At 45.3% G+C, this 57,671-nt stretch carries 50 protein-coding genes and 4 tRNA genes (2 of these 54 cut by a window edge); 22 read left to right on the top strand and 32 right to left on the bottom strand.

Going from position 1 to position 57,671, the window contains the following annotated elements; all coding sequences use genetic code 11:
- A protein-coding gene (locus IEW69_RS11485) for a helix-turn-helix domain-containing protein (RefSeq protein WP_188627002.1) crosses the window boundary here: on the top strand, nt 1-728 show its 3' portion. The gene continues 82 nt to the left of window position 1, outside the view; 728 of the gene's 810 nt are visible here — the last part of the coding sequence; its start codon lies off the left edge, out of view; the stop codon is at nt 726-728.
- Nucleotides 729-759: 31 nt separating this feature from the next.
- A complete protein-coding gene (locus tag IEW69_RS17040; RefSeq protein ID WP_188627001.1) occupies nt 760-1,332 on the top strand; it encodes a DapH/DapD/GlmU-related protein in 573 nt (190 codons plus the stop codon).
- A gap of 460 nt (nt 1,333-1,792) precedes the next feature.
- Here the strand turns inward: IEW69_RS17040 and IEW69_RS11475 are convergent, their stop codons facing one another.
- The 7 genes from IEW69_RS11475 to IEW69_RS11445 all read right to left on the bottom strand — a co-directional run bounded on the left by IEW69_RS11475 (nt 1,793) and on the right by IEW69_RS11445 (nt 7,108).
- Nucleotides 1,793-2,470, bottom strand: a complete 678-nt coding sequence (locus tag IEW69_RS11475; RefSeq protein WP_188627000.1) for a hypothetical protein — start codon at nt 2,468-2,470, stop codon at nt 1,793-1,795.
- Nucleotides 2,471-3,083: 613 nt separating this feature from the next.
- The gene (locus IEW69_RS11470) at nt 3,084-4,064 is read right to left on the bottom strand and encodes a zinc-binding alcohol dehydrogenase family protein (protein WP_229663600.1); all 981 of its coding nucleotides are present in this window, start codon (nt 4,062-4,064) and stop codon (nt 3,084-3,086) included.
- A gap of 11 nt (nt 4,065-4,075) precedes the next feature.
- Entirely contained in the window at nt 4,076-4,456 is a 381-nt protein-coding gene (locus IEW69_RS11465; RefSeq protein WP_188626999.1) for a YybH family protein, read from the bottom strand.
- Between the two features lie 11 nt (nt 4,457-4,467).
- On the bottom strand, nt 4,468-4,824 hold the full coding sequence (locus IEW69_RS11460) for a nuclear transport factor 2 family protein (RefSeq protein ID WP_188626998.1): 357 nt from the start codon (nt 4,822-4,824) through the stop codon (nt 4,468-4,470).
- 33 nt (nt 4,825-4,857) lie between these two features.
- A complete protein-coding gene (locus IEW69_RS11455) occupies nt 4,858-5,742 on the bottom strand; it encodes an alpha/beta fold hydrolase (protein ID WP_188626997.1) in 885 nt (294 codons plus the stop codon).
- Nucleotides 5,743-5,829: 87 nt separating this feature from the next.
- A complete protein-coding gene (locus IEW69_RS11450; RefSeq protein WP_188626996.1) occupies nt 5,830-6,417 on the bottom strand; it encodes a PPC domain-containing DNA-binding protein in 588 nt (195 codons plus the stop codon).
- Between the two features lie 88 nt (nt 6,418-6,505).
- Nucleotides 6,506-7,108, bottom strand: coding sequence for a Crp/Fnr family transcriptional regulator (locus IEW69_RS11445; RefSeq protein ID WP_188626995.1), 603 nt, complete (start codon nt 7,106-7,108; stop codon nt 6,506-6,508).
- Between the two features lie 265 nt (nt 7,109-7,373).
- Between IEW69_RS11445 and IEW69_RS11440 the strand changes: the two genes are divergently transcribed.
- Nucleotides 7,374-7,904 (top strand): DinB family protein, encoded by a 531-nt coding sequence (locus tag IEW69_RS11440; protein WP_188626994.1) that lies wholly within the window; start codon nt 7,374-7,376, stop codon nt 7,902-7,904.
- Between the two features lie 320 nt (nt 7,905-8,224).
- On the opposite strand, the gene IEW69_RS11435 is transcribed toward IEW69_RS11440, so the two are convergent.
- From IEW69_RS11435 to IEW69_RS11385, 11 genes are all read right to left on the bottom strand, one after another.
- Nucleotides 8,225-8,548 carry a hypothetical protein gene (locus IEW69_RS11435; protein WP_188626993.1) on the bottom strand — a complete coding sequence of 108 codons (324 nt, stop codon included), beginning with the start codon at nt 8,546-8,548 and terminating at the stop codon, nt 8,225-8,227.
- A 15-nt stretch (nt 8,549-8,563) separates the two neighbouring features.
- Nucleotides 8,564-9,403 carry a transporter gene (locus tag IEW69_RS11430; protein WP_188626992.1) on the bottom strand — a complete coding sequence of 280 codons (840 nt, stop codon included), beginning with the start codon at nt 9,401-9,403 and terminating at the stop codon, nt 8,564-8,566.
- 64 nt (nt 9,404-9,467) lie between these two features.
- Entirely contained in the window at nt 9,468-11,759 is a 2,292-nt protein-coding gene (locus IEW69_RS11425) for a GH92 family glycosyl hydrolase (RefSeq protein WP_188626991.1), read from the bottom strand.
- 94 nt (nt 11,760-11,853) lie between these two features.
- Nucleotides 11,854-13,107, bottom strand: a complete 1,254-nt coding sequence (locus IEW69_RS11420; protein ID WP_188626990.1) for a sulfate adenylyltransferase subunit 1 — start codon at nt 13,105-13,107, stop codon at nt 11,854-11,856.
- Entirely contained in the window at nt 13,107-13,997 is an 891-nt protein-coding gene (gene cysD, locus IEW69_RS11415; RefSeq protein ID WP_188626989.1) for a sulfate adenylyltransferase subunit CysD, read from the bottom strand. The genes IEW69_RS11420 and cysD overlap by 1 nt, the downstream gene beginning before the upstream one ends.
- Before the next feature lie 33 nt (nt 13,998-14,030).
- Nucleotides 14,031-14,747: a phosphoadenylyl-sulfate reductase gene (locus tag IEW69_RS11410; protein WP_188626988.1), complete on the bottom strand. Its 717-nt coding sequence runs from the start codon at nt 14,745-14,747 to the stop codon at nt 14,031-14,033.
- Nucleotides 14,748-14,767: 20 nt separating this feature from the next.
- Nucleotides 14,768-16,276, bottom strand: coding sequence for a TSUP family transporter (locus IEW69_RS11405; RefSeq protein ID WP_188626987.1), 1,509 nt, complete (start codon nt 16,274-16,276; stop codon nt 14,768-14,770).
- Nucleotides 16,254-17,045, bottom strand: coding sequence for a uroporphyrinogen-III C-methyltransferase (cobA, locus tag IEW69_RS11400; RefSeq protein ID WP_188626986.1), 792 nt, complete (start codon nt 17,043-17,045; stop codon nt 16,254-16,256). Before cobA ends, IEW69_RS11405 begins: the two co-directional genes overlap by 23 nt.
- The gene (locus IEW69_RS11395) at nt 17,042-19,132 is read right to left on the bottom strand and encodes a ferredoxin-like domain-containing protein (RefSeq protein WP_188626985.1); all 2,091 of its coding nucleotides are present in this window, start codon (nt 19,130-19,132) and stop codon (nt 17,042-17,044) included. Before IEW69_RS11395 ends, cobA begins: the two co-directional genes overlap by 4 nt.
- Before the next feature lie 212 nt (nt 19,133-19,344).
- Nucleotides 19,345-19,785, bottom strand: coding sequence for an RrF2 family transcriptional regulator (locus IEW69_RS11390; protein WP_188626984.1), 441 nt, complete (start codon nt 19,783-19,785; stop codon nt 19,345-19,347).
- Nucleotides 19,786-19,815: 30 nt separating this feature from the next.
- Nucleotides 19,816-20,739, bottom strand: coding sequence for an alpha/beta hydrolase (locus IEW69_RS11385; protein WP_188626983.1), 924 nt, complete (start codon nt 20,737-20,739; stop codon nt 19,816-19,818).
- A gap of 126 nt (nt 20,740-20,865) precedes the next feature.
- Here IEW69_RS11385 and IEW69_RS11380 point away from each other — a divergent pair, with 126 nt between their 5' ends.
- The 9 genes from IEW69_RS11380 to IEW69_RS11340 all read left to right on the top strand — a co-directional run bounded on the left by IEW69_RS11380 (nt 20,866) and on the right by IEW69_RS11340 (nt 32,610).
- Nucleotides 20,866-21,906, top strand: a complete 1,041-nt coding sequence (locus tag IEW69_RS11380) for a LacI family DNA-binding transcriptional regulator (RefSeq protein ID WP_188626982.1) — start codon at nt 20,866-20,868, stop codon at nt 21,904-21,906.
- Between the two features lie 193 nt (nt 21,907-22,099).
- Nucleotides 22,100-25,108, top strand: coding sequence for a SusC/RagA family TonB-linked outer membrane protein (locus IEW69_RS11375; protein ID WP_188626981.1), 3,009 nt, complete (start codon nt 22,100-22,102; stop codon nt 25,106-25,108).
- 86 nt (nt 25,109-25,194) lie between these two features.
- Nucleotides 25,195-26,712, top strand: a complete 1,518-nt coding sequence (locus tag IEW69_RS11370; protein ID WP_188626980.1) for a RagB/SusD family nutrient uptake outer membrane protein — start codon at nt 25,195-25,197, stop codon at nt 26,710-26,712.
- A gap of 26 nt (nt 26,713-26,738) precedes the next feature.
- The gene (locus tag IEW69_RS11365) at nt 26,739-27,605 is read left to right on the top strand and encodes a PKD domain-containing protein (protein WP_188626979.1); all 867 of its coding nucleotides are present in this window, start codon (nt 26,739-26,741) and stop codon (nt 27,603-27,605) included.
- A gap of 20 nt (nt 27,606-27,625) precedes the next feature.
- A complete protein-coding gene (locus IEW69_RS11360; RefSeq protein WP_188626978.1) occupies nt 27,626-28,750 on the top strand; it encodes an acyltransferase family protein in 1,125 nt (374 codons plus the stop codon).
- Nucleotides 28,751-28,777: 27 nt separating this feature from the next.
- A complete protein-coding gene (locus tag IEW69_RS11355; RefSeq protein ID WP_229663599.1) occupies nt 28,778-29,905 on the top strand; it encodes a phosphotransferase enzyme family protein in 1,128 nt (375 codons plus the stop codon).
- Nucleotides 29,898-30,605 carry a carbohydrate-binding family 9-like protein gene (locus tag IEW69_RS11350; protein WP_188626977.1) on the top strand — a complete coding sequence of 236 codons (708 nt, stop codon included), beginning with the start codon at nt 29,898-29,900 and terminating at the stop codon, nt 30,603-30,605. The genes IEW69_RS11355 and IEW69_RS11350 overlap by 8 nt, the downstream gene beginning before the upstream one ends.
- Nucleotides 30,606-30,625: 20 nt before the next feature.
- On the top strand, nt 30,626-31,975 hold the full coding sequence (locus IEW69_RS11345; protein WP_188626976.1) for a Gfo/Idh/MocA family protein: 1,350 nt from the start codon (nt 30,626-30,628) through the stop codon (nt 31,973-31,975).
- Between the two features lie 86 nt (nt 31,976-32,061).
- Nucleotides 32,062-32,610: an NADPH-dependent FMN reductase gene (locus IEW69_RS11340; protein ID WP_188626975.1), complete on the top strand. Its 549-nt coding sequence runs from the start codon at nt 32,062-32,064 to the stop codon at nt 32,608-32,610.
- Nucleotides 32,611-32,633: 23 nt separating this feature from the next.
- Here IEW69_RS11340 and IEW69_RS11335 read toward each other — a convergent pair whose 3' ends face one another.
- Both IEW69_RS11335 and IEW69_RS11330 read right to left on the bottom strand, forming a co-directional pair.
- Complete coding sequence (locus IEW69_RS11335; RefSeq protein WP_188626974.1) at nt 32,634-33,278, bottom strand: hypothetical protein; 645 nt, start codon at nt 33,276-33,278, stop codon at nt 32,634-32,636.
- Nucleotides 33,279-33,379: 101 nt separating this feature from the next.
- A complete protein-coding gene (locus IEW69_RS11330; RefSeq protein WP_188626973.1) occupies nt 33,380-34,129 on the bottom strand; it encodes an MBL fold metallo-hydrolase in 750 nt (249 codons plus the stop codon).
- 332 nt (nt 34,130-34,461) lie between these two features.
- Between IEW69_RS11330 and IEW69_RS11325 the strand changes: the two genes are divergently transcribed.
- Genes IEW69_RS11325 through IEW69_RS11315 form a run of 3 tightly spaced genes read left to right on the top strand, consistent with a single transcriptional unit; the run spans nt 34,462 to nt 36,713 of the window.
- Entirely contained in the window at nt 34,462-35,028 is a 567-nt protein-coding gene (locus IEW69_RS11325; protein WP_188626972.1) for a DUF4256 domain-containing protein, read from the top strand.
- A 15-nt stretch (nt 35,029-35,043) separates the two neighbouring features.
- On the top strand, nt 35,044-36,195 hold the full coding sequence (locus IEW69_RS11320) for a glycerate kinase (protein ID WP_188626971.1): 1,152 nt from the start codon (nt 35,044-35,046) through the stop codon (nt 36,193-36,195).
- On the top strand, nt 36,192-36,713 hold the full coding sequence (locus IEW69_RS11315; protein ID WP_188626970.1) for a GntT/GntP/DsdX family permease: 522 nt from the start codon (nt 36,192-36,194) through the stop codon (nt 36,711-36,713). Before IEW69_RS11320 ends, IEW69_RS11315 begins: the two co-directional genes overlap by 4 nt.
- Nucleotides 36,714-36,892: 179 nt before the next feature.
- Here the strand turns inward: IEW69_RS11315 and IEW69_RS11310 are convergent.
- From IEW69_RS11310 to IEW69_RS11295, 4 genes are all read right to left on the bottom strand, one after another.
- A tRNA-Glu gene (locus IEW69_RS11310) sits at nt 36,893-36,964 on the bottom strand.
- Nucleotides 36,965-37,000: 36 nt separating this feature from the next.
- Nucleotides 37,001-37,076, bottom strand: a tRNA-Met gene (locus tag IEW69_RS11305).
- Nucleotides 37,077-37,119: 43 nt separating this feature from the next.
- Nucleotides 37,120-37,191, bottom strand: a tRNA-Glu gene (locus tag IEW69_RS11300).
- Nucleotides 37,192-37,232: 41 nt separating this feature from the next.
- A tRNA-Met gene (locus IEW69_RS11295) sits at nt 37,233-37,305 on the bottom strand.
- Nucleotides 37,306-37,414: 109 nt separating this feature from the next.
- Here IEW69_RS11295 and era point away from each other — a divergent pair.
- Both era and der read left to right on the top strand, forming a co-directional pair.
- On the top strand, nt 37,415-38,293 hold the full coding sequence (gene era, locus IEW69_RS11290) for a GTPase Era (protein ID WP_188626969.1): 879 nt from the start codon (nt 37,415-37,417) through the stop codon (nt 38,291-38,293).
- Between the two features lie 46 nt (nt 38,294-38,339).
- Nucleotides 38,340-39,641 carry a ribosome biogenesis GTPase Der gene (gene der, locus IEW69_RS11285; protein WP_188626968.1) on the top strand — a complete coding sequence of 434 codons (1,302 nt, stop codon included), beginning with the start codon at nt 38,340-38,342 and terminating at the stop codon, nt 39,639-39,641.
- A gap of 40 nt (nt 39,642-39,681) precedes the next feature.
- Here der and IEW69_RS11280 read toward each other — a convergent pair whose 3' ends face one another.
- Nucleotides 39,682-41,289 (bottom strand): S41 family peptidase, encoded by a 1,608-nt coding sequence (locus tag IEW69_RS11280; RefSeq protein ID WP_188626967.1) that lies wholly within the window; start codon nt 41,287-41,289, stop codon nt 39,682-39,684.
- 235 nt (nt 41,290-41,524) lie between these two features.
- Between IEW69_RS11280 and murQ the strand changes: the two genes are divergently transcribed.
- Genes murQ through IEW69_RS11265 form a run of 3 tightly spaced genes read left to right on the top strand, consistent with a single transcriptional unit; the run spans nt 41,525 to nt 43,731 of the window.
- Nucleotides 41,525-42,331, top strand: coding sequence for an N-acetylmuramic acid 6-phosphate etherase (gene murQ / locus IEW69_RS11275; protein WP_188626966.1), 807 nt, complete (start codon nt 41,525-41,527; stop codon nt 42,329-42,331).
- Nucleotides 42,332-42,345: 14 nt separating this feature from the next.
- Nucleotides 42,346-42,915, top strand: a complete 570-nt coding sequence (locus IEW69_RS11270) for a hypothetical protein (protein ID WP_188626965.1) — start codon at nt 42,346-42,348, stop codon at nt 42,913-42,915.
- Nucleotides 42,916-42,966: 51 nt separating this feature from the next.
- A complete protein-coding gene (locus IEW69_RS11265; RefSeq protein ID WP_188626964.1) occupies nt 42,967-43,731 on the top strand; it encodes a Bax inhibitor-1/YccA family protein in 765 nt (254 codons plus the stop codon).
- 235 nt (nt 43,732-43,966) lie between these two features.
- On the opposite strand, the gene IEW69_RS11260 is transcribed toward IEW69_RS11265, so the two are convergent.
- The 6 genes from IEW69_RS11260 to IEW69_RS11235 all read right to left on the bottom strand — a co-directional run bounded on the left by IEW69_RS11260 (nt 43,967) and on the right by IEW69_RS11235 (nt 53,894).
- Nucleotides 43,967-44,650 carry an ABC transporter ATP-binding protein gene (locus IEW69_RS11260; RefSeq protein ID WP_188626963.1) on the bottom strand — a complete coding sequence of 228 codons (684 nt, stop codon included), beginning with the start codon at nt 44,648-44,650 and terminating at the stop codon, nt 43,967-43,969.
- Between the two features lie 76 nt (nt 44,651-44,726).
- On the bottom strand, nt 44,727-47,120 hold the full coding sequence (locus tag IEW69_RS11255) for an ABC transporter permease (protein ID WP_188626962.1): 2,394 nt from the start codon (nt 47,118-47,120) through the stop codon (nt 44,727-44,729).
- A gap of 11 nt (nt 47,121-47,131) precedes the next feature.
- Nucleotides 47,132-49,498 (bottom strand): ABC transporter permease, encoded by a 2,367-nt coding sequence (locus IEW69_RS11250; RefSeq protein WP_188626961.1) that lies wholly within the window; start codon nt 49,496-49,498, stop codon nt 47,132-47,134.
- Nucleotides 49,499-49,531: 33 nt separating this feature from the next.
- Nucleotides 49,532-51,898, bottom strand: coding sequence for an ABC transporter permease (locus tag IEW69_RS11245; RefSeq protein WP_188626960.1), 2,367 nt, complete (start codon nt 51,896-51,898; stop codon nt 49,532-49,534).
- A gap of 1 nt (nt 51,899) precedes the next feature.
- Nucleotides 51,900-52,598: an ABC transporter ATP-binding protein gene (locus IEW69_RS11240; protein WP_188626959.1), complete on the bottom strand. Its 699-nt coding sequence runs from the start codon at nt 52,596-52,598 to the stop codon at nt 51,900-51,902.
- A gap of 51 nt (nt 52,599-52,649) precedes the next feature.
- On the bottom strand, nt 52,650-53,894 hold the full coding sequence (locus IEW69_RS11235; RefSeq protein WP_188626958.1) for an efflux RND transporter periplasmic adaptor subunit: 1,245 nt from the start codon (nt 53,892-53,894) through the stop codon (nt 52,650-52,652).
- 176 nt (nt 53,895-54,070) lie between these two features.
- Here IEW69_RS11235 and IEW69_RS11230 point away from each other — a divergent pair, with 176 nt between their 5' ends.
- Together IEW69_RS11230 and IEW69_RS11225 are read left to right on the top strand one after the other, a co-directional pair.
- Entirely contained in the window at nt 54,071-55,447 is a 1,377-nt protein-coding gene (locus IEW69_RS11230) for a sigma-54-dependent transcriptional regulator (RefSeq protein WP_188626957.1), read from the top strand.
- Complete coding sequence (locus tag IEW69_RS11225; protein WP_188626956.1) at nt 55,444-56,805, top strand: sensor histidine kinase; 1,362 nt, start codon at nt 55,444-55,446, stop codon at nt 56,803-56,805. Before IEW69_RS11230 ends, IEW69_RS11225 begins: the two co-directional genes overlap by 4 nt.
- A gap of 170 nt (nt 56,806-56,975) precedes the next feature.
- Here IEW69_RS11225 and IEW69_RS11220 read toward each other — a convergent pair whose 3' ends face one another.
- Nucleotides 56,976-57,671: the end of a TonB-dependent receptor gene (locus IEW69_RS11220; RefSeq protein ID WP_188626955.1), read on the bottom strand. The gene runs 1,881 nt beyond the window's last position; 696 of the gene's 2,577 nt are visible here — the last part of the coding sequence; its start codon lies off the right edge, out of view; its stop codon occupies nt 56,976-56,978.

Here is a 57,671-nt window from a genome sequence, read left to right as displayed (position 1 = left end):
GGAACGACCATGCTTTGATCTTGCAGGTATCCGGATCCTTTTCCCTGGAGACATCGTCGCAAACCCTGTCTATGGAAAAGGGCGAAATGCTGCTGATTGGCAAGAACCAGGTAGGCACGTTGCGAAAAACACCGCAGCCCGGGGGAAAATATGAAACCATTGTAATATCCTTGCAGGAGATGCTACTGCGCAAGATCGCTTTGGAAGAGAAACTGGAGGCCGATCAGAAGTATTTAGGCCTTCGAAATCATCTGATCCCTTCCAACGAATTTCTGCAAGGCTATTTTCAATCTATCGTTCCTTATGCACGCAAGTCAGGCGCGTCCATGACTGATCAAATGGGCATTTTAAAAGTCAAGGAAGGTGTGAAGTTACTTTTACTTGCAATGCCTACACTTCGGAACCTCTTGTTCGACTTCACGGAACCGCACAAGATTGACCTGGAAAAGTTCATGCTCAGCAACTATCAATTTAACATTCCGGTTGAACAATTCTCTATGCTCACGGGCCGCAGTCTGGCAAGCTTCAAGCGTGACTTTCAAAAAACTTTTGGTGCACCACCTCGTCGCTGGTTGCAGGATAAGCGGCTGATGGCCGCAAGGCACCTTATAGAGGTGAAAGGCCAAAAGCCGTCTGCCATTTATTTAGACCTTGGTTTCGAAAGTCTGGCGCACTTTTCAAATTCCTTTAAAAAGAAGTTTGGAATGGCGCCTACGGCGCTTTCGTGAGAATACTTTATATTGGAGCAAATTTTCAGCTATGCCGGCACCATCGAATCAAAGGGGAATCTTAGAACGTTTAAAGTCGAGTGAGCCCATCCGCCTGGACGATCCAGAATATTCAAAGATTATGGAGATTGTAACCCGAACAATCCGTCTATCTCAGTTAATGAATAATGCTACAGATATCGACAGCGTTCGGGACTTTCTGAGCGAGATCATCGGGACTAAAATTGATGCAAGCACAACCATTTTTGGTCCTTTCTACACGAATTTTGGTGCTTTTACAACCATTGGAAAGAATGTGTTTATAAACCATGCTTGTTCTTTTCTGGATATGGGCGGGATTATGATAGAAGATGATGTACAGCTGGGGCCAAAAGTAAACATCATTACAGAGAATCATCCTTTGGACCCAAGCGATAGAAGGGCATTGATCACAAAGCCGGTGGTCATCAAACGGAATGTCTGGATTGGTGCCGCGGCGACGATATTGCCCGGCGTGACGGTTGGTGAGAATGCTGTGGTTGCTGCAGGCGCTGTGGTTTCTAAGGATGTTCCAGCAAACACCGTTGTTGCGGGTATACCAGCAAAGACCATTAAGGTTATTTAGAGGATAGATTGTTGATTTTTATAAGTGTTGGGATCTTGGTAAAGATTTTATCGCACTCCATAGCTTGGAGGTAATAGCAGGAACTATTAACAAGTTAGTTGTGAAAGTAAAATACAAAAGTGCTTCGTTCAAGGAAACCAGGGTACCCATACTTGGTTAACTGGTGCACCTAATGTTCTTATAAAACGACCGTTTTGTGAGGCAAAATGAGATGAGTTTATGATCGGAGTTGCTTTTGATTATAGTGTTTTTAAGTCTGAACGTAAGGTAAAACGAAGAACTCTAAGTCAATTTGCCAAATGACCTTGGTTGCTTATACTTTTCTTATCTTAGGATTTGTTTCCTAAACAGGTAGGAAATGCCTCTACCATAGAGAACTTACCCAAGTCCATCTTACCAAGAATATTGCTAATCATGCTCCTCTAAACTTTCTGTGAATAAAGTTAGGTCTTTAACAAGCCTAATCTTGCGTGCTTATTACTAAATCGCGAAAGAAACCTTCAGTACCAATGTCAACGAATAAGCCGATAGCACCCGATGCGTTCGGACCCAACTTCAAATCATTAACAATTAGGGATGGTTGTTCATTATCATTTAAATACAATCTGGCTTTTGTGCCATTGACTATTATTTTCATCTTTATCCATTTGTTTAGGTCCATGTCAGCATAGGACTCATAGGCCTCCGGATTTTCCTTCCTCAACCGATCAAACTTATAATCGGGATAGGAATAATATTGAACTGAATGGTTTCGTCTTATCTGATCTTGTGCTCGTCCATTTGTTGGACGCAAATAAATGCTTTCATATTTTGAGTTGTCGTTGCTAATACGAAAAGCAAGACCAATGAAACCACGGGAATATTCTGGAGCATTTTTCAATAATCTACTTAGAACCTTAACTTCGATTGTCCCATTCTTAAAGTCACTGTTTACCACTTTTGCAAACGTTGGTTCATCGACTGCTTTCACTGCGGAATCTTTAACGACTTTCACAACTTTATAGCCTTCAAGTTTTTCTATAGACATGGCTACCTGGACAGGTTGAAGCACCTCGCTATTAAGCTGAAAGGTTTGCGCGTTGAGATTCAAAGAAAAAGCAAATACGCAAATGGCCACTAAATACTTTAAGTTTTTCATGCTAGATCGTATGTTTAAGTAATTTCTAAAGATCGGATGTATAATCTGGTTCAACCCTTAAACTATTTTAATAAATTTAAATAATACGTGCATGAGCTTCTATCTTTTATTAGCCATTTAATTGCGAATTCTACTTAAGGTTTCAGCCGTTATGCCCAAATAAGAAGCTATGTATCCAAGCGGTATCCTTTTTGCAATATCTGGGTGCTGTGAAATGAGCGACTTATATTGTTCCTTTGCAGTTTTACTTGCCCTAGAATTTATGAGCTTCTGAATCCTACATAAGCCCTTTGATAAAGTTGGTGAAAGAACTTTTTCAAGGTTGGAATTTTGTCGAGCAATATTTCGAGTTCATGATGATGCAATAGAACTACCTTACAATCCTTGAGGGACTCAATAAACATTTTTCCGGGCGTTGAGTAATGAAACTTGAAAGGTTCGAAATCCAATGGCTCTCAAATGCAAATTGCATCACATGTTCGTTTCCATCATGGTCAACTGTAAATGACCGCAAGGTACCATCTAGAACAAAAAAAATGGTATCGTCTTTTTTCATTTGAGTGGGGCTTTCTTGTTGAGCTAACAAGATGCTCGGAGCTTATATGCATAAATTTTAGTTAGTCAATACAACAATTTTTCCGGCACCAGCATTACTTTCCATTGTAAGGTGCGCTTCTTTTATATCCTTTAGATTAAAGGTGCGATTTAAACTAAGTTCGATCCTTCCCGCCTCCAAATCCAGTATGAATTGCTGAAAATGCTCTTTTTCAACCCTGATCTGACCGCTATCATAAATGGTTAGATTAACTGTTGCAGGAATGTATTCCATGGGCGCAAAATCATTTATTGACCACTGCTCAGACAGCATACCTGTCATACACACTGTTCCAAATGGCGCCGTACAATCAAGAGAATCTTTTAAGGTAGTGGCACCTATTAGTTCCAGCGTTTTTGTGACGCCATTGGGATACAGCCGCTTTACTTTTGATACTAAGCTGCCATCATCTATAAGGACATGATCTGCACCATTGACTGCTAACAGCTCTTTTTTGGAAGGGTTTCTTGTAGTTGCGAGTACGGTTAGGCCGTGTAATTTAGCAAGTTTAATAGCCAGCATGCCAATAGAGGAAGTTCCTCCTCTTATCAGTATGACTTCTCCTTTGTGAATTTTTAGGGCCAGGTGTAAGGAACCATAAACCGTTTGGAACATTTCTGGAATTGCACCAAGCTTATCCCAGCTTAAGTTGCTGATAAAAGGTTGAATAATCGATTTTGGAACTAAACAATACTGGGCGTAACTACCGTCGAAATCTCTACCCATTCCTCCCATGAAAGCTGCAACTTTCTGCCCCTTTTTAAATTCACCACTAGGATCCTCTTCCACTTCCCCCACACACTCTATTCCTAGAACTCGCGGAAAACTGACCTCTGGCGACAAGCCCTTTCTAGTCATCAACTCTGAGCGATTCAGACCAAATGCTTTTACCTTTATAAGCACATGATCCCCTACGGAGACAGGTATCGATCTTTCTTCCAAGACCAAATTTTCAGCTCCGCCTGGTTGGTGTAATACTGCAGCTAACATAGATTCCATTTACCAGAGGTTTAAGCCTGGAAGCTATTGAAAATATAACGATATATTTTCCAGTCACCTTCTGTATTTTTCAGGATAAACAAGTCTCTTGTATTCTTATTAAGCTCTATATTGCTTTTAAGGTCCTTTATTTTTGTTTTAGCCCGTGCTTCTACAAAAGCGTATGATCCTTCAACTGTTACTTCTTTGATAGAAAAATTGATGTTTACATCTGCTTTTAGAAAATAACTTTCACCAGCCTTAGCCTGGGCAATAGATTTGAAACCTTCAGCCAGTAAGGAACCGTCAGAGGTATAGAATGCTGATATTGCAGCAGCATCTTTGTCATTTACTGCTTTTTGGTAAGCTGAAATTAGTTGTTCAACTAACGATTTTTGATTTTGTGCATTCATGTGATTTCTTTTTAATTGTTTGTTAATCTGTAATCGGCGACGGTATGGTACTTTATTTTATCACCATCAAGAAAAAACGTATCGGTACCCACAGGGATTTTAGCCACAGGTGATTCACTTGTCCATACAATGTAGGCCAGGTTGTTTTTAACACTAAGTTGTTTCATCTCAAATGCGAAACCAGTCGGGATAGCCTTAAAAAATGCTTCAAAAAATGCCCGAATTGCTTCAAGTCCTTTGAGTGGTCCTGAAGGCGTAAATACTTCCGAATCTTCAGTGTAGTCTTTCACTATCTCTTCAAGATCGTTGTTTCCAAAGGCGATAAGGTGATGTGTTAACACCTGGTTTGTTATGGTTTCCTGTTCCATTATACTTGTCTGTTTACTTATTAATATGATGTTTTATTTCTCTAAAAAGGGGGGCATGCTTGCCCATACTGCCGAAAAATTGACTAAGAAAGCTGGATGCGGTGCATTTGGAATTATGCTCAATTGGCTATTCGGAATCATCTTATAGGCTGCAAGAACCGTTTCAAGTGGCGCATTTTGGTCCTTTTCTCCAGCAATGATCAAAGATGGGCACTGGATCTTTCCAAAAATCTCTTTGCCGATATTTAAAGAGCTGTAATACTTATTCAGCGTACCTAGCCATTCATCAAAACGCTCCGGCTGTGGGCTTAGGGCTAGTTGTTGCTTGAAATATAAACTATCCAATTGAAATAGTACCTCGCGTCTATTGTTAAATGTTCTAAAACCTTGCTTCCATTCCCCCGCGCCTATTGCAATTAGCTTTTTTACTTTTTCGGGATGCATTGCCGCAAGGAAATAGCCAGTATATGCCCCGTCACTAAAGCCTAGAACAGTTACACTGTCTTTTGTCACCGTGCTGAGAATTGCATTTATGTCAGCTGCTTTACGTTCATAAGATGGCTCTTCAGATCCCATTTCTGATTTACCATGACCTCTGGTTGAAACCGCAATGACTTGATACATTTTGGACAAGCTATCAATAAATTGACCCATTTCCTGGGTTGATCCAACGATTCCCCCATGCAGTACCACTACAGGCTTCCCTTTCCCGTAAATTTCATAGTATATTTTAGCCTTACCTGTATTTAGATAGCGGCCAGCTTTGGCGTTATTGCCGTAAGGAATTGCATCTTTTGGCGTCGGGCCAGCTTGCATAAAGTATCTTGGATGCTTTAGATCCTGAGCATAAAGACTTATAGAGAAGAAGCTCAGAAGTATGAAAATGATTGGTTTAATTTTTAGATGTTGTATATTCATTATGTGTATGTAGTATTCGTTTTTAAAAATGTTTTAGTGTTAAGTTAGCCGATTAAAGGACCTAACATCGGTGGGTTTTAACCTATTTTATTTTAAGGTTGGATCAACTACCAGAGCATTAAATTCAGGGCTGACTTTTTTGTAAATCGCCGTGGGTTCAACCGTAATTATTACTTCAAAGGTGGGACCTACTATTAATTCAAATAAGTGGCCTCCATAAACACTTCCATCCTCAATGGCGGTGCTAAAATGTGTATGTGCCAGAGGCTTATTATTATACAGTGAAATGTCTCCAGTCATGGAAGTAACTTCCGAGGGTTGATCAAGAGGAACAGACTTGAACATTTTACGCCCTGCATCAAACCATCCAAGTTTGGCGGACATAGCATCTCCAAAGCCGGTGTAGTGGGCATATTTAACATGATATTGCTCAGCAAAGGCAGCAATACCTGACATTAACTCATCACCAGGGGAAAGTACAAGTAGATAGTTTTGGGTTTGTCCATTTGAGCTCAGCAACCTGACTTTTGCACCAGGCGCTTTTCCTGGCTTGGGCGGATTTGTAGGTGTGATATATTCCTGTGCATGCGTAACAATTGCCAGGCTCGTAAGCATACCAGCAATAGCGACACTCCTTAATAAAACTGAAATGTTATTTTTAATCAATCCTTTCATTGTGCTTAATTTACAATGCAAAGGTCGGCAAGTGGAAGCGACTACACCTATTAACTACTTTAAGAAACGCTCTTAAACTACTTTAAGGTTATGGTCTATGAACCAAGACTTTTCTGATTTTGCTTAAGAATTCAGGTGTGATTCCCAGGTACGAGGCTATTTGGGTATTGGGTAATCTATTTGCCAGCTCAGGGAACTGATCTAAAAAGTTTAGATATCGCTGCTCCGCAGTGACACTGATGTTCTGTAGAACCCTATTTTGAAGTTCTATATATTTTGTTTCTACAATGACTCTGAAGTGACGGTCAAACCGATGGTATCCAATATATAAATCCAACAGGTCATCATGTTTTATTTGAAGAATAACAGCCGGTTCAATAGCCTCAATGTGCACCCCACTTGGCTTTTCTGAATAAAAACTCGCCAGGTCCGAAATCCATTCACCCTCGGCTGCAAACTGCATGTTATGTTCCTTACCCGCCTGGTCTATTGCGTACATTTTAAAGCAGCCGGATACGATAAAAGTAAAATGCTTGCAAACATCACCTTGCTGCAAAATAAACCCACGCCGCTTGATATGCCGTTCCGAAAAGCGAGATATCAGTGCCTCTCGCTCTTGTGAGCTGAGTGGAAAGATCTTTTTGAACGAGTCAATAAGTACATCTTGCGAAAGCTGGTCTGGACTTAACATGAGTTTAATTTATGCTGCCAAATTAACATTTATCTATGGAATAAGTACCATTTCAAGTATTGCCACCTTAACTAGCGGTCTTAATGTATGAACTCTTTTAAGGTAATGTTAGACCAGTGGACTGATGCTCAGCCAAACAACTCTTTTCATTCCATTATGATGAAATCACTTGTTAATGCTTGAACTAGTTTAAGGGAGTTTCTTAATTTAGTTCAAGCCTCATTCAGCCCTGATGGGTTATTTTTGGTTCAAAAAACAAGATATTATGAAAATACTTAAACAAACGATTTCTCTAATGCTCTTTATGCTGATGATCGGGTCAGCTAAAGCACAAACAAGCACGGAAGATATTACCAAAGATTGGGAGCGGGCAAAAGCCTATACCAAGGAATATTTGGATGCAATGCCGGAAAAATCATTTTCATTAAAGCCAACGCCAGAAATGCGTTCTTTCGCAGACCAGATGTTCCATCTAGCCGATGCCAATTACGGTTTTGTGAGTGCTGTAGGTCAAGAAAAAAGTCCGGCAGCTGTGAGCGGGCTTGAAAAAGGATCAGACAAATCGAAAGCCACGGTTACAAAGGAGACGCTTGCGAGCTATGATTTTGTTATTGCTACCATTAAAAAGCTAAACTCCACCCAGCTAAATGAGCAGACAAAGTTGTTCGGTAAATTCGACCTGTCAAAAGGGAAAGTCCTGGAAAAGGCATTTGAACATCAAACCCATCATAGAGGTCAAGCAACTGTTTACTTGAGACTTGCTGGTGTCACCCCACCTGCTGAAAAGCTTTTCTAAGACTTAAAGCTTCACAAGTACTTTTAAGGGCGGCCAACAAATTGGCTGCCCTTTCTTTTTCTATTCATATCGGTGCTGGCTTCTATGGGCTCGATTGAATCAGAAATAGGTAAGTTAAAGAAATCTCAAAAGCGCCAGCATCAATATCATTATTCCCTCCTTATCTGATCTTCGCACCTGCGCCTGGAAAACGAAGATTTACCGTTCAGCCATTCAATTGAAGAAAGTTCACGTTATCATAAACTCATTCCACAAATCAACGGGTTTTTCGGGGTTTTTGATGATGAGTTTTTGATAACCAAACTACAACCCTTCCCTACTTAAAAATACTTCAACCACGCGTATGGTGTACGCTGTTTCAGATATTCAAAGTTCCGCTCGTTTGCGTAAGCTTCTTTCTCAAAACATATTTCAAAATAAGCCCTGCGGTGATTCCGAAACTTTATCAGATTGATTAGATAATGAAGGAAGTACAAGAGATAGAAGAAGATGACCAAAAGTTCCAGCTGTTGTCTGAAATGCACCATCTCATGGTTAATAATCACATGACTTTCTTTAAGGGCCCGCTTTTTGAAGATCATCAGGGGGTAAATTGCCATCGCGTCTGCAGGGAGTCGGGAGAAAGTCACAGTCCAGTACTTCATGTCGGGTAAATAGAGTTAGAGACGATATGCGAGTCCGAAAAAGAAGTTTCGCTGCGCATCATGCTGTATGCCGTAATTGATGCCCGCATCAAACTTGCAGTTCGAATTAACTGAATATTGCAAGGCAGCATTCACATAGTTGGTCCATTGATGCTTTTTGAATTCGTAGGTCTGGTAGGTTTCGGCTATACCATCAAGGTCTTTAATCACGGCATGACTAAGACTAATGGCCTGTAGAATTTCAGTGTGTAAGGCATTCTTATCCTTATCTTTCAAACGGTCCAGTTCAATTTGCACACCCAGGGTCCAGGCTGCAGGAAGCTTAAGTTCCATAGGAAGCAGTATGCCTGCTTCAACTTTACGATTTTCTGAATGCTGTGCTGTTGGGAGTGTCATGTATGGCAGCAAAGCAATGGAAAAATTACCCTGATCGTTTCCCGCCAGGTTCTGTTTCAACCGGAAGGTCAGATCTCCGATACCTTCGGTTCTTGTACGCTGTCCCGTGCTCCGCTCAGTCTGATGTTCAATCTGATAAGCATCCAAGATCAGCTGCAGGGCCGTTGAATTGGTAAGACCTATATGGAAGTCCAATGCATTGATCGTGTATGATTTTGTTTTTACACCTTCTTCCCGTTGGATCCCATAACTTAATATAGCCGTTTCATATTGGAAATGGCCTGCGTCTACCGTGATGGGTGTCTCTGTTATACCCGGCCGGTCCGTAGCCATTTCACGCATTTGCTTTTTCGGAACGGGATTGAACAAAGAATACTTAGCTGTTTTTGCCTCCTGTGCATAACCGCCAAACGTAATTAGGGTTAAAAACAGACAAAGTAGGATCTTGAAATGCTTCATGATTTCAATAACCCTACTTTGCTTAACTTGTTTTACCCCGCGCATTGATGCGCAACTAGGATTGCTATTTCGTTGTTGGTTTAGCAGACATGAAGAACTCAATCTGACCGCCATTCATGATTTCATCATGGTTTATTGTTTTCCGATCCAGTACCTTCCCGTTTAACAGGACCTTCGAAACATAAACATTTTTGTTGCTCTGATTTTTAGTCTTTACCGTGAATGTCTTGCCATTTTCCAGATTGATGGTTGCATTTACCACTGCCGGACTTCCAAGTTCGTAGGTCAAAGCTCCAGGCGCCATCGGATAAAAGCCTAATGAGCTGAAGATAAACCATGCACTCATTTGTCCACAGTCGTCATTACCGCCCAGGCCATCAGCAGTCGGTCGGTACATCTTCTTTAAGATCATCCGCACCCGATCTTGTGTTTTCCATGGCGTTGAAGTGTAGTTGTAAAGATAAGCTGCGTGGTGCGCAGGCTCATTACCATGTACGTAATTACCAATGATCCCTTCTCTGGTGATGTCCTCTGTATCTGCGAAAAATTCATCCGGCAGGTGCATGGTGAATAAGGAATCCAGATGTTTGCTGAAGCGCGCTTTACCGCCACGCAACTTGATTAATTCTTCCGGATTATGTGGCACATACAAGCTATAGTTCCATGCATTACCTTCAATGAAACCTTGTCCATGGGTACTTAGTACATCAAATTCTTTTTTGAAAGAACCATCCTTAAGTCTGGGGCGCATGAAATCCGACTTTGCATCATAAACATTTCGCCAGTTGTCTGCGCGTTTGATGAATTCATCATACACTGCCGTATTATTCAGCTTTTTAGCCAGCTGTGCGATACACCAATCGTCATAAGCATACTCTAATGTGTTTGATACGGAAGTACCATTCGATTCTGCTGGTACATAACCAAGATCCATATACGCGCCGATGCCTTCATAGTCGCGCTTCTTAGCCGTTGCCACACAGGCTGCCAGAGCAGCATTCGGATCACCTTTATAAACCCCTTTGATGATCGCATCTGCGACCACGGAAACACTGTGGTAGCCACTCATGCACCAGTTCTCATTTGCATAGTGCGACCAGATCGGCAGCATCTTCCAGGCGCTCTGCTCATAATGGGCCATCATAGACGACACCATATCAGCACTGCGTTTTTGCTGTACAATGTTGAAGAATGGATGTAAAGCACGGAAAGTGTCCCATAAAGAGAATGTGGTGTAGTTGTCGAAATTCTCGGCTTTATGGTTGTTCTGATCCAATCCACGATATTCCTTGTTCACGTCGTTATATACCGTAGGATTTATGAACGTATGGTACATCGCCGTATAGAAGTTCACCTTATCATCCTCATTCAAGGTGTTCACAGCAATCTTGTTTAATTCTTTATTCCAGCTTTGCTGTCCTTCCCGCTTAACTTTTTCAAAGTCCCAGCCCGGGATCTCTGTTCTCATGTTCAGTAAAGCATTTTCCTGGCTCACTGGCGAGATCGCAAATTTGACTTTCACTTTTTCGCCTTCCGTCGTATTGAAGTCGAAATAAGTGCGCATACGTTTTCCAGCCATCTCCGGGAAGTTCTTTGTCTGGTTCCACTTACCCCAGAAGCCACGGTAAACTTGTTTATCATCGTAGTTCCGCTGGCCATAGTTCTTAATGGGCTTGGAGAAGGTCATGGCAAAATAAACCGTCCTGGTTCTGGCCCAGCCTGATGTTTGTCTGTAACCGGTAACCAGTGTATCATTAACGACACGAACGTAAGTCCATACATTCTTATCATCGTAGTTGTATATCCCACTCATCAGATCCAGTATGATGTGCGACTCCTCTGATTTTGGAAAGGTGTACTGGTGAAAACCTACCCTCGGGCTGGTCGTCATTTCTGCAGTAATGTTGTGGTCGTCTAATTTTACTTTATAGTAGTTGGCTTCGGAAACTTCATTGTCATGTGAAAATGCAGATCTGTAACCATTTTCAGGATGATCAGCTGTTCCCGGATTCAACTGCAGCTTCCCCGTTGTGGGCATGATCAGGAAATCGCCAAGGTCAGAGTGCCCGGTTCCGCTGAAATGCGTATGGGAGAAACCGACAATGGTTTTATCTGCATGTTGGTAACCCGCACAATAGCGGTACATGTCCGGATTGTACTTGCCGTTCATCTCGTAGGACAGTGTATCCGTATCGGGACTTAACTGAACAGCACCGAAAGGAACAGTAGCGCCAGGAAAGGTATGTCCCATCTTTGCGGTTCCGATGATTGGTTTTACATATTGATACGGTTGTTTTTGTGCCTCTGCAGTAGCGGAACTCAGGATTACTGCCAGTGCAACGAATAGTTTTTTCATGCTTCGTCTAAATGCTTGGATATGTGATGCTGTAAAAATAATTTTATCAGCATCAATATCCGCCCTAAAGCCATAGAAATGTTGTGACAAACTGTTATAAATCGACTGCTTGTCTAAAAAGTAGTGCCGCAACAGTAAGATTGGTCCTTGGATCAATTAAAATGGCACCACCATTTGAAGGATTTTGTTCATAATGATCAAAAGTGACTGGATCTGAAGTTTTAATTACAACACGACCAATATCATTCAGCTTGAAATCCGTTGCCGCATGTTCTTCGAGATTGCTGATGTTTACTTTATAACAGATCTCCTGAACCTTACACTTGGTTTGCTTACTATGATGCTGCAATAGATACATAACAGACGTATCCAAGGGACGCGCATCCATCCAGCAAAAATCAGCTACAATGTTTTTAGAGCGCAGTGGCTGGTTGCTTGTTGCCACAAGCATATCTCCCCTGCTTACATCAACATCATCTTTTAAGTGAAGCGTTACGGACATGCCTTTTTCTGCTTTCTCCAAGGTCTGTTCGGCAAACTCAATTCTGCTGATGCTGGTATGGAAACCAGAAGGCTGAACGACAACATCGTCATTTACCTTGAGGGTTCCACTAACCATTCTACCTGCATAGCCACGGTAATCATGGAGTGCATCTGTTTGCGGCCGAATGACCCATTGTACAGGCATTCGTCCATGTTCAAATGGATGCTCGGGTACTAGTGCTACTGTCTCCAAATAATGCAATAAACTTTGTCCCTCGTACCAGGGCATCGCTTGAGATTCATTCACAATGTTATCACCTTTGAGTGCACTAACTGGGATGAAGGTGACTTCTTTCAGGTTCAGCTTCTCCGCAATCTGGAGATAGGCCACCTTTATGTCGTTGAAAACAGTTTCGCTGTAATCCACCATATCCATTTTGTTGATGCAAACGACAACGTGTGGCAGTGCCAACAGTGACACCAAAAAGGAATGCCGGATCGTTTGTTCTGAAACACCGTTTCGGGCATCGATCAGGATGATTGCAAGTTCTGAATTTGAAGCGCCGGTAACCATGTTGCGCGTGTACTGTATATGTCCTGGCGCATCGGCAATGATGAACTTTCTCTTTTCTGTCTGGAAGTATTTATAGGCCACATCTATCGTAATGCCCTGCTCACGTTCGGCCTTTAATCCATCAGTAAGGATTGCAAGGTCTATCGTGCCGTCATCATTTTTCCTATTGGAGGAATGCAGTGCTTCGAGCTGGTCGGCCAGAATTGATCCGCTATCGTATAGCAACCGGCCAATTAAGGTGCTTTTACCATCATCTACACTACCTGCCGTTATAAATCTTAAAATATCCATTAAAAGTATCCTCCTTTTTTCCTGTCTTCCATGGCTGCCTCGGAAACTTTATCGTCCATCCGGGCGCCCCTTTCACTAATTTTCGAGCTACTGATCTCGTCGATAATATCATCGATCAGGTAAGCTTCTGATGCCACAGCGGCTGTGCAGGTCATATCACCAACCGTACGGAATCGTACCGATCTGTTGCTGATGATATCCTCTTTATCCATGTTTAAAAACGCTGAGGCCGCCATAAGCTGACCGTTTCGGGTGATTACGTCTCGTTTATGCGAGAAGTAAATACTTGGAAGGGGAATTTGCTCACGTTTGATGTAGTTCCAGACGTCAAGTTCTGTCCAGTTACTGATGGGAAACACGCGTACATTTTCTCCTTTATGGATCTTGCCATTGTACAGGCTCCATAATTCCGGGCGCTGCAGCTTCGGATCCCACTGCCCAAATTCATCGCGCACTGAAAAGATGCGTTCCTTAGCACGTGCTTTTTCTTCATCCCGGCGAGCGCCGCCAATACAGGCATCAAACTGGTATTTTTCAATGACATCCAGCAGTGTCGTTGTCTGTAAGGCATTTCTACTGGCATTTTTCCCTTTCTGCTCAACAACCTTTCCCTGGTTGATGGAATCCTGGACATAACCGACAATCAGCTTTTCGTTTATTCTTTCAACCATCTCATCCCGGTAAGAAATGGTTTCAGGGAAGTTATGACCGGTATCAATATGTACCAGGGGAAATGGGAATTTCCCAGGCCTAAAGGCCTTTTGAGCCAGGTGGACCAGCGTAATGGAATCCTTTCCACCCGAAAACAGTAAGGCCGGCTTTTCAAACTGCCCGGCCACTTCGCGTAGTATGTATATCGCTTCAGCTTCTAAATGATCTAAGTAATCCATTGTTATTCTTTATTTCTTTACGACGATTCAGTTTTATTTCTCTACGACTTCATTGTGCGTATGTAATCCGCACTCTTTTTTCGAGGCATCTTCCCACCACCACCTTCCGGCGCGGAAATCTTCGCCTGGCTGTACTGCTCGCGTGCATGGCGCACAGCCGATGCTGGGAAAGCCGCGGTCGTGCAATGGATTATACGGGATGTTGTTTTCTTTGATGTATGCTTTCACCTCCTCCAGCGACCAGCTGAAGATGGGATGATACTTGATCAGGTTGTTCTGTTCATCCCATTCTATGGCCTGCATGTCATGGCGGTTCAGGGATTGTTCGGCCCGGATGCCAGTGATCCACACATCGTTGCCAGATAGCGCTCTTTTCAGCGGCTCCAGTTTCCTGATGCCACAGCATTGCTTGCGGTTCTCTACAGAGTCGTAGAAACTGTTCGGCCCTTTTGTGCTCACCATCTCTTCCAGCAATTCCTGGTTCGGATAGTAGGCTAAAATAGGCTTCCGATAAATTTCCAGCGTGCGGTTCCACACATAGTAAGTTTCTGGGAACAGCCGACCGGTTTCCAGTGTAAAAACCTGGATTGGAATGTTGTGTTTGAAAATCATGTGACTGATCACCTGATCTTCCCAGCCAAAGCTGGTTGAAAAAATGACCCTACCAGGGTAGGCTGCAGCAATTGCCTGCAAGGTCTCCACTGGTGTGGCATCTATAATCTTATCTTTTAATGTGGTTGAAAAATCCATATTCTAAATTTAATGCTGCTTTACGCCAGCTTATCTATAAAAACGTAAAGACTCCTTAGGCTAACCAGCGTCACAATAATGCCTACACAAACCATGATGGTCTTTGCTGAAATTTTGTTGGACACCCGAACGGCGATCGGAGATGCAATAGCACTACCTATGATTAAGCCCGTGATCGCCTCCCAGTGCAGGCCATTGACCATTGTAATAAATGTTATGGAACTTAGAAAGGCAATGAAGAACCTGGAAAGTTTTACTGTTCCCAGGGAAGTTCTGGAGTTCCGTCCACCAGCAATCAGCGAAGACAGCACGATGGAACCCCAACCGCCGCCACCCACAGCATCCATAAATCCACCACCTAAGCCCAGCGGAATAATCTTTTTAATCTTGTCTCCAATTTTTTTCTTTTTAACGGCAAAAGCCTTGGAAAGAATAACAAGTCCGAGGACCAGCGTATAGGTCGAAACCACGGGCTTAATGTACATGTTGTAATGTTCGAAGCTGCTGAGCAGGTAAGCGCCGGTAACCGCACCAATACTGCCCGACACCACGAGCAGCTTAAAGAGCTTCTTATTTACGTTTCCCAGTTTGAAGTGCATCCATCCGGCGATGGCATTGCTCATGATTTCCGAAAGATGGACTGCCGTACTGGCTGACGCGGGTGGAATGCCCATTGACAACGAAAAAGTGGTGGAGGTAACCCCGTAGGACATGCCGATGGCACCGTCGATCATGGAAAATATGAATCCTGCAACCAGGAAATAATAGAAATAGGGATGTACTTCCTGCACGGTTTGCTGGAAGCCAGGTTCATAATGCCAGAGTAGCACCCCGATAATGGTGGCACTCAGGAATATGGTCGTCCATGCTAGCAGTTTGTAGTTGGTGTTAAAGTGCTTTGCTGGTTTATTACCGGTTAGCATCACTTCGGTAATTTCATTCAGCTTTTTTACCTTATCAGCGAAGCTGCCGTTAAGGTTGTTTCGTACCTGATGCATCTGCTGTATCGCAGTATCTACATTGTCAGGTAAGGTTTGCTCCAAATCTTCCTTGATACGTTTGGCCATTGTCGGCGATTTCCCATTGGTGGAAATGGCAACCTTTAAGTCGCCTTTCTTGACCGTTGAACCGAGGTAGAAATCACATAAAGCAGGTTTGTCCGCAAAGTTCACCAGCAGCTTTCGCTTCCTCGCTTCCTGCCTGATAATTAGGTTTAAGGGGTTATTATTCGTTGCAACTACAACAAGATCGGCACCGTCCAGGTCTGAAGCCTGAAAGGATCGCTCCAGAACTTCAATGTTGTCTTTGTCAAGCACAAAGGCTGCCACGGCCGGTGCAACATTCTCGGCCACAATGGTGATCTGGCAAGACGGACTGTTGGTGACCAGCGTACCCAGCTTTTCCAAGCCCACATTACCTGCACCAACGAGCAGTACCCGAAGCGTGTTCAACTTCAGGAAGACGGGAAATAGCTGATTGTCACCGACCTCAGTTAATGGTATTGTTTTATTCTCTTTCAGCAAGTTCATAGAATGCTCTTATCGGCTGGAAATCTGAATGCAGGCCAACAACCTCACCGAAGATGATCAGTGCAGGGGAATCTATTTTCTTATCGGCAGCAGCCTCCACAATGGTCGATACTGTACCTACAACCATTTTCTCATTTTCCATTGATCCATTCTGGATCACCGCTACAGGTAGGCGGCTTTTCCCTGCAGCGTCAAAGATGGCCGCAATTTCCGCCAGCTTTTTAATGCCCATTAGTACCACCACGGTCGCTTTACTCTTAGCTGCTTGGTAGAGATCCTGTGAAATCTTCCCGTCAGCCGTCGTTCCGGTAACCACCCAAAAACTTTCACTTAAGCCACGGTGCGTAACGGGAATGCCCTGCAAAGCCGGCACGGATATGGAACTGGATATGCCTGGAATCACCTCCGCTTTAATGCTGTAGGTATCTGCAAACTCTACTTCTTCATAGCCCCTGCCAAATACAAAAGAATCACCCCCCTTTAAGCGAACAACATGACCATAGTTCAGCGCATAATCGATCATGAGTTTATTAACCGCGCTTTGTGAATAGGAATGGTCTCCGGAACGCTTTCCGACATACACCCGATGTGCTTGTTCCGGCGCGTGGTTTAGTAGTGCCTGGTTTACCAACGCATCGTAGAGCACCACATCGGCAGACTGAAGTGCTTTAATCGCCTTCAGTGTAATCAAATCCGGATCACCTGGGCCAGCACCAACAAGGGTTATTTTAGGTTCTTTTACGGTTGTTTGTGTTTTGGTCTGTATCATAGTTTTACCAATGCCTCTCTTTTAACTTTTACTTTGTTCAGGAATTCACGTGCCTCCGCTAAATAGCTCGCGGCAAATTCTGCTGATGGTTCATTTTTATTGATTTGTAGAACGATATCGTTGAAAGTACCGTCCATCTGGATTTCATGCGCTGTAACATAGTGCAGATCAAATTCTTTGATGATGCCCGTTTGTGTACTGCTGTTTATGCCTTTATCGAGCAGCAGTGCTTTGGCACCGCTGATGAATACGCTGTAAGCATGGTAAATGGCATCGGCATATGCCTTGCCTTCAAAGGCGCGGGCTGCCCAGCCTTGTTTTTCATCGGCTTCGTAGAGCAGCGTTGCAACAAGGTCGATGACCACCCCTGCACATTCCCCCACACCAATAGCCGTTTGAAAGGTCTCCTGATGCCCCCAATCCACGAACTCATCATCGGTCAGGTTGTTCAAATCCGCAAGCGGCTTTAACAATTGATAGTAGTGATCCTTGCCAACGCGATCGTAATAGGCGTTAAAGGTCTCTCCAGGCTGCTGATTTGCACTGTAATCGTTCAGAACCCTGCGCAGCACATCCTTGACGCGTTTGGATGGCACTTTGATTACCTTATCCGCCGCGCGACCTACCCCGTCACCGAAAGTTCCACCCCCAATAAGTACTTGTGCTGCAGGAATGACCTTTGCACCGGCCTTTAACGAGCTGCCATGGAAGCCAATCTGTGCCAGACCATGCTGGCCACAGCTGTTCATGCAGCCGCTGATTTTTATTTTGATATCCTGGTTCAGGATTAAATCTTCGTATTCATCATAGATCAGGTTCTCCAGCTCCCTGGCCATCTCTGTACTGTTCGAAATCCCCAGGTTGCAGGTATCGGTTCCCGGACAAGTGGTAACGTCAGCAACGCTGTTAAAGCCTGGAATGGCATACCCCAGGTTGTCTAGTGCGACAAACAGCGCCGGCAGTGCTGCTTCGCGCACATACTGCAGGAGTAAGCCCTGGTTGATCGTGATTTTAATTTCATCCGCAACGTAAGGCCGGATGGCCGCTACCAGCTGCCTTGCTTTTGAGGTCGGGATGTCGCCCGTCAATACTTTGATATATACGCCATAAAAACCATCCTGCTTTTGTGCAAAAACATTGCTTTCGCGCCAGGTGTCGTAGTGTGTTTGGTTGATGATTTCTACCTGCGGGAATGTTCTTGCTTCCGGTATGATTGCCGGCCTCAAGGCATTGCGATTCACATCCAGGCTTTTCACTTTATTGGCTATCCGCTCTTCAGCAATCAGCTGCAGCAATGATTCCAGACCAATCTTCTGCACCAGGAACTTCATGCGGGCTTTGTTCCGGTTATTGCGTTCCCCGTGACGATCAAAGACCCTTAATGTAGATTCAATGAATGGAATCAGTTGATCTTCCGGCAGGAACTCATTTACCGGATGTGCAATGGAAGGAATCGCACCCAGCCCTCCGCCCAGCATCACTTTAAAACCTCGCGCCTCCCCCTTTAATTTTGGTATAAAGCCGAGATCGTGGATGTACGTGAATGCGGTATCATCATCTGTAGCGGAAAAAGCAATCTTGAATTTGCGCCCCATATCCTGACAAATTGGATTCCTTAGAAAGTAAGCGAAGGTAGCATGTGCGTATGGGGAGACATCAAAAGGTTCTTTTGGGTCGATGCCCGCTGTTGGAGAAGCGGTAACATTACGTACGGTATTTCCGCAGGCTTCCCTCAAAGTGATATCATCCTGCTCCAGCTCAGCCCATAGCTCAGGTGTCTTGTCGAGACTTACATAGTGGATCTGAATATCCTGACGTGTGGTCAGGTGCAGGTTGCTGCTGGCGTACTTATCAGAAATATCGGCAATTTTCAAAAGCTGTTTGAAAGTTACCTTCCCAAAAGGAAGCTTAATGCGAACCATCTGTACGCCCGGCTGGCGCTGGCCGTAAACCCCACGAGCAAGTCGTAAACTTCGAAATTTCTCATCATGAAGCTTGCCTTCGCGAAAGGCGCGGATCTTTAATTCCAGATCTATTATATCCTGCTCTACTACTGGATTCTCCAGTTCCGTTCTGAAACTCTGCATTCGTGTCTAGTGTTGGTTGGTTGATTAAAGTGGTTCGGTTATTTCAAATATATGACAAAGCATATGGATTTAGTAGTCTTTATTTGAATAAAACTCAAAACACCTGTAGAAACCAGCGACAAAACGCTGTTAGTCAGGACATAACACAATGAATCCCGATGTGTTTTCACCAGGACCCTTGCTATTAAATCAGAAAGAATTTGAAAATTGTATTATAAAATGCCTTGAAGCAGGGTGTTTTCGCGGGCGATAACATCAGCGATGCTGGTCTCCGTCAATATCTTTAATGAGGCATTTCTAACATCGGTAAAAACATCGCGGATACCGCAGGTTTTCTCATCGATACACTCCTCACAGCGTTGATAAAAGTTCAAGCTTACACATGGTAGCAGGGCAATTGGTCCTCCGGTAATTCTTAGCACCTGTACTAGAAAGATTTCCTTGGGATCTTTATTCAGACTGTAGCCACCACCAGCGCCTTTTTTGCTGACCAGTAGCCCTGCGTTTCTGAGTTCCAGCAGAATCTGCTCAAGGAACTTCTTAGGAATTTTGTCTTCCTGCGCGATACGTAAAATTTGCATGGGGTCCTTTCCATAATTCTTACCCAGGATCACCAGCGCTTTAATGGCATATTGCGTTTTTTTGGATAGCATGCAGCAAAGTAAAACAAATTATTTGTAAACCTAAACACTTCGCCAGTCGCCAAGCCAGCCCGTCAGCACCGTCGTCCAGTCCCGTAGCTCCGGATTGTCCAGCGCCATACCGACGCCGTGTTTGCCTCGTGGGTACACATGTAGCGCGACAGGAACCTTGTGTTTTACACAGGCTTCTGCAAACAGGAAGGCATTCTGGACAGGCACGGCACCATCGTCTGCGGTATGGAAAATGAAAGCAGGCGGGGTCTGCCGACTTACGTGCAATTCATTTGAAAATTGTTTCAGCTGCGCCGCAGTAGGGTTGTCTCCGAGCAGGTTTTTCACAGATCCAGCATGGGTGTACTCGCCAAATGTGATTACAGGGTATCCCAATATCACGCGGTCTGGTCTGGCGGAAACGGTTGCGGCCAAATCATCTTCAGGGTCCTTGTAGAGCTCCGGTTGGGTGGCAATTGTGGAGGCGAGGTGACCGCCAGCGCTAAACCCCATCAAGCCGATCCGCTGTGGATCCACACCGAACGCAGCCGCTTTAGATCGCAGGATGCGCATGGCGCGAACACCATCTGCATATGGTGCAGGAAATTTGTTGGGTGCAACACGGTAGGTCAACACAGCAGCAACCATCCCCATGGAGGCGAAAAACCGGGCAAGCTGTACCCCTTCATGATCAGACGCCAGCATACCATAACCACCGCCGGGGCATACCAGCATCGCAGCACGCTTCGTAGCTGTGCCCTTGGGTTTGTAGATCACTATATTCGGGCGTTTACCTGCTTCAAGACCATTATTCCTGGACTGATCAGACCACAAGTTGATCCGTGTTTCTTCAACCTCGTAGATACTTTCCTTTTCCGTTGGCGTTTGCGCCAAGGCAGTTAAACTAGTGGTTGTTAAAACACCTAGACTCAGGGAGGAAGTTTTCAGGAACATTCGGCGACTATTTTCTTTCATGGAGATGCATAAATTAAGCAATTTGCAATGACCGATGGGCAGCCAGCGCTGCTGTAACGATCTAAGGCAAGTAAATTAAGAATAAAAATCATACATTTAGAGAAGCTAATTGCAGTAAAAACCACGATGTCTGAATATAGATTACCCACCATTAAGGAAATTGCCAAAAGACTTAATGTTTCTGTATCAACGGTGTCCCGCGCCTTACGAGACCATCCCAGCATTGGGTTGGTAACAACGATGCGGGTGCAAAATGTAGCGAAAGAACTGGGTTATGAGGTAAACCGTTCTGCCATTCACTTCAAGGAGCGTAAGACATACTCCATCGGGGTCATCATCCCCAACCTTTCAGAACCCTTCTTCTCTTCCGCTTTAACTGGTATAGAAGATGCCGTTGAAGCAAACAACTATAACGTGATCATCGGACAATCGCTGGAAAGCTTTGAACGCGAAAAGCGCATCGTAGAGAACATGAAGGACCATCGTGTTGATGGCATTCTGGTGTCGCTGACCAAGGAAACCTCCTCTTATGAGCACTTCGATGGCTTAAAGAAATACAACATTCCGGTCGTATTCTTCGACCGCATACCCAGCAAGAAGAACATCAACTACGTGGCGTGTAATCTCGTATCTGGCATGCTTCAGGCGGTTACAAAGTTGGTCAGTTTAGGTCATAAGCGCATCGGACTTATCAATGGGCCTGCAAAATTGGCTGCCACGCTGCAGCGCCTGGAGATTTATTATAAGTGCCTGAAGGCACATGAGCTGCAGCTCGACCATGAAGTGATTGTCTCAACGAGCCTTTCCAAAGCCGATAACCGCAGGGCAATGACGCAACTGCTCGACATTGCAGAACCCCCTACTGCAGTGATCGTGTTTAATGATTACGTACTGCTGGACTGCATTGCAACTGTTAAAGCTCGCGGACTGGTTATTAACCAGGATGTGAGTTTCATCAGCTTTGCCAACTTACCCATCTGGGAGTACATGGACAGCGTCCCGCTGGCTTCTATAGAACAGTTTGCTTACCAGCAATCTTCCATGGCTACGGACTTCCTCTTTCAGCTGATTAAACATGCTGGAAATCCAGCAGGTACCGAACCACCACTTCTACAGCACATCATCGATTCTGAGATGATCGAATACACGCGCACATCCGGCCAATAATTCTAACATGACATTTAGATGATTTAGCGCAACCGTTTGCGTTAAAATTAAACAAACGTTTGCGTAACCTGCGCAATCGTTTGCGCTACTGCGTTTTACGATGCCCGTGATCTGGAGAACTTTTCTTAACAGTTTATTTACTTCATATTTACAATAAGGCCTTTTTCAGGAACCACCATTTAAATCCCGCATCATGATTAAAAAACTTTTACTCCTTTGTTGTTGCTTACTGGCGATGCATACCGGCGGCTTTTCACAGGAGCAACGCGTAAGCGGACGCATTGTATCTGCAAAGGATAGCCAACCCCTGCCAGGCGTCAGCGTCGCCCTTAAAGGGTCATCAAACATCGTTAGCACCGACGGCAGCGGTGCGTTCAGCATTGGTACACCCGCAGGCAAGTCGACCCTAGTACTAACCTTCGTCGGTTTCTTACGGAAAGAAGTTGAAGTTAACGCGGGGCAATCCAGCGTACAGATCCGGCTTGATGAAGACGTGCAGCAGCTTAACGACGTTGTTGTAGTAGGTTACAGCAGCAAGAAACAAAGTGCCCTTACCAGTGCCGTAACAGTTGTGTCTGCAGAGCAGCTTAAGGATGTCACCACAAACAATGTTGGATCCATGCTGCAGGGTAAGGTTGCCGGTTTACAGGTTGTAAACAGCTCCGGTGCTCCTGGTGCTGCGCCCGACATCCGTTTACGTGGCGTGTCCTCGGTAAATGCGAACCAAAGTCCGCTGTTTGTGGTCGATGGTATCATTGGGGGCAACTATGACCCGAATGATGTGGAGAGCATTACCGTATTGAAAGATGCGGCATCAACGGCACTCTATGGTTCTCAAGCCAATGCCGGTGTAATCGTGGTAACGACGAAAAAAGCAAAACAAGGCCAGACGCGCTTTGAAGCGAAAGTGGCTACCGGATTCAGAACTGCCGATTTTGGCAAGCTCCAGGTGATGAGCAGCAACGAGCTTTATGATCATCAAAAGGAGTTCTATAGAGATTACATCCTTGGTGCACCGGACAATTCCTATAAAATCGACCTTGGAAAGTTCTATGCGGAACGCCCGTTAACGCTCAGAGATCAGAACTATAGTTGGCCAGAGGAATCTTTCCAATCGGCACCTATCTATAATTTTTACTTATCCGCCGCTGGCCGTACAGAAAAGAACGACTACTACGTAGGTGCTTCCTATTACAACGAAAAAGGAACATTCCAGAATACGAAATATCAGCGCATTAACTTACGTGGAAACTCCACTTATCACTTCTCGAACAAACTTGACGTAACCAACAACATCAACCTGAGTGCGAACATGGGTAAGAGTTACGACTACATGGATGTTTACTATTCCTTCCTGAACATGCCATGGGACAACCCTTATGATGAAACGGGCAAACCGGTCTACGTAGATGGTAACTCCACTTTCAAATGGTGGTCCAGGGACAAAGTGAATCCACTACACACCATTGAGAACTCAGACCACAGCTACAAGGGCTTTGATGTGAACTACGATTTGGGTGTTAACTACCGCATTACCGATTGGCTTACCTTCTCCAGTTCAAACCGTGTTGCTGCATCCTTCAATAAAGGCACGAACTTCGTGTCGCCATTGGCTGCAGGCACCTACCGCGGCTCAGGATACCTGAATGAGCTAAATACACTTAACTATGGCATCGTGTCCAATCAGTTGCTTCGCTTCGCCTTCAAATTTGGGGATCATAGCCTAAACGGTTTTGCAGGTGCGGCGTTTGAAGGTAGCCAGACCGAATATTCGGGTGCCTCTGGAAGAGGATTGCCTGAGGGTTTAAGGGTGCTCAACGTTGTTTCCAACAACCAACTGGTTAATGGTTACAATAATCAGGGCTACCTGCAATCCCTGCTTTCACAGGTAGATTATAACTACAAAGAAAAATATTTCCTTACTGCATCTTTCCGCTACGACGGTTCCTCTGCATTTGCACCAACCAAACAATACGGGAGCTTCCCGGCAATCTCCGGTGCATGGCTCATCAGCAATGAAGATTTCCTTGCCGGTAGCAACATCCTGAACTACCTTAAACTAAGGGGAAGCTATGGTATCACGGGCACACAGGATATTGGTGCTTCAAGATACCTTGGACTTTACTCTTTAACCACCCAATACAACTCTGTTGTTGGCGCAGTACCTTACCAATTGGCAAGTCCGACGCTAACCTGGGAGAGCAAAAACCAGATCAATGCAGGTTTGGATATCGGCTTGTTTAAGCGTGTAAACCTTACGGTAGATGTATATCGCAACAACACCAAAGATCTACTGCTGCAGGTATCACAACCTTTATCTGTAGGCTTTGAAACCAAGTGGGAGAATGCCGGAAACGTAGTGAACAAGGGTATTGAGCTTGGCATCACCTCGGCTAACATTCAGAACAAGAACTTCGACTGGAGCACAGACTTCACCATCAACTTTAACAGCAACAAGCTTGAAGGCTTGCCAGCGAGCATCGTTAAAACTGGTTCATGGAGCATCTCTCAAATCTACAGGAACGGTGGAAATCTGTATGAGTTCTACATGCCAAAATGGCTTGGTGTTGATGCACAAACCGGCGGACCACTTTGGGAGAAGTTAACCTATGATGAAAGTGGTGCGGTGACGGGAAGAGAAAGCACCAGTGATTATGCGCAGGCCACCATTCAGGAGAGTGGTTCCGCATTACCGAAATTCCAGGGTGGTTTCAACAACAACTTCCGGTACAAGAATTTCAACCTTCGGGTGAGCACCTATTTCAACTATGGCAACAAAGTATTCAGCAACAACCTTCGTTTTATGATGAACGACGGTCATGAGCCATATTACAACCAGATTCAAATGCCTGATGATGCGAAAATCTGGACCGGTCCGGGCGATACGCAGGCAACAGAACCAAGCCCGCAGAACTCCGCAAACTCTACGGAAACATCTACCCGTTACCTTAAAAACGGAAGTTACTTCAGTATCCGCAACATCGCATTGTCGTACCGTTTACCGAAAGCATGGTCAAGCAAAATCAATATGGAAGGCATCACCGTCGGACTTACCGCAGATAATGTGGCAACCTTCTCTAATTTCCTTGGTCAGGATCCGCAAACCACCATACAGGCCGGAAGCTTCGGTACACCAGGCGTTTCAGATTTCAAGTATCCGAACAACAGACAATACCTGTTCAACATTAACTTTAGTTTCTAACAAGGTCTTAATCAAAGCATTTGAACCCCTCATGACAGCAAATAGAAAGCTCCTGATGGTTCTGCAAACATCAAACACGTAAAACGATGAAAAAGAAAATATTCACCCTGTTCATGCTTTTTGTGGCCGCTTCGAGTGGTTGCAAGAAACTGGAGGTTAACCCAAGCGATGCGATCAGCACCGGTACCCTTGTGACCACCAACGACGGTTTAACAAACGCACTTAACGGCGCATACGCCCTATTAAAAGACCACATTGCGTTTAATGGCACGGTCGATAACAACAACATGTACCTGCGCCAGTTCTATCAGCTGTCTGACTTTGCCAGCGATGACATCACCTGCGGGCAAATTACAGAGGATCCATTATTCAACAGCTTTACCCTGGGACACTCCCCTTCTCAGGCCAATACCCGGTACTTCTGGTATGTGTCTTACAAGATCATCACGGGTGTAAACACCGTAATTGATGCCGTAGAGAAGCTACCTGACCCGGATGCAAAGACTAAGCAGCTGCTGGGCGAATGCTACTTTCTCCGCGCTTTAAGCCACTTTAATCTCGTTCGATTGTTCGGTCAGCCTTACAGCATTGCACCTGACGCACCCGGCATCATTTTGCGCACGAACTTAACTGATGAAGGCATTAAAGCACGCTCAACGATTGCTGAGGTTTATGCCTCCGTGCTTGCAGACGCGGAACAAGCCGCTGCACTGATGACACAACCCAGAGGTGTACAATATGCCTCCGCAGAAGCCGCAAATGGCTTACTTGCCCGGGTAAACCTTTATAAAGAAGATAATGCTAAAGCCATTGAGTACGCCAATAAGGTGATTAACTCAGGTCGCTTCTCTTTGAGCACCAAGGCGACTTACCCGTCCTTGTTCGCGAATGCAACCACCAGTCCGGAAACCATTTTCTGCATTGCTTTCACCGCAGCAGACGACTATGGCAAGTTCGGTTCGATCGCTTCCATGATCTATTCGGACGGGAACTCTGGCTGGGGTGAAGAGTTTGCATCGTCATCCCTTCGCGCAGCCATGGCCGCACACCCTGAAGACGTAAGGTGGTCGTACATTGTTCCATCTAAAGATGCATCCGGCACCGTGCAGAAGAAAAACGGTGTGGAGATGTATTACATCACTAAGTTCTCCTTTCAGAACGGGCAGCCAAACCTAAGCTCCCCAATCATGTTCCGCCTGGCAGAAATGTACCTGATCCGCGCAGAAGCGGAAGCCAAAACTGGCGCCACCGCAGCAGCACTGGATGATCTTGACATGATTCGTAAAAACCGTGGACTGGAAACTGCGCTGTATAACAAATCCCTGCCGCAAGGTAGCAATGCGCTGGACCTGGTGCTGGCAGAGAAACGTATTGAAATGGCCTTTGAAGGCCACCGCACATATGATGTGTTCCGCAACAAGCGCAGCCTGAATAAGAACTATTGGGGCTACCACATCCTTGGCTTAAAGGAAACCGATATTGACTTGGGTAAAACCCCTTCGGGTTACCAGAACCTGAGTGTGCCATACACCAGTCCAAGAATTATATACTATCTGCCGGTTGATGAAATTCTAACCAATCCGCTGGCCATCCAAAATCCATAGTACCAAGGGCTATTAACATTAATGAGATGAAGAAATTAAGATCATACCTGTTCCTGTGCTGTGTAACACTGACAGGAACATTCCTACAAGGCTGCAAGTCGGACGACTACGAACCACAGACCGACCTGGCCTACGAGGTGCTTGTTGAAGGCAATACCGCAACGTTCAAGGTACTAACCGCTGGGGCAACCAACTACAACTGGGACTTTGGCGACGGGCAAACCTCTTCGGATGCAAACCCGAGTCACACCTACCCTGGAAAAGGCAAATACGTGCCAACCTTAACCGCCATGGTGAATGGAAAATCTACCGAATCCTCCACGGTGATCCGGATTGCAAAGTCATCACCAGTTAAAATCAACGACAATAGTCTTGACGATTGGGCAGCGGTAACGAAAGACGTGGTGCCCCTGGGTACAACAAAAGGGGTTTTCAATGTGGTGAAGTTTGATTACGACGGGAACTACATTTACATGTACGCGGAGATGACCGGCAAAAAAGCCGATGGTAACATCTTCGACTTCTACATTGATTCAGACAACAATGCCGGCACAGGATTGCTAACCGGAACATTCGCGGGTGGTGGTTACGACATTCTGCTGGAGGGACAGCTGCTTACCGGCGGGTTGGATATCTTCTATCATGCGGGCACCAATCAGAACGCCTTTGCTTTCGATCAGCAATCCATTGCCGAAGCTTTCAACGTGGGCACCGTTAAGGAAGAAGGTGGCATGGTGAAGTTTGAAATGCGCATTGCACGCGGCAAGCTGAAAGGTCTTACCGGTGAAGGCATGCGGGTGGGCATACAGGCGATTAAAAGCGACTGGTCTGTGGTGCTGGGCAATGCACCGGACGAAGGCAAGCCAAGTTTCTTCCTTGACATGAGCGAATAATTCACAAACAGCTGCTTATTATGACAAATACCCTTACCGATACACCGCAAAGCAACTACCGTGTGATATCACTTGATGTGCTGCGGGGGATCATTATGATTCTGCTTTGTGCAGAAAGCTGCCGGGTTTATGAATCCCTAAATCACCTGGAGCCTTCTGGATTGGGTGCGGGACTGGTGAATCAGTTTTTTCATCATCCATGGCATGGCTTACATTTCTGGGATCTGGTGCAGCCCGCTTTTATGTTCATGGCAGGATCGGCGATGTATATTTCCTACAGTCGTAAGCTAGCGAAAGGTGTCACCTGGAGCGGCAACTTCAGGCACATCCTGATCCGCTGCTTAAGGCTCTTCATCTGCGGTGTGGGGCTGCACTGCATCTATGCAGGCAAACCGGTATGGGAGCTCTGGAACGTATTAACACAACTTGCTTTTACCACGCTCATCGCTTATCTGACTATCAACCGGTCTTTCGGCTTCCAGATTGCATGCTCCATCGGACTACTCATCCTTACGGAGCTGCTTTATCGGATGGTTCTGATGCCGGGCTTTTCACAACCATTTGTAGAGGGGCATAACTTCGGATCTTACATGGACACCATCCTCATGGGCAAAATCAACAGCGATGGCTGGGTGGCGATTAACATCATTCCAACAGCTGCGCACACCATCTGGGGTGTGCTTGCAGGCAAACTTCTGGTAACCGAGCGCAGTGCCGTATATAAGGTGAAAGCCTTGCTGTTTGCAGGCCTGGCAGCTTTGGTTCTGAGCCATGGGCTCGATCTATTAAACATCACTCCAATAATTAAGCGAATCAGCACCAGCTCATTTGCTTTAGCTTCTGGCGGCTGGGTGCTGCTGTTATTGGCTGCGGTTTACTGGCTGGTCGACATTAAAAAGAATACCCGATATGCCTGGATCGCGACCGTTATGGGTATGAATGCAATCTTTATATACCTGTTCTTTGAAACGGTGGGTATGCAGTGGGTAAACGGTGCTGTAGACATTTTCAGCGGACAGCTGCTGCACTTGTTTTTTGGCATTTCCGTTCCTGTAGCAGCGGTGTTTTCCGCCTTTACAACCTTAATCCTGGAATGGGCCTTATGCTACTGGCTGTACAAACGCGGCATATTCTTTAAACTCTAATCATTTCCTAATCCTAATTTTTCTATAGTGCAAATCACGAACTACATCCCTGAGGTTATTACCAAATTCAAATGCATGGACAGCCTAGGCCATGCAGCGCCTTATGGATCCGGTCATATCAACGACTCCTTCCTCGTTAAAAGTGAAAATCCTACCGGACCCCACTATCTTTTACAGCGCATCAATACATCCATCTTCAGCAATGTGGAGGGCCTGACGGAAAACATGCTGCAGGTAACCGCACACTTAAAAGCGAAATTGGCTGATGGTAGCGGCGATCCGTTGAAAGAGGTTATGACCCTAATCCCAACGCATGATGGTAAATATTATCATCAGGACCCTGCAGGCAATTATTGGCGGATGTTGCACTTCCTAAGCGATACCCGATCATACGATATGGTGTCGACAGAAAAGCAGGCCTATGAAGGCGGAAAAGCCTTTGGCAAGTTCCAGTCCATGCTCTCCGATTTCCCATCGGAAGTACTCTATGAAGTGATCCCAGATTTCCACAACATTAAGTTCAGGTTGGCGCAGCTGCAGGAATCAATTGAAAGAAACCTTGCAGGCCGCCTGAATACCGTGCGTGAAGAACTGGCGCTGGTTAAACAACATGCAGATGCCATGCTCTATTTCCAGCAAGCGGAAACGGCAGCGAACCTACCTAAACGGGTGACACATAATGATACCAAGTTTAACAATGTTTTGCTCGACAGCAATGATGAGGCGCAATGTGTAATTGACTTGGAAACCGTTATGGAGGGCTATGTGGCCTACGACTTCGGCGATGCCATTAGAACAATCATTAATACCGCTTCGGAAGATGAAGCAGACCTACAAAAAATCAACCTAAACCTACCTTTATTTCAAGCCTACACCAAAGGCTACCTGGAAAATGCTGCCGGCTTTCTGACGGATCTGGAGGTACAGTCCTTAATAAAGGGTGTACTACTGTTCCCGTACATGCAAGGTGTAAGATTTCTGACTGACCATCTGAATGGCGACACCTATTACAAAATCAAGTTTGCGAACCACAACTTGCAGCGCGCACGTGCACAATTCCAGCTATTCCGGATGCTTCATGAAAAAGCACCCCTACTGCAGGAAATCATCCAGACCGAAATCAGCAACTTAAAAACCTTACCCGCACATGGCTGAACCTTTTAGCATTTCCTTTCTGCCGCAGGTAGATCAGCAGACTTCAATTGAGGCGCTTACTGAATTACTGGATGGCGTTGCGCGACAACCTATTGCACATGCGCCCTGGGCCGACGGGACGGGATTACCGAAAGTCGACTTTGCCATCGCGCATAACGCAGAAGCCATTTTGCTGAAATACTTTGTGCAGGAAAAGGAAATTAGGGCGCAGTACCATAAACTGAACGATCCGGTTTATGAAGACAGCTGTGTGGAATTCTTCATTGCTTTTAATGCTGAAGCTGCGTACTACAACCTGGAGTTTAACTGCGCGGGCACAGCAAGGGTGCAGTACGGTCCGGGGAAGCACGAGCGGGTTTTCATTCCTGACCATCTTCTGGAGCGTATCCGCTTCCACATCAGCATCCGCAACAAGTCTGAAGCCGGAATCTGCTGGGAACTGACCCTGCTCCTTCCAAAAGAGCTATTTAAGTTCCACCCCAACCTGGTGCTGGAACAAACGCCGGCAAGGGTTAACTTTTTCAAATGTGGCGACCGCCTGCCACAGCCGCATTTCCTCTGCTGGAGTAACATTATAGCAGACAGTCCTGAGTTTCATTTACCTGCCTTTTTTAAAGATGCTATCTTTAAATCCAGGGCACTCACTGAAGAAAATACAAACGCTGTCCCATTGTGGACCGCTATTACAAATAAATATTAAGAACCAAATAAGAACACATTATGGATCGCAGAGAATTCGTTAAAAACACTGCCGTTGGCATAACCGGCTTTACCATCCTGCCCTCAGGCATGTTATTCGGAAAAGATACAGATAAAGTAAGACTTGGATATATCGGTGTTGGACTACGTGGAAGAAATCACATTGGCGAGGGTTTACTTCGCAATGATGTGGAGGTTGTAGCCATTTGCGACACGCAGGAAAGCTCACTAGAATACTGCCGCGAGCAGTTCGTAAAGGCCAAGAAAAAGCTTCCCACAGAATACACCGGCGGCCTTGACGCTTACAAGAAGCTTATTGCACGTAAAGACATTGATGCAGTGATCATTTCTACCCCTTGGGAATTTCATAAGGAGCAAGCAATTGACACCATGCGCGCTGGAAAATATGTCGGCTGTGAGGTTATCGCAGGTGTTACCGAACAGGACCACTGGGATATTTTGAAGGTCTACGAAGAAACAAAGGTCCCATACATGACCCTTGAAAACGTATGCTACCGCCGTGATGTTATGGCTGTGCTGAATATGGTGCGCCAGAATGTTTTCGGAGAGCTGATTCATCTGGAAGGCGGCTACGAGCACGATCTTAGAGGGGTCTTGTTTAATGACGGCAAGAACTTCAGTGGAAAAGGTGCTGAATTCGGTCCCAATACCGTTGGTGAAGCGCAGTGGCGTACACAATGGAATGTGGACCGTGATGGTGACATCTACCCTACGCACGGCGCAGGCCCGGTAATGAACTACGCGAACATCAATCGAGGCAACCGCTTTACCAATCTCGTTTCGTTCTCCTCAAAATCCAGAGGCCTCAACACCTATATCAATAAGGTTGCACCAGGACACAAAAACGCGAACATCAAGTTTAAGAATGGCGATGTGACCACAACCATGCTGAATTGCGCCAATGGCGAAACTGTTACCTTAACCCACGACACGCACCTGCCAAGACCGTATTCATTGGGCTTCCGCGTTCAAGGTACAGAAGGCATTTGGATGGATGTTAACAACTCCATTTACATCGAGGGCAAGTCTGACAAACACGATGAGTGGGACAAAGCTTCAAAGTGGTTCGAAAAGTATGATCACCCGCTGTGGAAGAAATATGCGTCGCAGGCAGAAGGCGCAGGTCATGGCGGTATGGACTGGTATGTATTTAATGCATTCGTACAAGCGGTTAAACAACGTAAACAAACCCCTATCGACATCTACGACTCACTAACCATGAGCGTGATTACACCGCTTTCAGAGAAATCTTTAAAAGAAGGTAATGCGCCGCAGGACTTCCCGGATTTCACAAAAGGAAAGTGGAAGGAAAGGAAGAATACTTTTGCGCTTGACGACAGCGGCTTGTAGTGTTAGCTGCCAGCGGATTGTAAGATTAGCTTTAGTCCCGAACTATTTAACTGCTATGGGGTTATGTGTATGTAAAACATCTTATTATGGCTAATAAAAAAATTGCAGTACTCGTTGGGAGTTTAAGAAAAGATTCTTTTAATAGAAAGATCGCTGAAGCGGTTCAAAGCCTTGCATCCGCTAATTTGGAACTTGAGTTCCTGGAGATTGGGAATTTGGTGTACTATAATGAAGATTTGGACCATGGAAATCCACCACAGGAATGGACAGCCTTTAGAACAAAAATTAAGGAAGCTGATGGCGTTTTATTCTTTACACCGGAGTACAACCGCGGTACAACTGCAGTTTTGAAGAACGCTATAGATGTTGCTTCAAGACCTTATGGCCAAAACAGCCTTGCGGGTAAACCAGGTGCTGTGGTTAGTGTTTCCATTAGTGCACTTGGCGGATTTGGAGCTAACCACCACTTACGGCAGTCCATGGTTTTCGTAGATGTGTTGATGATGCAACAGCCGGAAGCTTACATTGGCAATGCACAATCCTTATTTGATGATCAGGGCAATGTGGTGGAGGATACAAAGCAGTTTCTGAAAACCTTTATAGATGCCTATGAACAATGGGTGAACAAGTTCTAAAAAAAGAAGGCCGCAGTTTAAAACTAGCGGCCTTCTTTTTTATAGCATATCTGAATATTCAATAGGCTTAACGCATTAACGCGCTTTAAATTCAATTTTTGATACCAGGTATGCTTTCCCAAACTGCTGGGGATCATGGGTGGGACTGTGTTTGTATTCTTCCAGCTTTCGGACAAATAGTTGTTAAAGGCCCAAATCTCCTCAAGTTGATCCTTTACCTCATTGTTAGCTGCCCTAAGGTTCACCTTATCATCCATAAGATACCGATCACCTTCCTTTCTCAACTTTATAAATGGTCCGCCGGGCACAATCGTTTGAATCAACGCAAGTTCAAAAGGTACGGTCACGCTGACCTTCTCCTTGCTAACAACTTTAACAAACTCCAGCCAGTAAGATGGACTATCCTGTAAAGGTTCAGCAGGCTTAACAACTTTAGCGATGACCCGATAGGTGTACCCTGGCTCACGTTCGCTGAAACCGCCAAGCCACATCTCTGCAGGTTTATTGGATGGCAGTAATAGCAAAGGGTCTTCTACTGCGCCATAGCGGTCGCTAACGAGGACTTCCACTTCCTGGCCATTTTTAAGCTTTGCTGGTCCAATAAGGTCTTCTTTCGCACAGGCGGAAAGGAAAATTACAGCGAGTAACAAGTAAACATGTTTCATCATACAGATTGTTGGTTAAATATGAGTTAAACGCAAGTGGTCGTTTATACGCTACAAGGAGAGTCAAAGAACTAAGCTTAAAGGGATTATATTGTTGTAAATTGTTAGGCGATGGTGATCTGCTTGCCATCTTCTGCATATTCTAACTCCACCTGTTCCATGTGCGCCAGCATATCTACATCAAAGTGTGTGAGCCAAATTTTCTTACAGCTAAGCTCCGGTAAATGCTGCTGCAACGTACGATAGTTCAGATGTCCCTTCGCGTCCTTTTCATAGTAGTTGCACTGGCAGATAAAAAGGTCAGCATCCTTGGCTACATCCACCAGAACCGGAGTCCATTCCGTATCGCCGGAGTAACTGATTACATGCTTTCCAAGCTGGATCCGAAATGCATTGGGCAAGGCTGCAGCAACATGGATTACCGGAAAGGTCTGCACAACGAAGTTTGCCGTTTCTACAACCTCGAATGGCTGGTATGCTATGAAAGTGAGGGCAAGTGTGTCGAGTTGGAGACTGCCGGGATAAAGCAAATCTAAAAGGCTTTGGATACGTGGCTTCGCGCCAGGCGGACTGATGATTGTTAATGGCTTGGCATCTTGCTGGCGGGCATAATCCAGCAAAAAAAACGGTAGTCCACCATAATGATCCCCATGAAAGTGCGTGATCAGAATGGCATCAATGTCCCCTACCCGAAACCCACTCTGCTTCAAACCGCTTAGAACAGTTGCACCACAGTCAATTAGCAGCTGGCAGTCCGCGGCCTGGACATGAAAGCAGGTATTTAATCTTCCGCCGCTTCCAAAAGCATCTCCGGAACCAATTACCGTTAGGGTAACGCTTTGATTTTTGTTCATTTGCTCCATCGTAATCATCACTTTTGGTTTTTAACTTTATTCATTTGCTCCATAGCAATAATCAAATTAGTTTTCATTCTTATTCATTCGTACATCGCAATCATCAAATTGGTTTCACTAGAAAATTAATGGACGCTGATGCATATTTTTTACAAAAGTTAAACTGCTAGCGGCAACTTTCCCCTACAAATTAAACATTAAACCAAGTCTTTGACCATAAACAATTTACCTTAATTTAGTAGAGCTCACACCTTATATATAAGGAACCACATACTGAATGAATAAATCTGATGATTCTGATTGAAACAGATTCAAATAGCAATTCTTAATTCATGAAGCCTTTACAAAGTAAATTAACCCAGGAACAAATTGATGAACTGCTTTCCACATTGAAAGCACGCTTCGAAAAGCATTTGCATCGTCATACAGGCTTAAACTGGAAGGACGTACAATCCCGGTTACAAGCAAATCCAGATAAGCTCTGGTCGCTAAATGAGATGGAAAACACAGGAGGAGAACCCGATGTAGTCGCTTATGATCAAGCACAGGACACCTATCTTTTCTTCGATTGCGCGGCAGAAAGTCCTAAACAACGTAGAAGCATTTGCTACGACCAGGACGCATTGGAATCCCGAAAGGAAAACAAACCAAAACACAGTGCCCTTGGCATGGCTGAAGAAATGGGCATCAAAATACTTAATGAAGAACAATACAGGCTGCTTCAAACCCTTGGACACTTTGATATGAAAACCTCTAGCTGGATTGAAACACCCGCTGCGATCAGAGCTTTAGGCGGTGCTTTGTTTGCAGATTACCGATATGCAACCGTGTTCGTATACCACAATGGTGCAGAGTCCTATTATGCTGCAAGAGGCTTTCGGGGCGCGTTGGAGGTTTAACTTTTCAGGTGATTTATGAAGAAAATTGTAATTGCGGCCGATTCCTTTAAAGGTTCTGTAAGTTCGCTGGAAGTAGCCGATGCTGCGGAAGCGGCCATCCTCAAGAACTATCCAAACTGTACCGTTCTAAAAATACCCATGGCCGATGGTGGTGAAGGTACAGTAGATGCCCTACTTGCCACTTCAGTTGGCAAAGAAATCAGTTGCAAGGTGGGCGGACCAATGGGGCACCCCGTACATGCTGTATATGGCATCCTCGCTGATGAAAAAACTGCCGTAATGGAAATGGCAAGTGCCTGTGGACTTACATTGGTTCCGGAGGGTGAAAGAAATCCCCTACGGAGCTCCACCTATGGATTGGGGGAACTCATCAAAGATGCACTTGCACGTGGCTGCGAAACCTTTTTGATCGGCATCGGCGGGAGTGCCACTAATGATGCAGGAACGGGGATGTTGCAAGCCCTTGGCTTTAAGTTTCTGGACAGCAAAGGACAGGAGCTACCCCTTGGCGGAGAGATCTTAGGCGAAATCCTAAGCATTGACCAATCTGCCGCAATTCCTGCGTTCTTAGCTGCTACTTTTACCATTGCCTGTGATGTAGACAACCCTTGTACTGGCCCCAGGGGCGCTGCTCATGTTTACGCCCGCCAGAAAGGCGCAGACGATCAAGCCATAGAAAGGCTTGAAGAAGGCATGAAGAACTTTGTGGATGTAGTTAAAAAGACGAGGGGCATAGACATCAACACGATTCCTGGTTCAGGTGCAGCTGGCGGGCTTGGCGGAGGGTTCATGGCCTTTGCAAACGCATCATTAAAGCCAGGTGCACAGATGATTCTTGAAGCACTCAACTTTCAGCACATTATTAAAGATGCCGACCTGGTGATTACGGGCGAAGGTAAACTGGACCAACAAACCAGCATGAGAAAAGCCCCGATCACCGTTTTAAGGGCCGCCCAACAACAAAACATCCCGGTAATTGCCATCGCTGGAGGGATACAGGACATCCTCATGCTAAACAGCCTGGGTTTCCTTGCGGTACTTCCAATAATCCCCTACCCCGTTTCTATGCAGCGTGCCATGGAGCATGAATTTACCATTGATAACATTACAAGAACACTTGATCAGCTGTTTCGCACGCTGAAGTACTTCAATACATCTCAGTCATGAGTACATTTGGAGCCTTATTTGGATTATCATTATCCATTATTTTAATCATCCGGAAAGTCTCACCAGCTTATAGCCTGATCATTGGAGCAGTAATTGGTGGACTGTTGGGTGGGTTTACCCTGACGGAAACAGTAGCGCAGATGATTGATGGGGTTAAAGACGTATCACCCGCCATCCTGCGGATTCTGACGGCCGGCGTTCTCTCCGGTGTGCTGATTAAGACCGGTGCAGCAACCGCTATATCTAATGCCATCATCCAAAAGTTAGGTGAAAAGCACGTTTACCTGGCCATTGCACTTGCTACTTTTCTGCTAACCGCAATCGGCGTATTTATCGATGTTGCCGTCATTACCGTTGCACCCATCGCTTTGAACATTGGCAAAAAGCTGTCTATTCCTAAATCGATCTTGCTGTTAGTGATGATCGGCGGCGGTAAATGCGGGAACATCATTTCCCCGAATCCTAATACCATTATCGCTGCGGAAAACTTTCATTTTTCCATGCCACGGGTGGCGTAACGAATGTGGCGATTAACAACAGACTGAAACTCATTCCTTTTGAGACTGCAATAGGCGTATTCCTGACCCTGGCGTCCTTAATCACCTACCTGCTCTTTGGAAGCTAATACCTTGAAAGCAAACTAAAGGCATAACAAAAAAGGCTGCAAACTTTTCGTTTACAGCCTTCTTATCTGATGTAGCCCGCAGGGGAATCGAACCCCTATTTCCAGAATGAAAATCTGGCGTCCTAACCGGTAGACGAGCGGGCCAAAATGAAGCGACTAACATTGCTGTTATGCTTCCTTTGGTAGCGGGGACCAGACTCGAACTGATGACCTTCGGGTTATGAGCCCGACGAGCTACCAACTGCTCCACCCCGCACTATACTTTTATTATAGAGGCTGTCCTGCCTCTCTTTTTACTGTAGCCCGTAGGGGAATCGAACCCCTGTTTCCAGAATGAAAATCTGGCGTCCTCACCCCTAGACGAACGGGCCAAAATTAGAAGCGACTCACATTGCTGCTTATGCTTCCTAGGTAGCGGGGACCAGACTCGAACTGATGACCTTCGGGTTATGAGCCCGACGAGCTACCAACTGCTCCACCCCGCACTATTTGACAATTTAAAACGTTAAAGAACTACCCTGCGTTGTTTTTAAATTGGACTGCAAAGATATATTTCGTTTCTTTGCATTGCAAATTTATTTTAAAAAAAAGTTTATGTCACATAAAGCAGGTTTTGTAAGCATCATCGGAAAGCCCAATGTGGGCAAGTCTACCTTGATGAACGCGCTGATCGGCGAAAAGCTCTCCATCATCACACCCAAAGCCCAAACTACACGCCACCGGATTCTGGGTATCGTGAATGAAGAAGACTACCAAATTGTTTTTTCAGATACCCCCGGGGTGATCAAACCTAAATACGGGTTACAGGATGCAATGATGCATTCCGTAAATGGCGCGCTTAGCGATGCTGACCTACTTTTATTCGTTACCGATATCAATGAGCAGTATGATGAGAATGATGTTCTGGAGAAGATCCTGAACACCACCATCCCAATGATTGTACTGATCAACAAGATCGACAATGCTACCCAGGAACAAGTGGATGAGAAATCCGCCTTCTGGCAGGAGAAGCTGAACCCTAAACACATCTTCGCCATCTCTGCATTGCACAAATATAACCTCGATGGTATCATGGAAATGCTGCTGGATAACCTTCCGGAGCATGAAGCCTATTACGACAAAGAAGAACTTTCTGATCGCAGTCAACGCTTCTTCGTTTCAGAGATCATCCGTGAGAAAATCTTCACCAACTACCAGAAAGAAATCCCTTACAGCACAGAAGTTGTAATTACCGCCTTCAAAGAAGAAGAGAAGATCACCAGGATCAGTGCCGAGATTATCGTTGAACGAGATTCACAGAAAAACATCCTGATTGGCAAGGGCGGCTCCATGCTTAAAAAGGTTGGTACTGAGGCGCGTAAAGACATTGAGAAGTTCCTGGACCAGAAGGTGTTCCTGGAAACTTTTGTCAAAGTACTACCCGACTGGCGTAGTAAAAAGAATTACCTAAAAAGCTTCGGGTACGAAAATTAAGCGTACCTTTGCAACCCCTTAATAATTAATACAATTCACACTACATATGAGTAACATTATTGCAATTGTCGGCAGACCCAACGTAGGCAAATCCACTCTTTTTAACCGCTTAACTGAAAGTCGCAAAGCTATTGTTGATGATTTTAGCGGTGTAACACGTGACCGCCATTATGGTGTGGCTGAATGGACTGACAAACACTTTACCGTAATCGATACAGGTGGCTATGTAGCCAATTCTGAAGATGTTTTTGAAGCAGCAATCCGCGAACAAGTGGTTATTGCCATTGAAGAAGCAACGGTACTTTTGTTTATGGTGGATGTAACCACCGGCATTACCGATCTTGATGATGAGATCGCCCAACTTTTACGCAGAAGTAAAAAACCTGTATACATCGTCGTAAACAAAGTAGACAACAACGCCCTTCAAAATGATGCGGCCGTTTTCTACGGCTTTGGTTTAGGCGAAATCTACCCAATCTCTTCCATGACGGGATCTGGAACAGGTGATTTATTAGATGATGTCATTACACACTTTGAAGACGTTGTAGAAGAAGAAAATGCTTTGCCGAAGCTTACCATCGTGGGGCGGCCTAACGTTGGTAAATCTTCGCTGATCAACGCGCTGATGGGTAAAGACAGAAATATCGTTACCCCGATCGCTGGTACAACGAGAGATTCCATTCACATACACTATAACCAGTTCGGACATGAGTTCATGTTCATCGACACAGCAGGTTTAAGAAAGAAAACGAAAGTTAAAGAGAACATCGAGTTCTATTCTGTAATGAGAACCATCAAAGCTTTGGAGGAAGCTGATGTCGTTATCCTTATGATCGATGCTGTGGAAGGCTTAGAGTCGCAAGACGTCAACATCTTCCACCTTGCAGAGAAGAATAAAAAAGGTATTGTAATCCTGGTTAATAAATGGGATTTGATCGAAAAGAACAACCAAACGGTTAAACAATTCGAAGATCAGATCCGCCAGAAACTACAGCCATTTACAGACATTCCGATCATCTTTACTTCCGTTGTTAACAAACAACGTATCTTCCAGGCTGTTGAAGCGGCACTTGAGGTATTCAAAAACAGAGGCAAGAAAATCCCGACTTCAAAGCTGAATGACGTGATGCTGCCAATCATTGAAAACTTTCCGCCACCGTCCCAAAAAGGAAAATACATCAAAATCAAATACATCACCCAGATCAATGCAACCTCTCCAATGTTTGCGTTCTTCTGTAACCTTCCTCAGTACATCAAGGAGCCATATAAACGCTTCATAGAGAACAAACTACGTGAGCACTTTGACTTCAAAGGTTCACCGATCCAGATCTACTTCAGACAGAAGTAATCCAGGTCAAAAACTTAAGGAATAAGATTATTCAAGATGGTTATTGCAGGCTATTCAAGGCTTGCTTAACCATCTTGTCATTTAGATTCAATGCCCGGTAGTACCCGGCATCGCCAAGATGGTATTTGTACAGCAACAAACGTAAGTCTGTCTGGATGTTATTCCTCGAAGCTAAGAACTGCTTCTGGTCGTATGCCACATCGTGCTGCTGCATGTATTTCACCAGGTCTTTAAGATCATTTTCACTCACGCTGAACATGCCCAGATTTTGCTCTAAGTACGTCGGATTATAGCGCTTCGCCAAAACCTCAAACACGAAGTCGAACAGTACATGCTTATCAATAAGTTCTGTATAAAGCTTCGTAACACCGGTTGTATCCATTTTCACGTACACGTCCGGCTGAATACCGCCGCCGCCAAAAACGCGCTTACCCGATGCCGTAACATAGGCTCTGCTGCCCTTCAGCGAATCACGTAAGCGATCTGCCTTCTCGGTCAGTTCTCCCTTTGTAAACCGCTCATCCACCTCATGCTGGTACGCATTATACCCTTTCTTGTACGACTTCTGTATGCTTCTTCCAAGGGGCGTGTAATATCGCGCGATGGTCAGGTTCAACGCCGAGCCATCACCAAAAGGAAACTGCTCCTGTACAAGGCCTTTTCCGAAAGACCTGCGACCAACAATCACACCCCGGTCCAGATCCTGTACAGCACCCGCTAGAATCTCACTTGCTGAAGCCGTGTGTTCATTGATCAGAACGGCCAACTTCCCATTTTCAAATTCACCGCCACCTGTTGAAATATAATCTGTACGCGGCTCATGTTTGCCTTCCGTATAAACAATCAATTCATTCTCCGGGAGCAGCTGACTTGCCAGGCCCGTTGCGGCTGTAAGGTAACCACCGCCATTATCCCTTAAATCGAGAATAAGCTTGCTCATCCCCTTATCTTTAAGTTTCCTGACCGCCTCAACAAAATCCTGGTCGGTGTTCGCCCCAAACTTGCTGATGCGCACATAAGCAGCTTCATTGTTCAGCATATAGGCCGCATCAATGCTACTCACTTGCACTTTCCCCCTTTTTACAACGAGTTCTACGGGCTTAAATCCCGTTCCATGCAATACCGTTAATTTCACCGGTGTACCACGTTTACCCTTAATCTTACCGATCATTTTTGCACGCGGTAAACCCATACCCGAAACCATTGTGCTGTCCACCTTCAAAATACGGTCGCCAATACGCATCCCCGCATTAAAAGCCGGTCCATCTTTAACCACATTGGTCACCAGTAAAGAATCTTTAAGAATATAATATTCAATGCCGATGCCCTCAAACTGTCCTTCCAGCATCTCGTTCTGCTCAAATGCTTTTGCCGGCGGCAGATACACGCTATGTGGATCGAGCTGATGCAGCATACTGTCGATCGGCATTTTCTGAAATTTCTCGGTATTTACCTCATCCACATAGTTTTTGTTGATGATGGTGAGGATTTCGTCAACTTTCTCGGCATCATTATCATTGTAGGTAATGTGCTTTTCGACCGTAAAGCCCTGATCCCTCAGAAACTTGTATCCAAGGAACATTCCACCGATTAAAGTGAGCGAGTACGTAAGGGCAATGAAGAGGTTCTGACGGGTATTTTTATTCATGGAGACGATCTAATACAAAGTTATGCATTTGACGTTTTCAAATGCCTATTTAACTCAGTTTAATTGATAATGTTTTACAAGTTTTTTAATGCGATGAGCGTCTCCCAAAATCTTCCTTCATTTACCCTTAAAAAAGAAGAAGCAAACGCGTATCGACGGGCTAAAAATGCAGCGAAACGCATTACAATTTCCGGTTTAAAAAGAAATTAACGAGTTTTAACAAAAAATCTAAGCTATGATACGCGTTACTGAGCAGGAATCCCACTATAACAATATTGATCAAATGTCCATTCTGGAAATTCTCCATGGCATAAACAAAGAAGATCAAACGGTTCCGCTTGCTGTTGAAAAAGTGATCCCACAAATTGAGAAGCTTGCTGAAGCGGTAACCGAGCGCATGAAAGCAGGTGGACGCTTGTTTTATATCGGTGCTGGTACCAGCGGCAGATTAGGTGTTGTGGATGCTTCCGAGTGCCCCCCTACTTTCGGTGTACCCTTCGATTACGTTGTCGGCATTATTGCCGGTGGCGATACCGCAATCCGCAAAGCCGTTGAAAATGCTGAGGATGACGCCGACCAGGCCTGGAACGACCTTAGCGAATACCAGATCAATGAAAAAGATTGCCTCATCGGCCTTGCCGCATCTGGCACCACGCCATATGTGATCGGCGGACTGCACACTGCGCGCGAGAAAGGTGTCTTAACCGGATGCATCGTTTGCAATGAAGGGGGACCCATCGCAGCAGAAAGCGACTACCCTGTTGAGGTTGTTGTAGGTCCTGAGTTTTTAACCGGATCTACCCGCATGAAATCTGGTACCGCGCAGAAACTAGTGCTGAACATGCTTAGCACCACGGTCATGATAAAACTTGGCAAGGTGAAAGGCAATAAAATGGTTGATATGCAGTTAACCAATCATAAGCTGGTAAACAGAGGTATTGACATGATCATGGAAGAACTAAACATTGATCAGGCAAGTGCCGAAGCCCTCCTAAACAAACACGGGAGTGTGCGCAAAGCTGTTGACGCTGCTCACAAATAAATCAAACAACACCCATGCACGAGATTGAACCATATTATCAGTGGCGCGATTATTACATCGCCGCTGAAGATGACCGTTCGCCTTTTTACAATACAGAGTATTCCGAGTTTCACTTTGATAAACAGCTCTATAACTTCCTGATTCACCCGCAATGGGATGATTTCGGCTCTAGCACGCTCTATTTGAAAGTACTCTTCGCAGATTACGACCGCGGCTATGCCATTATCGAATATATCGGCGAATGGAATGATGCCATCAGCAACGACATCATGCTCATGAAACGGGAAATCCTGGAGCTGATGATCGATGAAGGCATTAATAAATTTATCCTCATTGGGGAAAACGTCCTGAACTTCCACGCCTCCGAAGACAGTTACTACGAAGAGTGGTTCCAGGATGTAGAAGATGGCTGGATTGCAGGTATCAACTTCAACGAACACGTGATCCAGGAATTCCGCAGCAGCAACATTGACTATTACATCAATTTCGGGGGACAGCTAGACGATTTGGCATGGCGAACCATGAAACCCATACAGATCTTCAAGAAAGTTGAAGAAACCCTGACAAAAAGGCTTGGGGCATAGCTTTTGTATCTATCAGACAATGATTATCTTTAATAACAAAATTTAACACAAATGGATAACAACAACAATTATCAATGGGCACACAGACCTGAAATCATTCAGGAAGAGAAGGGTGCCGTTGCAAAGAAGTTTTTTGCAAACGTCTTTCTCTGGATGTTTATAGCCCTCGGACTATCTACACTTGCTGCCTTTTTCATGGCAAACACACCGGGCTACATGGATTACTTAGTTAAGTATGACCAAACCGGAATGCGTGCGGGCATGAGCACTTTGGGCTATATTGTAATGTTCGCTCCACTTGGACTCGTAATGCTAATGAGCGCCGGCATGAGCCGACTTTCTTATACCGCCCTATTGGGTGTATTCGTGCTGTATTCCATATTAACCGGGGTAAGTTTAAGCTTTATTCTATTGGCTTATACCACTGCTTCAATTGTGAGCTGTTTTGCAGCTGCTGCTGGTATATTCGGTATTATGGCCTTCCTGGGTTATACAACCAATACAGACCTTACCCAGTTCAGATCCATTCTGATGGTTGGTCTTATCGGTTTGGTGATCTGTACCGTAATCAACATGTTTCTGGGTAGTTCAACATTCGACTATATCCTGAGCTTCTTCGGTGTGGCGATCTTCACCGCATTGACAGCATATGATGTTCAGAAACTGAAAATGATCGGTCAGGGTATTGAAGAAAACGGCGACACCATTGCTGCTGCAGATTCAAAGAAACTTGCCATTATGGGCGCGCTAAGCCTGTACCTGGATTTCCTTAACATATTCTTATACCTGTTAAGAATCTTCGGTAACAGAAGATAAGCGTTCAAACATGCTATTAAGCCGGCTGCGTCTCTGATGCAGCCGGCTTTTTTATGCTTAAAACTGGAGTTACATTTAAAGCGGATTGCGGGGGGGATAATACCACAGCAAGCAGAGAACAAACGCATACCAAACACACACCTAGCGCACAGTCAGTGTGCGCCAGGTGTGCGTTTGGTGTGGGTTAGGTGTGCGTTAGGTGTGCGTCTAACCCGAAGTGTATCGCTGGCTGTGCTTACGTTAAGACAGCTTCGTCTTCCTTGATGACCCCGTCTAACAAATGCAGGATTCTGGAGCCATAGGTGGCATTAACTTCCGAGTGGGTAACTTGTATGATGGTAATCCCCTCTTCCTGGTTCAGCTTCTTGAACAGATCCATGATCTGCAGCGCTTGTGTAGATTGTAGGTTTCCGGTCGGCTCATCAGCCAGAATAATGGAAGGTTGTGCAACCAGCGCACGGGCAATGCCAACCAGTTGCTGCTGTCCGCCGGACAATTGGTTCGGAAATAAATCCTTTTTAGCAACAATGTTGAAGCGGTCCAGGATATCCGCTACCCTACTCTTGCGCTCCGCGCCGCCAACTTTCTTGTACAGCAAAGGCGCTTCTATATTTTCCGCAACCGTCATTTCATCAATGAGGTGGTAGGCCTGGAAAACAAAGCCAATGTGGTGCCGGTACAGTTCTATGCGCTTGCTTTCTTTGAGTAAGGATACATCTTCGCCCATAAACTCATATTTGCCATATGTAGGCTGTTCGAGCATACCCAGAACATTCAGTAAAGTAGACTTCCCGGCCCCGGAAGGTCCCATGATGCTGACAAACTCGCCTGGATGGATCTGCGTTGTCACATGGCGCAGCACATAGTTCTTAATTCCTTTATTGCTGTAGTATTTCTCGATATTGGATAGTGTGATCATCTCTCGTAAAGTTCGAAGTTATTATTTTAGGTTAAAGCCTTCCCTATTTAGGACAGCATAGTCATATTCACCTGGACTATTCATATTTTAACGCATCCACCGGGTTTGTTCCTGCAACTTTATAGGAGCGCAGACTTACGGTAATCAACGTTATCAACATAGATATGAACATGGCGGCAGCGAAAGGCCAAACGTTCAGTTCAATCCTATAAGCGTATTGATTTAGCCATTGGTTAATCAGTATATATGCTAAAGGCCAGGCAATTAGGTTCGCAAGAAACACCAGCAACAGGAAGGAACCATTGAGCAAGCGTAGGAGTTCAAAGGTTGAGGCACCGAGCACTTTCCTGATAGCCACTTCACGGGTACGTTGGTTGGTAACAAAGGATATTAGCCCGAAAAGTCCAACAAAAGAGATGAAAATGATCACAAAGGAAAAGACCCTGAAAAGTACCCCCATGATCCTTTCTGCAGCATAGTAGTCATTCAAATCATCGTTCACGAAACTGGATTCATAAACATCATTGGGGAAAGTAGCGTTCCACAACTGCTGCACCGCAGCCATAACATTTACCATTTGCCTGCTGTCCATCTTTACCGCCATATTGTAGTAGTCCAAGTGATTAGAAGACATCACGATTGGTGATATCTGTTCATGTAAGGACTTATCATTGAAGTCTTTGCTAACACCTACAATAGGTGCTGTCACGCTGTTTACCGTGAGCAACTTACCCAAAGCCTGCTCTGGGTCGTTGATGCCATTCCGCTTCAAAAAGGTCTCATTGACAACATAGCTATTTGTTGTGTCACTCTTCAGAAGCATCTTTCCGGCAATAAATTTCATGTCGAAAGTCTTGAAGTAATCCAGGTCGATATGCATGGTTCTGATCTGGAAATCTTTATTCGCGGTACCATTAAGCGAGAAGTCGCTTTCTGAAACATTGTTTGACGATGGGGCAACATCAAATAAACTTACCTGTTCCACACCTGGTATGGCCAGGAGCCTTGCCTTGAAATTCTCGTGTTTCAACAGGCTTAAACTATCCCCGGGGAGACCCACAATGGCTATCGCATTCGGATTGAAGCCCAATGGCTTTTCACGCATGTATTGCATCTGTTTCATCACCACCATTGTACTGATGATGAGCACCGTTGTAATGGTAAATTGAAGCACCAGCAACAATCGGCGGAGGCCAAGACCACCAGCATAGCTCGAGGAAACCTTGTTCTTTATGGCCATGGCGGGATTAAAACCAGAGATGATCAGTGCAGGATAGAAACCAGCCAGCAAGCTGACCAGCAGTACCAGCCCCACCAGGAAGACAAAAATGATTGGGTGTTGCAGTAAGCTGAAGGAGATCTTTTCATCGAAGAGCTGTTGCATATATGGCAATGCAACTTCAGTCAGCACACAGGCGATCAACATCGCAACAACACTGATCGCCAGGGTTTCGGTAAGAAACTGTATGATCAGCTGGCGCCGTTCACTGCCCAGCACCTTCCGGATGCCAACTTCTTTAGAACGGCCTATCGCCTGTGCAGTGGCAAGATTTATAAAGTTTATACAGGCCGTTAAAATCAGAAACAAGCCAATGATTGCTAAACTATAGAGTTCACTTTTCTCGATACTTCTACCGGCGAAGTTGCCGTATCGTCCATTTTGATGGATGTCACTTAGCGCTTGAAAGCTGTGGTACTGCCGCCCGGCCTCATCATTATCCTTATATTTTTTCAGGTTAAATTGCTCCATTGCAGCGTCCGCATCCCTGATCTGCACGCCATCTTTAAGCAGCACGTAACACTCCGAAGTGGATCGTACCGTGCCCCAGCTTTTATCGTTTTTCTGACTGAAGGTGGCGTAGCTAAACACAACTTGTAGGGGTAGACTAGTATTTTCCGGGCGGTCCTTGAAAATCGCTGTCACGCGGGCATCCTCCTGCTTTTGGAATCGCAGGATTTTACCAATGGCATCCTGCCAGCGACCAAAATACTTGATCGCAGCACTTTCGGATAAGGCAACCGTGTTCGGCGCAAGAAGATCGTTCTTCGGATTTCCGGCAAGCCAACTAAAGTTGAAGATATCAAAGAAGTCAGCCTCTGCAAAATACGCTGGTTCATACGCCTTGAACCTGACCTCTCCGCTTTCGCCGAGTGCCGCCAATACACCAGTAGTTCGCTGAATGGCCGCAACCTTTTCCAGCTGTGGCATCTCGGTTCGCACGGCAGCAGCCAAGGGTATCGGTACCCCCTGTGAGGCGTCGGTCCCATTTAGATACTTCCAGTTACTCACCACCCGGTAGATGCGCTGCTTATGCTGAAAATCGTCATCATAACTGAGCTGGTACCTGATAAAGATGAAGATCAGAATGCAACTCGCCATCCCAATGGACAGGCCCGCAATATTGATAAAGGTGTAGATTTTATGTTTCCACAAATTACGCCAGGCGATTGTAAGGTTAAGTTTGAACATAGCTTTTCTATTTACTCATGTTTTAATACCGCAGCCGGATTGGCTTGAACAGCTTTAGTTGCTTGCAGACTCACGGTAATTACCGCAAGCAAAAGGGAGATGACTCCGGCGAGGGCAAATGGAACAACCGATAATTCAACCCGGTAAGCAAAGGTATCCAGCCAGGTTCTCGCAAGCAGGTACACCAAGGGCCAGGCCAGCACATTCGCGATAAGCAACATCCATAAAAAGGATGAATTCAGCAGTTTCAACACCTGAAAGTCTGACGCTCCCAGCACTTTGCGGACTGCAATCTCCTTACGCCTGTTGCTGGTCATGATTTTAGCGAAAGCAAACAAGCCCAGAACAGCGATGAACACCGTCAGCATCGAAGCAGTGAAAAACACAGCTTTAAGTTGTTCCTGCTTTTTAAATAACCGCCCATATAAGTCGTCCAGAAAGTCATACCTGAAATCCTCCCCATCCAGCCGGTTTATGCCCGACCATTGCGCTTTTAGCGCAGCGAGAACAGCAGACATCTGTGCCGCATCAACTTTTAGCATGATGCTTAAGCGGGGGTTGCCGCACGGATTTTTCATGGCATAGATGGTTGGCTGCACCGCGGCTTCAAAGCCCTGCGATTTAAAATCTTTAATAACCCCGATGATCTTGTAATCGATATTGCAACCGCGGATGGTCTTGCCCACCGGATCCAGCAAGCCGTACTTCGCTGCTGCCGTTTCATTAATGATGGCTGCATTCAGCGTGTCACTTTTAAATTCTTTGGAAAAAGTTCTGCCGGACTTCAATTTAATACCCAGCGTTTCAAAGTAGTCGTAATCAACATCAATAAAATCGAGCAAGGCTTCGCGGCCCTCAACTGTATAACCGTTGCTGCCGGTCTGTTCTCCGCCAGGTACTACATTAGCGACCGTTGCAGATTTCACCCCGTTGATTTTCATCACTTTATCCCGGAAAGTTGCAAATACCTCCGGCTTGTTATACATCATCTGGTTTTTAATCACCAGCACCTGATTGGCTTCGAAGCCCGTATCCTCCGTGTGCAGGTATTCTACCTGACGGTTCACGATCAGGATGCCAGCAATAAAGATTACCGCAATGCTAAACTGTACCACCAACAGTCCTTTACGAATCCAGCTGGTCTGCAGTCCTGCTTCGAAATTGCCTTTCAAAACGAGCGCAGGTTTGAAGCCCGAGAGAATCAAAGCCGGATATACGCCTGCAATAAACGTAACGATCAACAGGATCAGCGGAAGCATCCAATACAGTTCTTCCGCACCTGCGGCCAAGGACAGGGGTACTTCAAAAAGATTGTTGAAAGTAGGCATAAAGAGCTCGGCAAGCATGAGGGCGAGCAGCATCGACAACACGCATTGTATCAGAATTTCAGTGATAAATTGCATGGTGAGTAGTTGCCGGTATGAACCCAGCACCTTTTTTATGCCCACCTCCTTAGCTCTTTTATTCGCCTGTGCGATGGTTAAATTCGTAAAATTTATACAGGCAATAACCACAATGAGCATACTCAAGATGAACAAGGCCATAACAACCTTGTAGTTTGTGTCATTTCCAGCTTGGGGTTTCAAGTGAAGATTGGCGAGTGGATCGAGGAAAACACGCTCATTTTTTAGGGACCCCATATCAATCTTTTCTTTGATCATGCCGGCTTTCATTAACCGGTCGATCTTCGCTTCCAGCGCTTTGATATCGGTTCCGGGTTTCACCTGGATGTAAGTATAGTAGTTCGGAAATCCAAAGCCTTCTGCTACCCCTAAGTTGTTTCCGATGGCAACGCCATCAAATTGCAGGTTGGAATGTGGATTTGGAACAATTTTCCCCTGAATGGGTGCAGTCAGTCCAAGCGTTTTACCACCCATCAGCACCAGCTCGGGCATGCTATCTTTCTTATTGGGGAAGAGCGTGCGCATACTCGCTTCATTCAAATAATACAAGCGTTCGATCTCTCCCTGAGGCTGCTTCAGGCCGCCTTGGGGATGGAGGTCAAAAATCTTGGCCGCATTGAAATTCATGACCATCGTGTTTTTGATGTAGATCCGACCGGCATCGCTAATTAGCGGAAACTCCAGGTTTGAGGGCGTCATTTTTCCTACCAATGCCACTTCCGGGCAATTCTGCTCAATGATTTCCGCCAAAGGCGGCGGCGTAAAGTTCGTCTTGAAATCCTTCAGGTCGCGACCTACGATATAAATGTTTTCGTAGTTGGGATTGTGCTTGTCGTAACTGGTTTCATAGTTTACATACAGCACAATCAAGATGAAGGCAGCGAGCGCAATGGACAGTCCGCCGATGTTGATCATGGATATCACGAAGTTCCTCTTCAGGTTTCGCAATGCGATTTTCAGGTTGAGCTTGAACATGGGTTTGTATTTAGACCTGTAGATTTAGGTGTGTTATTCGTACTTCAATGCGTCAATTGGATTTGCTTTTGCAACTTTGAAAGATTGCAGACTTACCGTAAGCACAGCGATGATCAGGGACAGCAGCACCGCAATGCCGAAAGGCAGCAAGGAAATCTGAATCCGGTATTCATATGCGGAAAGCCAGTTGCTGCTGATGATGTAAGCGAGCGGAAAAGCAATGACGTTGGCGATCGCAACAAGTTTGATGAAGTCTTTATTCAATAAAGTCAGAATATTCATGGTACTCGCACCCAACACCTTCCTGATGCTGATCTCCTTTTTTCGCTGCTCAGCCATAAACAACGCCAGGCCAAGTAGTCCCAGGCTGGAGATGAAGATTGCAAAGCCACCAAAAAGATTTGCAATGGTTCCCAGCAGCTGCTCATTCTGAAACTTCTGCTCAAAGTTATCGTCCGCAAACTTCCGCTCTACGGGATAGTTTGGATTAATGGCCTTAACAATTTCATCAATCTTATTAACGGAACTGCTCACATTCCCCTCAGGATTCATCCGCGCAATCATGTACTCAAACTCATCTTCTATATGGTAAAGTATCATTGGGGCAGGTGCCTGATACGGAGATTCGACAACGAAATCCTTAATAACACCAATGACAGTCACTGGCGAGCCGCCCCAGCTGAACGTGGCACCTACAGGATGCTTAAGGCCCATTCTGGCAACGGCAGCTTCATTCAGAATCATATGGGTGGAGTCATTATGATGTGCTTCAGAAAACTCCTCCCCTGCGATCATTTCTGCACCGATGGTTTTGCTGAAACTGGCACCAGCACTACGAAAGTTAAATAGCACCTGGTCATTAGGATTCTTTCCAGGCCAGCTTACACTAAAGGTGTTGTTACCGCCCTCGTTCAGACTCCGGCTGAAATACGTCACGCCGGTCACAGCTCCGGATTCCAGCAGTTGCGTCTTCAGCAATGCCATCTTCTCCTTGCTCCTTAAATTCCCTTCCATTGGGATTTCAATCAGCCCATTCTTGTTGAAGCCGATGGGCTTGTCTTTAATGTATTGCAGCTGCTGATAGATCACCGCCGTGCATACGATTAAACATGCGGCAAAAACAAATTGAAAGACCACCAGCGCTTTGCGGATGGACAAGGTCGCCGCGCCCGAATGCCCAAAGCCTTTAAGCACTTTCACGGGCTCAAATGAAGACAAGTAGAAGGCCGGATAGATGCCTGCAATGAAGCCTGTGGCAAGCGTAAGGCCAACCAGCGCAACCCAGAACCTCCAGTCGGTGTAGTTTATCTTCAAACTGGTGTTTAGCAGGCTATTGAAAAATGGCAAGGCAATCTCCATGAGCATAAAGGCGGTCAGCATGCCAATGAAGGCAAGGAGAAAAGATTCCTGGAGAAACTGGTTCATCAACGCAGCTCTTGAAGAGCCTACAGCTTTTCGGACGCCAACTTCCCGCGCACGCTTCTCTGATCTTGCGGTAGACAGATTCATAAAGTTGACACACGCAATCAGCAGGATGCAAAATGCCAGTAAGAAAAAGATTTTTAACTGATCTATCCTTCCGCCAACGGACTTTCCATTTTCAAAATGATCGTACAAATGCCACTTTGCCAAAGGTTGTAAAACCACCTCATTCGTCGCATCGGGGATGTTACGTTTGTAGATGTCACGCATCTGTGCGCTTACAGCGCTCAACTGCCCCTCATCCTGCAGTTGTAATAAGGTTAAGCAACTGTTATTTCCCCAACCGGAGTTTTTCACCCAGGGATTTATCTTTTCGAAGAGTGCCCAGGGTAGCAAGTATTCGAACTGAATGCTGCTGTTCACCGGAACATCGGCGATCACGGCACTTACCTTCAATACTTCTTCGTTGTTAAACTTTACCACCTTATTTATGGGATCTTCCTGGCCAAAAAGCTTTTCTGCTAGTGTTTCAGTCAGAATGACCGTGTTTACCCCAGTTAATGCTTGTTCAGCATTTCCGCTCAGGATTTCATAATCGAGTATCTTTAAAAAGGCTTGATCCGCGAATACGGCAGGCGCCTTAAAGTTATTCTGCTTGTAGCTGATCAGATGAGGATTAGGATAGGTTGAATGTGAGGCATATTTCACGCCGGCAATTTTTTCCCGTACTTCCCCGGCCATTAAGGTCGGTGTCCATGCCCAGCTTAAGGTCTCTGCATTGTTCTTCGAATTGTTATAAACAACATAGGTTTTCTCGTAGCCGCTAAATTGTTTGTCATAACCCCATTCATGGGCAACATACAAAAGCAGGATCATACAGCTGGCAAGGCCAATCGCCAGTCCGCCAGCATTGATCAGTGTGTAGCTCTTGTTTTTCCAGAGCGTACGGAGTGCTATTTTCAGGTTCAGCTTAAACATTTCAGATCAGTTCTTCAGTAATGCCTTTATTGATTTTTTCAGAGATCACATGGCCATCTTTAAGGTTGATGATCCGATTGGAGAATCCCGCATCATGCGAGGAGTGGGTAACCATGACAATCGTGGTGCCCTGCTCATTCAACTCGCACAGCAGTTCCATTACTTCGTTCCCGTGGGAGCTGTCCAGGTTACCCGTAGGCTCATCGGCAAGCACCAGCTTTGGCTTGGTCACCAGCGCCCTTGCCACGGCAACCCGTTGCTGTTGTCCACCGGACAGTTGCTGTGGGAAGTGACCGCTCCGGTTCACAATATTCATCCGCTGAATGATCTCATTGACCATTGCTTTCCTGGTTGCCGCCGGCACTTTATTGTAGATCAGTGGAAGTTCTATGTTTTCAAACACCGTGAGTTCATCAATCAGGTTAAAGTTTTGGAACACAAAGCCCATGTTCGCCTTCCTGAAGTTGGATCGTTCACGGTCGTTAAGCTTCAGCAGCTCCGTATCCATGAACTTGTAGCTGCCGCTTTCCGGTTTGTCAAGCAAGCCCATTACGTTCAGCAGCGTTGATTTACCACAGCCCGATGGGCCCATAATCGACACGAACTCCCCTTCTTTTACCTGCAGGTTGATGCCGTTTAATGCTGTCGTTTCAATTTCTTCCGTTTTGTAGACTTTCTCCAGATTTTCAATTCTTATCATTGCTATACTTTTTATCTCGTGAATGGGTCGCCATCTTCATATAACCGGCGCTTATTTCTTTATTTGTATGATGTCATACTGGTTAAACTGGTCGTAAGATGAAGTAATCACTTGCTCATCTTTCTGCAAGCCTTCCATAACCTCATAGTACAAGTAGTTCTTCCGGCCAACTTTGATGTTTCTTTTCCTGGCTTCGCCATCTTTAACCACATAGACCCAATTTCCACCGGTACTCTGGAAGAACTGCCCTTGTGAAAGCATCAGGGACTTGCTGTTATCAGACAATGTTAGCTTGGTTTGCAGCGATAAACCGCGACGAAGTTCGTCTGCAGATTTGCCGTCAAAAACCAACTCGATCTGGAACTGCCCGGAGGTAACTTCAGGGATAACCTTGCGGACAAGCAACTGGTAGTTCTTACCATTGATTTCACAATTGGCGCGTTGCCCCTCTTTTACGCGGTTAATATAGTACTCATCTACGCCTGCCTGCAACTTATAGCCCTGCATCACATCAATTTTGCCCAGCATTTCATTGGCGCCGTAGGATTTTCCGATCACAGGATCGTACGAAGATAAACGGCCGGAAACCGGTGCCTTAATGGTCATGTTTTCAATGTTTTGTCGAATGGATTCCAGGCTCTCATCCATACGACCGATGGAGAAGTCAATCTGGCTCAGCTGCATCTTGCGGCTTTGACTCTCCTGATCCATCGCTTGTTTCAAAATGGACCTGCGGTCTTTATAATAATCATAATCCTGACTGGAGGTATTAAATTCCTCGCGGGTAATCACTTTCTTGGCAAATAGCGTACTGTCAATCTTGTACTTACGGGACGCAGTGCGAAGGCTATTTTCAATAACCATCATGTCTTGTTTCATTACACGCTGGTTCTGTTCTAAATCCAAGCGTAGCTTGCGCAGCTGGTTGATTTGCTCAATGATGCTGGTTTCGCTACTCGTATAGGCAGATAATGCATTTGGATTGGCAATTCTCAACAGTGGTGTGCCTTTAACTACTGAAGCACCATTTTCCGTGAAGATCTCCGCCACCGTTCCACCTTCAGAAGAACTCACAATTACAGAAGTTAACGGAACTACAGTAGCATTCAGCAATACCACGTCTTCGAAATCGCCATAAGCCACTTTACTGATCGTCACTTTATTTGCATCTGCTTTATAGACCTTGTTTAGCGACAAACTATAGCCGTAACCTGCAAGACACACCACAGTTGCAATACCGGCAAGCATCAGGATGTTCTTCTTACTAAATCGCTTCTTCTTTATTACCTTATCCATTATAATATCATCAATATTGATCTGGGGTTTGCCAAGGACATGCCAAAGCAAAAAAACAAACTTAATCTATTAATAATCAATGTTTTAATCAGATACTTTAACTTTGTACCGTTCATTATCGGACAGTTGTTGTACGTGATCGAACAGTTTTATTAGTTTTGATCAAAGCTTATTATATGATTGACGCAACCGTTCTGGTCATCGATGATGACGATGATATTCTCCTCAGTGCCAGGCTGCTACTTAAGCAGCACTTCCAGCAGGTAGTCACCTGTAAATCCCCCCGGGAAATCAATGTGCTGCTTAGCCGTAATGAGGTAGACATCATTCTGCTGGACATGAATTATCAGAAAGGTTCCAGCGATGGGCGCGAAGGTTTATACTGGCTGGAGCACATCCTATCCATAGATAAAGATTACGTGGTTATCCTCATGACGGCCTACGGAAATGTTGAACTTGCCGTGCAGGCAATAAAGAAGGGTGCTACAGATTTCATCCTTAAACCCTGGGAGAACGAGAAACTCTTTGCCACACTTTCCGCAGCGGCAAAATTAAGGCATTCCAACAAGAAGGTGAACAAACTCGAGAAGCTCCATACCTCCCTGCAAACAGACATGGCACGGCGGTTTGAACACATCGTTGGTGCGTCCGAACCCATTCAGAAGCTGCAAGGTGTCTTACTGAAAGTTGCACCAACGGATGCAAACATCCTGATCCTTGGGGAAAATGGCACCGGAAAACAGGTCTTTGCCTATGAAATTCACAAGCACTCGCAGCGTAAAAACGGCGTCTTTATGCATGTTGACTTAGGTTCCCTAACAGAAAACCTCTTCGAAAGCGAACTTTTCGGCTATGCTAAAGGTGCTTTCACAGATGCGAAGGAAGATAAACCCGGCCGATTTGAAATGGCTGAAGGCGGCACCATCTTTCTGGATGAAATTGGCAACCTTAGTTTGCCTTTACAAGCCAAGCTGCTCAGTGTGATTCAGAACCGCACGGTAAACCGCCTCGGGGAAAGCAGGGAAAGGAAGATTAACGTACGACTGGTTACGGCAACGAACATGCCCCTGAGTGAAATGGTGACCAAAGGCACCTTCAGGCAGGATCTACTTTTCCGCATCAATACGGTGGAACTGCTTTTACCGCCCTTGTCTAAAAGAGGTTCCGATATCCTGCTTTTAGCAAGCCACTTCCTGCAGACTTTCAACAACAAGTATCACAGGAATATTCAAAAGTTCGATAGTAAAGCGGAAGCCCTGTTACTTCGTTACCACTGGCCGGGCAATGTGCGTGAACTACAACACGTTATTGAACGTGCGGTAATCATGACCGATGGTTTGCAGATCACGGAGGAAGATCTGCAACTTAACCCACAGAAGTTTGGCGGCAATGCCGCACCGACGGTTCAAGAGGAGATGGCTCTTGGGGATATGGAAAAGTTAATGGTACAGCGCGCTATCGAAAAACATAAAGGCAACATCTCCAGAGCAGCATCAGAACTTGGGCTTACACGTGCTGCACTCTATAGACGCATAGAAAAGTTTGACCTATGAGCTTCTTCAATAGCTTCACCTTCAGGTTGCTCCTTCGCCTGCTGATCATTAATCTGCTGGTCGCTTTATTCATCTACCTAATCCGTACGACAGAACTCTGGTTCACGATCTTTGGTGTAGGTGTTGTTCTAATCGCGGCAATCGTGTCGCTCTACTACTTCATAGACCGGATGAAAGCAGACATCAACCGCTTTATGCTTGCGGTAAAAACACAAGACAGCACCATAAACTTCAAGGCAAAGAGCCACAAGAGTAGCTTCCCGGAGCTCTACCGCTCCTTTGACGACATTATCCAGGTGCATAAAAGCATCCAGCTGGAAAAAGAATCCATGTTCCAGCTAATCAAGACCATCCTGGAACAGGTTCCTGTTGGTGTTATTGTCTTAAAGCCTGTGGAAAAGAATGTGGAAAAAGCAGAAATCGTCTTCTTCAACATGGCTGCAAGTAACCTTTTACAGGTTCCCGCTTACAAGTACTGGCACCGGCTCCAGAACCACAGGCCAGAGTTCGCCAATCAGCTGCGCGACATCATGGATGGCGGTAAGAAGTTTGTTGAGCTGAAGATCCAGGATAAACTCACGCAGTTGTCTACTGAACTCATTCCTTTAAATCTGCATAATACCGACCACATCATCATTTCCTTTCAGAATATCAAGGATGAGATCGAGCAGAAGGAATCTGAAGCCTGGAACCGCCTGATTGGAGTGATTTCCCATGAAATTCTGAACAGCATAACGCCAATCAGTTCCTTGTCCGACACGGTGAGTTCTATGGTAGAAGGCAAAGATCACCTTGATGCGGAAGCATTGGAAGATCTTAAACCCGCACTACTGACGATCAAGCGCCGTTCTGAAGGCTTGCTCGACTTTGTAAAGGACTATCGCCTCATGGCTGAATTGCCCACCCCGATACTGCAGGAGCATACCATCGGAGAAGTACTGCAACACATTAAAATACTGATGCAACCCTTCGCCTCCGGAAAGAACATAGAACTGAAGGTTGTACAGACTTCATCGAAGATCAGCTTGCGGCTGGACATAAAATTAATTGAACAAGCATTGATCAACCTGGTAACCAACAGCATTTATGCTGTAGAGAACGTTGAAGAACCAGTAATTGAGATAAGCTACCGCCTGGAAAACAGTCGTTTATACATCGATGTCATTGACAACGGGAAGGGGGTTGACAATGAACTGATGAAGAAAGTATTCATTCCGTTTTTTACCACCCGGAAGAATGGCTCGGGCATTGGACTTACCATTACCAGAAACATCATGAAGATGCACCACGGCAGCGTAGAAATACAATCCGAACCTTTTGAGCAAACGGTGTTTTCGCTGGTGTTTAAGTATCAATAAGGTTATTTAGCGGTTGATGTATGAGTAATCTTAAGTGTTCTGAAAAACTAACTTCACATTATCGAAGTTCTGACTGAGCATCCATTCTATTTAACAAAAAAGTCGGTTAGGTTCATCTTCTGATGATCCTAACCGACTTGAAGCTTATGTCAGCGTCTTTTTTTTGAGCCCTATTTTGGCCCGCCTTGTCCGCCCTGTCCACCTGCATCACCGCCCTGGATCAAGTCGTCATTGGTTACACCACGTTTCTTTCTCGGTGGCTGCGCACCATAGTTCATCTTTCCAAAATTGTACGCGAAGTTCAATCCGAAAGAACGGAACGGTACAGAGAACTTGCTGCGCTGCACTAGTGGTCCGCTGTTGATGCTAGACTCAAAGTCCTTGTAATCCTTAAACGGCTGTGTGATGTTCAGTCCAAGGGTACCACGTTTCTTGAAGATGTCCTGCTTTAAGCCAATCACCCACAGGTTAAATGATGGGTTTGTACCCTGGAAGGTTCTTCTTGCCGAGTTCTGCATCACGAAAGTTTCCGCATTTAGCGTGGAGCTTATCTTAACCGTAGCACTTACAAAAGCATTATACTGAATGTAAGTCTCCTGCTCGCCTTGCTGCAAGCTGCTGATGATCTGAGGCTTGTAAGTGAAAGCATTGATGTTACCCCTAAGCGTTAGTACTTTCCATAGTTGCGCCGAACCAAAAAGGCTGGTTCCGATGGAGTTATTTGTTCCAACATTCTGGAAGCTGCTTAATGATACATCTCTTGTTACCTCATTGCCTGCATTATCAATCGTCGTAAAAGGCACGGTAGTTACCACGCTCTCGATGATGTCTTCCGTTCTGCGGTAATAAACTGAAGCATTGATTAC

The sequence above is a fragment of the Pedobacter quisquiliarum genome (assembly GCF_014642175.1).
Lineage (GTDB): Bacteria > Bacteroidota > Bacteroidia > Sphingobacteriales > Sphingobacteriaceae > Pedobacter > Pedobacter quisquiliarum.
Note: the sequence above shows the minus strand (reverse complement) of the source record. Positions and strands in the feature narration are given on the sequence as shown.

What these genes read in the sequence shown, in the direction of transcription:
- IEW69_RS17040 (WP_188627001.1), top strand. Translation starts at nt 760, where the DNA reads ATGCCGGCACCATCGAATCAAAGGGGAATCTTAGAACGTTTAAAGTCG.
- IEW69_RS11475 (WP_188627000.1), bottom strand. Translation starts at nt 2,470, where the DNA reads ATGAAAAACTTAAAGTATTTAGTGGCCATTTGCGTATTTGCTTTTTCT.
- IEW69_RS11470 (WP_229663600.1), bottom strand. Translation starts at nt 4,064, where the DNA reads ATGGAATCTATGTTAGCTGCAGTATTACACCAACCAGGCGGAGCTGAA.
- IEW69_RS11465 (WP_188626999.1), bottom strand. Translation starts at nt 4,456, where the DNA reads ATGAATGCACAAAATCAAAAATCGTTAGTTGAACAACTAATTTCAGCT.
- IEW69_RS11460 (WP_188626998.1), bottom strand. Translation starts at nt 4,824, where the DNA reads ATGGAACAGGAAACCATAACAAACCAGGTGTTAACACATCACCTTATC.
- IEW69_RS11455 (WP_188626997.1), bottom strand. Translation starts at nt 5,742, where the DNA reads ATGAATATACAACATCTAAAAATTAAACCAATCATTTTCATACTTCTG.
- IEW69_RS11450 (WP_188626996.1), bottom strand. Translation starts at nt 6,417, where the DNA reads ATGAAAGGATTGATTAAAAATAACATTTCAGTTTTATTAAGGAGTGTC.
- IEW69_RS11445 (WP_188626995.1), bottom strand. Translation starts at nt 7,108, where the DNA reads ATGTTAAGTCCAGACCAGCTTTCGCAAGATGTACTTATTGACTCGTTC.
- IEW69_RS11440 (WP_188626994.1), top strand. Translation starts at nt 7,374, where the DNA reads ATGAAAATACTTAAACAAACGATTTCTCTAATGCTCTTTATGCTGATG.
- IEW69_RS11435 (WP_188626993.1), bottom strand. Translation starts at nt 8,548, where the DNA reads ATGAAGTACTGGACTGTGACTTTCTCCCGACTCCCTGCAGACGCGATG.
- IEW69_RS11430 (WP_188626992.1), bottom strand. Translation starts at nt 9,403, where the DNA reads ATGAAGCATTTCAAGATCCTACTTTGTCTGTTTTTAACCCTAATTACG.
- IEW69_RS11425 (WP_188626991.1), bottom strand. Translation starts at nt 11,759, where the DNA reads ATGAAAAAACTATTCGTTGCACTGGCAGTAATCCTGAGTTCCGCTACT.
- IEW69_RS11420 (WP_188626990.1), bottom strand. Translation starts at nt 13,107, where the DNA reads ATGGATATTTTAAGATTTATAACGGCAGGTAGTGTAGATGATGGTAAA.
- cysD (WP_188626989.1), bottom strand. Translation starts at nt 13,997, where the DNA reads ATGGATTACTTAGATCATTTAGAAGCTGAAGCGATATACATACTACGC.
- IEW69_RS11410 (WP_188626988.1), bottom strand. Translation starts at nt 14,747, where the DNA reads ATGGATTTTTCAACCACATTAAAAGATAAGATTATAGATGCCACACCA.
- IEW69_RS11405 (WP_188626987.1), bottom strand. Translation starts at nt 16,276, where the DNA reads ATGAACTTGCTGAAAGAGAATAAAACAATACCATTAACTGAGGTCGGT.
- cobA (WP_188626986.1), bottom strand. Translation starts at nt 17,045, where the DNA reads ATGATACAGACCAAAACACAAACAACCGTAAAAGAACCTAAAATAACC.
- IEW69_RS11395 (WP_188626985.1), bottom strand. Translation starts at nt 19,132, where the DNA reads ATGCAGAGTTTCAGAACGGAACTGGAGAATCCAGTAGTAGAGCAGGAT.
- IEW69_RS11390 (WP_188626984.1), bottom strand. Translation starts at nt 19,785, where the DNA reads ATGCTATCCAAAAAAACGCAATATGCCATTAAAGCGCTGGTGATCCTG.
- IEW69_RS11385 (WP_188626983.1), bottom strand. Translation starts at nt 20,739, where the DNA reads ATGAAAGAAAATAGTCGCCGAATGTTCCTGAAAACTTCCTCCCTGAGT.
- IEW69_RS11380 (WP_188626982.1), top strand. Translation starts at nt 20,866, where the DNA reads ATGTCTGAATATAGATTACCCACCATTAAGGAAATTGCCAAAAGACTT.
- IEW69_RS11375 (WP_188626981.1), top strand. Translation starts at nt 22,100, where the DNA reads ATGATTAAAAAACTTTTACTCCTTTGTTGTTGCTTACTGGCGATGCAT.
- IEW69_RS11370 (WP_188626980.1), top strand. Translation starts at nt 25,195, where the DNA reads ATGAAAAAGAAAATATTCACCCTGTTCATGCTTTTTGTGGCCGCTTCG.
- IEW69_RS11365 (WP_188626979.1), top strand. Translation starts at nt 26,739, where the DNA reads ATGAAGAAATTAAGATCATACCTGTTCCTGTGCTGTGTAACACTGACA.
- IEW69_RS11360 (WP_188626978.1), top strand. Translation starts at nt 27,626, where the DNA reads ATGACAAATACCCTTACCGATACACCGCAAAGCAACTACCGTGTGATA.
- IEW69_RS11350 (WP_188626977.1), top strand. Translation starts at nt 29,898, where the DNA reads ATGGCTGAACCTTTTAGCATTTCCTTTCTGCCGCAGGTAGATCAGCAG.
- IEW69_RS11345 (WP_188626976.1), top strand. Translation starts at nt 30,626, where the DNA reads ATGGATCGCAGAGAATTCGTTAAAAACACTGCCGTTGGCATAACCGGC.
- IEW69_RS11340 (WP_188626975.1), top strand. Translation starts at nt 32,062, where the DNA reads ATGGCTAATAAAAAAATTGCAGTACTCGTTGGGAGTTTAAGAAAAGAT.
- IEW69_RS11335 (WP_188626974.1), bottom strand. Translation starts at nt 33,278, where the DNA reads ATGATGAAACATGTTTACTTGTTACTCGCTGTAATTTTCCTTTCCGCC.
- IEW69_RS11330 (WP_188626973.1), bottom strand. Translation starts at nt 34,129, where the DNA reads ATGAACAAAAATCAAAGCGTTACCCTAACGGTAATTGGTTCCGGAGAT.
- IEW69_RS11325 (WP_188626972.1), top strand. Translation starts at nt 34,462, where the DNA reads ATGAAGCCTTTACAAAGTAAATTAACCCAGGAACAAATTGATGAACTG.
- IEW69_RS11320 (WP_188626971.1), top strand. Translation starts at nt 35,044, where the DNA reads ATGAAGAAAATTGTAATTGCGGCCGATTCCTTTAAAGGTTCTGTAAGT.
- IEW69_RS11315 (WP_188626970.1), top strand. Translation starts at nt 36,192, where the DNA reads ATGAGTACATTTGGAGCCTTATTTGGATTATCATTATCCATTATTTTA.
- era (WP_188626969.1), top strand. Translation starts at nt 37,415, where the DNA reads ATGTCACATAAAGCAGGTTTTGTAAGCATCATCGGAAAGCCCAATGTG.
- der (WP_188626968.1), top strand. Translation starts at nt 38,340, where the DNA reads ATGAGTAACATTATTGCAATTGTCGGCAGACCCAACGTAGGCAAATCC.
- IEW69_RS11280 (WP_188626967.1), bottom strand. Translation starts at nt 41,289, where the DNA reads ATGAATAAAAATACCCGTCAGAACCTCTTCATTGCCCTTACGTACTCG.
- murQ (WP_188626966.1), top strand. Translation starts at nt 41,525, where the DNA reads ATGATACGCGTTACTGAGCAGGAATCCCACTATAACAATATTGATCAA.
- IEW69_RS11270 (WP_188626965.1), top strand. Translation starts at nt 42,346, where the DNA reads ATGCACGAGATTGAACCATATTATCAGTGGCGCGATTATTACATCGCC.
- IEW69_RS11265 (WP_188626964.1), top strand. Translation starts at nt 42,967, where the DNA reads ATGGATAACAACAACAATTATCAATGGGCACACAGACCTGAAATCATT.
- IEW69_RS11260 (WP_188626963.1), bottom strand. Translation starts at nt 44,650, where the DNA reads ATGATCACACTATCCAATATCGAGAAATACTACAGCAATAAAGGAATT.
- IEW69_RS11255 (WP_188626962.1), bottom strand. Translation starts at nt 47,120, where the DNA reads ATGTTCAAACTTAACCTTACAATCGCCTGGCGTAATTTGTGGAAACAT.
- IEW69_RS11250 (WP_188626961.1), bottom strand. Translation starts at nt 49,498, where the DNA reads ATGTTCAAGCTCAACCTGAAAATCGCATTGCGAAACCTGAAGAGGAAC.
- IEW69_RS11245 (WP_188626960.1), bottom strand. Translation starts at nt 51,898, where the DNA reads ATGTTTAAGCTGAACCTGAAAATAGCACTCCGTACGCTCTGGAAAAAC.
- IEW69_RS11240 (WP_188626959.1), bottom strand. Translation starts at nt 52,598, where the DNA reads ATGATAAGAATTGAAAATCTGGAGAAAGTCTACAAAACGGAAGAAATT.
- IEW69_RS11235 (WP_188626958.1), bottom strand. Translation starts at nt 53,894, where the DNA reads ATGGATAAGGTAATAAAGAAGAAGCGATTTAGTAAGAAGAACATCCTG.
- IEW69_RS11230 (WP_188626957.1), top strand. Translation starts at nt 54,071, where the DNA reads ATGATTGACGCAACCGTTCTGGTCATCGATGATGACGATGATATTCTC.
- IEW69_RS11225 (WP_188626956.1), top strand. Translation starts at nt 55,444, where the DNA reads ATGAGCTTCTTCAATAGCTTCACCTTCAGGTTGCTCCTTCGCCTGCTG.